54 protein-coding genes and 2 pseudogenes (1 of these 56 running past the window's edge) are annotated in these 55,625 nt (G+C 68.7%); 34 read left to right on the forward strand and 22 right to left on the reverse strand.

All coding sequences use genetic code 11. From position 1 onward, the window contains the following. Positions 1–46: 46 nt before the first annotated feature. Positions 47–1,600: a methyl-accepting chemotaxis protein gene (locus H0X91_RS19265; protein WP_062884850.1), complete on the reverse strand. Its 1,554-nt coding sequence runs from the start codon at positions 1,598–1,600 to the stop codon at positions 47–49. Positions 1,601–1,849: 249 nt separating this feature from the next. On the opposite strand from H0X91_RS19265, the gene panE reads away from it, so the two are divergent. The 8 genes from panE (at position 1,850) to H0X91_RS19305 (ending at position 11,101) form a co-directional block, all read left to right on the forward strand. Next, complete coding sequence (panE, locus tag H0X91_RS19270) at positions 1,850–2,797, forward strand: 2-dehydropantoate 2-reductase (protein WP_062884849.1); 948 nt, start codon at positions 1,850–1,852, stop codon at positions 2,795–2,797. Between the two features lie 238 nt (positions 2,798–3,035). Further along, entirely contained in the window at positions 3,036–3,995 is a 960-nt protein-coding gene (locus H0X91_RS19275; RefSeq protein ID WP_006485849.1) for an AraC family transcriptional regulator, read from the forward strand. Positions 3,996–4,115: 120 nt separating this feature from the next. Beyond that, on the forward strand, positions 4,116–5,057 hold the full coding sequence (locus H0X91_RS19280) for a substrate-binding domain-containing protein (RefSeq protein ID WP_006485848.1): 942 nt from the start codon (positions 4,116–4,118) through the stop codon (positions 5,055–5,057). Further along, positions 4,976–6,640, forward strand: a complete 1,665-nt coding sequence (locus H0X91_RS19285) for a sugar ABC transporter ATP-binding protein (protein WP_375667164.1) — start codon at positions 4,976–4,978, stop codon at positions 6,638–6,640. Before H0X91_RS19280 ends, H0X91_RS19285 begins: the two co-directional genes overlap by 82 nt. Continuing rightward, complete coding sequence (locus H0X91_RS19290) at positions 6,627–7,634, forward strand: ABC transporter permease (RefSeq protein ID WP_084751609.1); 1,008 nt, start codon at positions 6,627–6,629, stop codon at positions 7,632–7,634. Before H0X91_RS19285 ends, H0X91_RS19290 begins: the two co-directional genes overlap by 14 nt. A 46-nt stretch (positions 7,635–7,680) precedes the next feature. Further along, complete coding sequence (locus H0X91_RS19295; protein WP_006496169.1) at positions 7,681–8,769, forward strand: erythritol/L-threitol dehydrogenase; 1,089 nt, start codon at positions 7,681–7,683, stop codon at positions 8,767–8,769. Between the two features lie 29 nt (positions 8,770–8,798). Then, positions 8,799–10,346: an FGGY-family carbohydrate kinase gene (locus tag H0X91_RS19300; RefSeq protein ID WP_196433242.1), complete on the forward strand. Its 1,548-nt coding sequence runs from the start codon at positions 8,799–8,801 to the stop codon at positions 10,344–10,346. Further along, positions 10,343–11,101 carry an SDR family oxidoreductase gene (locus H0X91_RS19305; protein WP_006496171.1) on the forward strand — a complete coding sequence of 253 codons (759 nt, stop codon included), beginning with the start codon at positions 10,343–10,345 and terminating at the stop codon, positions 11,099–11,101. Before H0X91_RS19300 ends, H0X91_RS19305 begins: the two co-directional genes overlap by 4 nt. Before the next feature lie 50 nt (positions 11,102–11,151). Here the strand turns inward: H0X91_RS19305 and H0X91_RS19310 are convergent, their stop codons facing one another. From H0X91_RS19310 to H0X91_RS19340, 7 genes are all read right to left on the reverse strand, one after another. After that, positions 11,152–11,292 (reverse strand): hypothetical protein, encoded by a 141-nt coding sequence (locus H0X91_RS19310; RefSeq protein ID WP_162838543.1) that lies wholly within the window; start codon positions 11,290–11,292, stop codon positions 11,152–11,154. A 172-nt stretch (positions 11,293–11,464) separates the two neighbouring features. Next, entirely contained in the window at positions 11,465–12,049 is a 585-nt protein-coding gene (locus H0X91_RS19315) for a nucleotidyltransferase family protein (protein ID WP_006496173.1), read from the reverse strand. Positions 12,050–12,151: 102 nt separating this feature from the next. Further along, complete coding sequence (locus tag H0X91_RS19320; RefSeq protein WP_306172373.1) at positions 12,152–12,514, reverse strand: M15 family metallopeptidase; 363 nt, start codon at positions 12,512–12,514, stop codon at positions 12,152–12,154. Between the two features lie 104 nt (positions 12,515–12,618). Further along, positions 12,619–12,858: a type II toxin-antitoxin system Phd/YefM family antitoxin gene (locus H0X91_RS19325; RefSeq protein ID WP_077021235.1), complete on the reverse strand. Its 240-nt coding sequence runs from the start codon at positions 12,856–12,858 to the stop codon at positions 12,619–12,621. 68 nt (positions 12,859–12,926) lie between these two features. Beyond that, the gene (locus H0X91_RS19330; protein ID WP_034202129.1) at positions 12,927–13,610 is read right to left on the reverse strand and encodes a Fe2+-dependent dioxygenase; all 684 of its coding nucleotides are present in this window, start codon (positions 13,608–13,610) and stop codon (positions 12,927–12,929) included. Continuing rightward, positions 13,607–14,362 carry a tetratricopeptide repeat protein gene (locus tag H0X91_RS19335; protein ID WP_034202130.1) on the reverse strand — a complete coding sequence of 252 codons (756 nt, stop codon included), beginning with the start codon at positions 14,360–14,362 and terminating at the stop codon, positions 13,607–13,609. Before H0X91_RS19335 ends, H0X91_RS19330 begins: the two co-directional genes overlap by 4 nt. Positions 14,363–14,365: 3 nt before the next feature. Then, complete coding sequence (locus H0X91_RS19340; RefSeq protein ID WP_196433243.1) at positions 14,366–16,609, reverse strand: TonB-dependent receptor; 2,244 nt, start codon at positions 16,607–16,609, stop codon at positions 14,366–14,368. A gap of 296 nt (positions 16,610–16,905) precedes the next feature. Between H0X91_RS19340 and H0X91_RS19345 the strand changes: the two genes are divergently transcribed. Further along, positions 16,906–17,145 carry a FitA-like ribbon-helix-helix domain-containing protein gene (locus H0X91_RS19345; RefSeq protein WP_077189303.1) on the forward strand — a complete coding sequence of 80 codons (240 nt, stop codon included), beginning with the start codon at positions 16,906–16,908 and terminating at the stop codon, positions 17,143–17,145. Further along, positions 17,142–17,539, forward strand: a pseudogene (locus H0X91_RS19350) (PIN domain-containing protein); the annotation flags it as partial. The gene H0X91_RS19345 and the pseudogene H0X91_RS19350, both read left to right, overlap by 4 nt. Positions 17,540–17,675: 136 nt before the next feature. Here the strand turns inward: H0X91_RS19350 and H0X91_RS19355 are convergent. Next, positions 17,676–18,971: an aspartate carbamoyltransferase gene (locus H0X91_RS19355; protein ID WP_006485851.1), complete on the reverse strand. Its 1,296-nt coding sequence runs from the start codon at positions 18,969–18,971 to the stop codon at positions 17,676–17,678. A 234-nt stretch (positions 18,972–19,205) separates the two neighbouring features. Between H0X91_RS19355 and H0X91_RS19360 the strand changes: the two genes are divergently transcribed. After that, entirely contained in the window at positions 19,206–19,340 is a 135-nt protein-coding gene (locus H0X91_RS19360) for an entericidin A/B family lipoprotein (protein WP_006485835.1), read from the forward strand. 94 nt (positions 19,341–19,434) lie between these two features. On the opposite strand, the gene H0X91_RS19365 is transcribed toward H0X91_RS19360, so the two are convergent. The 3 genes from H0X91_RS19365 to H0X91_RS19375 all read right to left on the reverse strand — a co-directional run bounded on the left by H0X91_RS19365 (position 19,435) and on the right by H0X91_RS19375 (position 22,095). After that, entirely contained in the window at positions 19,435–19,983 is a 549-nt protein-coding gene (locus H0X91_RS19365) for a hypothetical protein (protein ID WP_006485834.1), read from the reverse strand. Between the two features lie 203 nt (positions 19,984–20,186). Continuing rightward, complete coding sequence (locus tag H0X91_RS19370) at positions 20,187–21,119, reverse strand: DMT family transporter (RefSeq protein ID WP_084752173.1); 933 nt, start codon at positions 21,117–21,119, stop codon at positions 20,187–20,189. A 178-nt stretch (positions 21,120–21,297) separates the two neighbouring features. Continuing rightward, positions 21,298–22,095 (reverse strand): AraC family transcriptional regulator, encoded by a 798-nt coding sequence (locus tag H0X91_RS19375; RefSeq protein ID WP_062910375.1) that lies wholly within the window; start codon positions 22,093–22,095, stop codon positions 21,298–21,300. A 170-nt stretch (positions 22,096–22,265) separates the two neighbouring features. On the opposite strand from H0X91_RS19375, the gene H0X91_RS19380 reads away from it, so the two are divergent. Next, on the forward strand, positions 22,266–23,099 hold the full coding sequence (locus H0X91_RS19380) for a molybdenum cofactor biosynthesis F family protein (RefSeq protein WP_006493836.1): 834 nt from the start codon (positions 22,266–22,268) through the stop codon (positions 23,097–23,099). Next, positions 23,096–23,905 carry an SDR family oxidoreductase gene (locus H0X91_RS19385; RefSeq protein ID WP_043205245.1) on the forward strand — a complete coding sequence of 270 codons (810 nt, stop codon included), beginning with the start codon at positions 23,096–23,098 and terminating at the stop codon, positions 23,903–23,905. Before H0X91_RS19380 ends, H0X91_RS19385 begins: the two co-directional genes overlap by 4 nt. Positions 23,906–23,998: 93 nt before the next feature. Here the strand turns inward: H0X91_RS19385 and H0X91_RS19390 are convergent, their stop codons facing one another. Continuing rightward, positions 23,999–24,676 carry a dihydrodipicolinate reductase C-terminal domain-containing protein gene (locus tag H0X91_RS19390; protein WP_006496184.1) on the reverse strand — a complete coding sequence of 226 codons (678 nt, stop codon included), beginning with the start codon at positions 24,674–24,676 and terminating at the stop codon, positions 23,999–24,001. Positions 24,677–25,025: 349 nt separating this feature from the next. Here H0X91_RS19390 and H0X91_RS19395 point away from each other — a divergent pair, with 349 nt between their 5' ends. The 4 genes from H0X91_RS19395 (at position 25,026) to creD (ending at position 29,488) form a co-directional block, all read left to right on the forward strand. Then, on the forward strand, positions 25,026–25,739 hold the full coding sequence (locus H0X91_RS19395) for an SDR family NAD(P)-dependent oxidoreductase (RefSeq protein WP_012493456.1): 714 nt from the start codon (positions 25,026–25,028) through the stop codon (positions 25,737–25,739). A 70-nt stretch (positions 25,740–25,809) separates the two neighbouring features. After that, the gene (creB, locus tag H0X91_RS19400) at positions 25,810–26,523 is read left to right on the forward strand and encodes a two-component system response regulator CreB (protein ID WP_196433244.1); all 714 of its coding nucleotides are present in this window, start codon (positions 25,810–25,812) and stop codon (positions 26,521–26,523) included. A gap of 15 nt (positions 26,524–26,538) precedes the next feature. Next, complete coding sequence (creC, locus tag H0X91_RS19405; protein WP_006485670.1) at positions 26,539–27,990, forward strand: two-component system sensor histidine kinase CreC; 1,452 nt, start codon at positions 26,539–26,541, stop codon at positions 27,988–27,990. A 103-nt stretch (positions 27,991–28,093) separates the two neighbouring features. Then, positions 28,094–29,488 (forward strand): cell envelope integrity protein CreD, encoded by a 1,395-nt coding sequence (creD, locus tag H0X91_RS19410; protein ID WP_084751599.1) that lies wholly within the window; start codon positions 28,094–28,096, stop codon positions 29,486–29,488. A gap of 80 nt (positions 29,489–29,568) precedes the next feature. On the opposite strand, the pseudogene H0X91_RS19415 reads toward creD, so the two are convergent. Further along, a pseudogene (locus H0X91_RS19415) lies at positions 29,569–29,990 on the reverse strand (RidA family protein). 162 nt (positions 29,991–30,152) lie between these two features. Between H0X91_RS19415 and H0X91_RS19425 the strand changes: the two are divergent. After that, positions 30,153–30,350 carry an oxidoreductase-like domain-containing protein gene (locus H0X91_RS19425; RefSeq protein WP_006492647.1) on the forward strand — a complete coding sequence of 66 codons (198 nt, stop codon included), beginning with the start codon at positions 30,153–30,155 and terminating at the stop codon, positions 30,348–30,350. A 96-nt stretch (positions 30,351–30,446) separates the two neighbouring features. On the opposite strand, the gene H0X91_RS19430 is transcribed toward H0X91_RS19425, so the two are convergent. Then, a complete protein-coding gene (locus tag H0X91_RS19430; protein ID WP_006496843.1) occupies positions 30,447–31,907 on the reverse strand; it encodes an MFS transporter in 1,461 nt (486 codons plus the stop codon). A 145-nt stretch (positions 31,908–32,052) separates the two neighbouring features. Here H0X91_RS19430 and H0X91_RS19435 point away from each other — a divergent pair, with 145 nt between their 5' ends. Then, positions 32,053–32,925 (forward strand): LysR family transcriptional regulator, encoded by an 873-nt coding sequence (locus tag H0X91_RS19435; protein WP_034203325.1) that lies wholly within the window; start codon positions 32,053–32,055, stop codon positions 32,923–32,925. A 60-nt stretch (positions 32,926–32,985) separates the two neighbouring features. Continuing rightward, positions 32,986–33,309 (forward strand): DUF7660 family protein, encoded by a 324-nt coding sequence (locus H0X91_RS19440; RefSeq protein WP_006485664.1) that lies wholly within the window; start codon positions 32,986–32,988, stop codon positions 33,307–33,309. A gap of 30 nt (positions 33,310–33,339) precedes the next feature. Here H0X91_RS19440 and H0X91_RS19445 read toward each other — a convergent pair whose 3' ends face one another. Further along, a complete protein-coding gene (locus tag H0X91_RS19445; protein ID WP_196433245.1) occupies positions 33,340–34,242 on the reverse strand; it encodes a LysR family transcriptional regulator in 903 nt (300 codons plus the stop codon). 99 nt (positions 34,243–34,341) lie between these two features. Here H0X91_RS19445 and H0X91_RS19450 point away from each other — a divergent pair, with 99 nt between their 5' ends. Then, positions 34,342–35,319 (forward strand): NAD-dependent epimerase/dehydratase family protein, encoded by a 978-nt coding sequence (locus tag H0X91_RS19450; RefSeq protein WP_196433246.1) that lies wholly within the window; start codon positions 34,342–34,344, stop codon positions 35,317–35,319. Positions 35,320–35,669: 350 nt separating this feature from the next. On the opposite strand, the gene H0X91_RS19455 is transcribed toward H0X91_RS19450, so the two are convergent. The 5 genes from H0X91_RS19455 to H0X91_RS19475 form a co-directional block, all read right to left on the reverse strand. After that, positions 35,670–36,371, reverse strand: a complete 702-nt coding sequence (locus tag H0X91_RS19455) for a DUF2848 domain-containing protein (protein ID WP_006484275.1) — start codon at positions 36,369–36,371, stop codon at positions 35,670–35,672. A 48-nt stretch (positions 36,372–36,419) separates the two neighbouring features. Beyond that, positions 36,420–37,739, reverse strand: a complete 1,320-nt coding sequence (locus H0X91_RS19460; RefSeq protein WP_196433264.1) for an MFS transporter — start codon at positions 37,737–37,739, stop codon at positions 36,420–36,422. Between the two features lie 56 nt (positions 37,740–37,795). Next, positions 37,796–38,494 carry a DUF4286 family protein gene (locus H0X91_RS19465; RefSeq protein ID WP_196433247.1) on the reverse strand — a complete coding sequence of 233 codons (699 nt, stop codon included), beginning with the start codon at positions 38,492–38,494 and terminating at the stop codon, positions 37,796–37,798. 100 nt (positions 38,495–38,594) lie between these two features. Then, positions 38,595–39,644 carry a LysR family transcriptional regulator gene (locus tag H0X91_RS19470; protein ID WP_196433248.1) on the reverse strand — a complete coding sequence of 350 codons (1,050 nt, stop codon included), beginning with the start codon at positions 39,642–39,644 and terminating at the stop codon, positions 38,595–38,597. Positions 39,645–39,744: 100 nt separating this feature from the next. Next, complete coding sequence (locus tag H0X91_RS19475; protein WP_060266183.1) at positions 39,745–40,536, reverse strand: SDR family NAD(P)-dependent oxidoreductase; 792 nt, start codon at positions 40,534–40,536, stop codon at positions 39,745–39,747. Positions 40,537–40,970: 434 nt separating this feature from the next. Between H0X91_RS19475 and ypfJ the strand changes: the two genes are divergently transcribed. From ypfJ to H0X91_RS19535, 12 genes are all read left to right on the forward strand, one after another. Continuing rightward, positions 40,971–41,849, forward strand: coding sequence for a KPN_02809 family neutral zinc metallopeptidase (gene ypfJ / locus H0X91_RS19480; protein WP_059722043.1), 879 nt, complete (start codon positions 40,971–40,973; stop codon positions 41,847–41,849). 171 nt (positions 41,850–42,020) lie between these two features. Beyond that, positions 42,021–42,755 carry a helix-turn-helix transcriptional regulator gene (locus H0X91_RS19485; protein ID WP_196433249.1) on the forward strand — a complete coding sequence of 245 codons (735 nt, stop codon included), beginning with the start codon at positions 42,021–42,023 and terminating at the stop codon, positions 42,753–42,755. An 84-nt stretch (positions 42,756–42,839) separates the two neighbouring features. Next, positions 42,840–43,037 (forward strand): hypothetical protein, encoded by a 198-nt coding sequence (locus tag H0X91_RS19490; RefSeq protein ID WP_006483979.1) that lies wholly within the window; start codon positions 42,840–42,842, stop codon positions 43,035–43,037. Between the two features lie 218 nt (positions 43,038–43,255). Continuing rightward, entirely contained in the window at positions 43,256–44,758 is a 1,503-nt protein-coding gene (locus H0X91_RS19495; RefSeq protein ID WP_196433250.1) for an aldehyde dehydrogenase family protein, read from the forward strand. A gap of 57 nt (positions 44,759–44,815) precedes the next feature. Further along, entirely contained in the window at positions 44,816–46,156 is a 1,341-nt protein-coding gene (locus H0X91_RS19500; protein WP_196433251.1) for an aspartate aminotransferase family protein, read from the forward strand. Between the two features lie 238 nt (positions 46,157–46,394). Next, the gene (locus H0X91_RS19505; RefSeq protein WP_196433252.1) at positions 46,395–47,897 is read left to right on the forward strand and encodes an APC family permease; all 1,503 of its coding nucleotides are present in this window, start codon (positions 46,395–46,397) and stop codon (positions 47,895–47,897) included. Further along, positions 47,894–48,493, forward strand: coding sequence for a DUF3156 family protein (locus H0X91_RS19510; protein WP_034202147.1), 600 nt, complete (start codon positions 47,894–47,896; stop codon positions 48,491–48,493). Before H0X91_RS19505 ends, H0X91_RS19510 begins: the two co-directional genes overlap by 4 nt. A 69-nt stretch (positions 48,494–48,562) precedes the next feature. Next, positions 48,563–49,501, forward strand: coding sequence for a helix-turn-helix domain-containing protein (locus H0X91_RS19515; protein WP_006485599.1), 939 nt, complete (start codon positions 48,563–48,565; stop codon positions 49,499–49,501). Positions 49,502–49,668: 167 nt separating this feature from the next. Next, complete coding sequence (locus H0X91_RS19520) at positions 49,669–50,877, forward strand: porin (RefSeq protein WP_196433253.1); 1,209 nt, start codon at positions 49,669–49,671, stop codon at positions 50,875–50,877. Between the two features lie 299 nt (positions 50,878–51,176). Continuing rightward, on the forward strand, positions 51,177–52,415 hold the full coding sequence (locus H0X91_RS19525) for an ABC transporter substrate-binding protein (protein WP_062910380.1): 1,239 nt from the start codon (positions 51,177–51,179) through the stop codon (positions 52,413–52,415). 34 nt (positions 52,416–52,449) lie between these two features. Then, positions 52,450–53,319, forward strand: coding sequence for a carbohydrate ABC transporter permease (locus H0X91_RS19530; protein WP_006480925.1), 870 nt, complete (start codon positions 52,450–52,452; stop codon positions 53,317–53,319). After that, positions 53,316–54,176: a carbohydrate ABC transporter permease gene (locus H0X91_RS19535; RefSeq protein WP_059722053.1), complete on the forward strand. Its 861-nt coding sequence runs from the start codon at positions 53,316–53,318 to the stop codon at positions 54,174–54,176. The genes H0X91_RS19530 and H0X91_RS19535 overlap by 4 nt, the downstream gene beginning before the upstream one ends. Before the next feature lie 32 nt (positions 54,177–54,208). Here the strand turns inward: H0X91_RS19535 and H0X91_RS19540 are convergent, their stop codons facing one another. Next, entirely contained in the window at positions 54,209–55,231 is a 1,023-nt protein-coding gene (locus H0X91_RS19540) for a LacI family DNA-binding transcriptional regulator (RefSeq protein WP_062910381.1), read from the reverse strand. Positions 55,232–55,237: 6 nt separating this feature from the next. On the opposite strand from H0X91_RS19540, the gene H0X91_RS19545 reads away from it, so the two are divergent. Next, a protein-coding gene (locus H0X91_RS19545; RefSeq protein WP_156908330.1) for a phosphatidylinositol-specific phospholipase C crosses the window boundary here: on the forward strand, positions 55,238–55,625 show its 5' end (the start). Its footprint extends 533 nt past the window's final position; only the first 388 of its 921 coding nucleotides appear in the window; its start codon is at positions 55,238–55,240; its stop codon lies off the right edge, out of view.

Genomic DNA, 55,625 nt, shown 5'->3' on the forward strand with positions numbered 1-55,625 from the left:
CGCTGCGGGCGGGCAGCGCGGCGTGAGGGGCCCGGGCGGGGCGCCGTCAGGCCGGCAACGCGAACCGCGTCACCGCGTCGCGCAGCGCCTCGGCCTGATCGCGCAGCGAATGCGCGGCTGCCGCGGCCTGTTCGACGAGCGCCGCGTTCTGTTGCGTGACCTGGTCCATCTCGCCCACCGCGCGGTTGACCTGCTCGATCCCGGCGCTCTGTTCGCGGGATGCGTGGCTGATTTCGTCGAGGATCTCGTTCACGCGCCGCACCGACTGCACGATCTCGGCCATCGTCTCGCCTGCATGCGTGACGAGTGTCGCGCCGTGCTGGACCGTCTCGTTCGACGACACGATCAGCGACTTGATCTCCTTGGCCGCCGTCGCCGAGCGTTGCGCGAGCGATCGCACTTCGGCCGCGACCACCGCGAAGCCGCGGCCCTGTTCGCCCGCGCGGGCCGCTTCCACGGCCGCGTTCAGCGCGAGGATGTTGGTCTGGAACGCGATCCCGTCGATCACGCCGATGATGTCGCCGATCTTGTGCGAGCGGTCGGTGATCTCGTTCATCGTGCGCACGACGTCGTCGACCACTTCGCTGCCGCGCGTCGCGACCTGCGCGGCCTGGCCGGCGAGCGACGCGGCCTGCGCGGCGCTGTCCGCGTTCTGCTTCACGTTCGCGGTCATCTCGTCCATGCTCGACGCGGTCTGCACGAGCGCGGCCGCCTGTTCCTCGGTGCGCTGCGACAGGTCCGTGTTGCCGGAGGCGATCTCGCTCGCGCCCACGTTGATGTTCTCGGTGCCCATCCGGACACGCGACACCATGTCGATCAGCCCGCCTTGCATCGTGTGCAGCGCGTGCAGCAGGCTGCCGCGATCGTCGTGCTTCACGGTCACGCGCGCGGTCAGGTCGCCCTGCGCGATGCGCTGCGCGGCGTCGAGCGCCACTTCGAGCTCGCCGCCGAGGTTCGCGCGCACGCTTTTCAGCACCAGCACCATCACGGCGGTCGCGATTGCACCGAGCACGGCCGTCATCGCCAGCCAGCGGCCGACGCTCGCGAGCACCGCCGAGCGCACGTCGTTCATGTACATGCCGGTCACGAGATACCAGTCCCACGGCGCGAAGCGTTGCACGGCGCTGGTCTTGTCCTGCGGCTTGTCCGCGCCAGGCTTCGGCCACAGATATTCGACGAAACCCTTGCCGCCTTCCGCGTTGCCGGCCTTCACGATCTCGACGAACAGGTGCTGGCCGTTCGGATCGGTGAAATTCGACACGTCCTTGCCGTTGAGATCGGACTTGATCGGATGCATCACGATCACCGGCTTCGAATCGTTGATCGAGATATAGCCGTCTGCACCGTAGCGCATCGCGGCGATCGCCTCGAGCGCCTTCTGTTTCGCTTCGGCTTCCGGCAGCGCGTTCTGCTGCGACAGCTTGTAGTAGTGATCGGTCACGCTCGCGGCCTGCGCGACCAGCGACGCGAGCTGATCGCGGCGATCCGCGATCATCGAGGTACGGGTCTGCCATGCGCCCAGCCCGGCGATCACGAGCAGGCCGAGCCACAGGATGACGATCATCGAGGCGAGTTTCTGATTCAGGGAGAGAGTGCGCATGGTAGGAGGTCGGTCAGTCGTGGAAGCTCGCCGGGTCGGCGTGACGGGATAAGTCTCTTGACGGCGCGCCATGCGTGTCGCCGTAGACGGGAAATCCCTTAGAGGCGGCCATTTCCGCATGCCCAGGACGCAAGCGCGGGCATCTATGCATATGCATAACAGCGGCCGCTATACTGTCGGGCGATGGCGTGCGCGCCGCGCCCGCACGGGCGGCGGCGCGACGCCGAACCAAACCGAAAGGAGGCAACGATGCGGATTCTGGTGGTAGGGGCCGGCGCGGTCGGCGGATACTTCGGCGGCCGGCTGGCCGCGGCGGGGCGCGACGTGACGTTCCTGGTGCGCGACGGCCGCGCCGCGGCGCTCGCCCGCGATGGCTTGCTGATCCGCAGCCCGCGCGGCGACCTGACGCTTGCGAACGTGCAGACCGTGCGCGCGGGCGACGCGGGCGCGGGCGTCGCGCCGTTCGACCTCGTGCTGCTGAGCTGCAAGGCGTACAGCCTCGACGACGCGATTGCGTCGTTCGCGCCGTTCGTCGGGCCGCAGACGCTGATCCTGCCGATGCTCAACGGGATGCGCCACCTCGACGTGCTGCGCGAGCGCTTCGGCGCCGCGCAGGTGCTCGGCGGGTTGTGCGTGATCGCGGCGACGCTCGATCGCGAGCAGCGCATCGTGCACCTGAACGACACGCACGGCGTGTCGTTCGGCGAGCTGGCCGGCGGCGAATCGCCGCGCGTACGCGCGGTGGCCGACGTGCTCGGCGGCGCGGGCTTCGATGCCACGCTCAGCGACGACATCGCCGCGCGGATGTGGGAGAAGTGGGTGTTCCTCGCGACGCTCGCCGCGAGCACGTCGCTGTTTCGCGGGTCGATCGGCGACATTCTCGCCGCGCCGGACGGCCGCCGCCTGCTCGAAACGATGCTCGCGGAATGCAGCGCGATCGCCGAATACAACGGCCACCGGCCCGACGCGGCGGCCAGCGAGCGGATGCAGCGGATGGTGCTGACGCCGTCGCCGCTGACCGCGTCGATGCTGCGCGACGTCGAGAACCACGCGCGCGTCGAAGCCGATCACGTGATCGGCGACCTGCTCGCGCGGCGCGACCCGCAGTCGGCCGATACGCTGTCGCTGCTGCGGATCGCGTACAACCACCTGAAGACGTACGAGGTGCGCACGGCGCGCGAGCACGCGGCGGCGTAAGCCGGCGCGGGCGGCCGTCCGCGCCGTTCCGCGCTGCAACAAATTTGCCGTCTGGCACCGTTTATGGCCGGATTGCGCAAAAAAGTATCGGAAATCAGGCGTAAAGTTGGTGGAGCCGCGCGCTCGATCGACCTACATTGCTTCCCATGCGACCGGTCGCATCGCCGCGCGAGACACGCGGCGATGCGCGCACCGCCGAACAGGCCGGCCAGCGAACCATGGGAATGGAGACGCCAACATGATGCACCCCGATCTCGAAGTGGTCGAAGTGCGACGCGACGAGTCGTTCAAGGTCTGGTCGCATGGCTATCCGTATCGCACGATCCGCTGGCATTTCCATCCCGAATTCGAGCTGCACCTGATCGTCGCGACGCACGGCAAGTATTTCGTCGGCGATCACATCGGCTCGTTCGGCCCCGGCCATCTCGTGCTGCTCGGTCCGAACCTGCCGCACAACTGGGTCAGCGACATGGCCGAAGGCGAAACCGTCGAGCGCCGCAATCTCGTGATCCAGTTCGATCCGTCGTTCGTGCGCCGCTGCATGGACGCGTTCCCCGAATGCCGCGACGCGCAGGCGCTGCTCGACGATGCGCGGCGCGGGGTCGGCTTCGACGCGGCGACGAGCGCCGCGATCGCCCCGCTGTTCGATGCGTTGCTGACCGCGCGCGGGATGCGCCGCATCGCGCTGTTCATGACGATCCTCGAACGGCTGTGCGGCGCGGCCGAACGCACGCTGCTCGCGAGCCCCGCGTACGACCAGGCCGATGTCACGCCGACGCGGCTCAGTCATGCGCTGTCGTATATCGGCAAGAACCTCGCGTCCGAGCTGCGCGAATCCGATCTCGCGCAACTGACCGGGCAGAGCGTCAGCGCGTTCTCGCGCGCGTTCCATCGCCACACCGGCATGCCGTTCGTCCAGTACGTGAATCGTCTGCGGATCGAATCCGCGTGCCAGATGCTGCTCGCCGACGACGCGAGCATCACCGATATCTGCTTCCAGGCCGGCTTCAACAACGTGTCGAACTTCAACCGCCAGTTCCGCGCGGTGAAGGGGATGGCGCCGTCCGAATTCCGCGCGCTGCAGCGCCTGAACGCGCGCAGCCGCGAGCTGGCGCTGCATGCGGCGCCGACCGGCAATCCGCTGCCGCCGCGCGTGCTGACGCCCGGCGCCCCGGAGCTCGTGCCGCAGCCCGGATGATCGCCGGGCCGTTGCCCGCCTGAGTTTTCCTAACCGTTTCACCCCGCCGATCGCGCCGTTCACGTCGCGAGGGGCGCATTCACCCACGAAAAAGCTGCACACAATTCAGGAGACACCGTCATGACGCACGCATCGCCCGCTTCATCCCCCCGTCGCGCCGCCCGCCTGGCGGCCGTTGCCGCGCTCGCCGTCGCGGCCCTGTTGCCCGCCGCCGCGCATGCCGCGCCGCTGCGGATCGGCATGACGTTCCAGGAACTGAACAACCCGTATTTCGTGACGATGCAGAAGGCGCTGAACGACGCGGCCGCATCGATCGGCGCGCAGGTCGTCGTCACCGACGCGCATCACGACGTCAGCAAGCAGGTGAGCGACGTCGAGGACATGCTGCAGAAGAAGATCGACATCCTGCTCGTGAACCCGACCGATTCGACCGGCATCCAGTCGGCGATCACGCAGGCGAAGAAGGCCGGCGCGGTCGTCGTGGCGGTCGATGCGAACGCGAACGGCCCGGTCGATTCGTTCGTCGGCTCGAAGAATTACGACGCGGGCGTGATGTCGTGCGAATACCTCGCGAAGGCGATCGGCGGCAGCGGCGAGGTCGCGATCCTCGACGGCATTCCGGTCGTGCCGATTCTCGAGCGCGTGCGCGGCTGCAAGGCCGGGCTCGCGAAATTTCCGAACGTGAAGCTCGTCGACACGCAGAACGGCAAGCAGGAGCGCGCGACCGCGCTGTCGGTCACCGAGAACATGATCTCCGCGCATCCGAACCTGAAGGGCCTCTTCAGCGTGAACGACGGCGGCTCGATGGGCGCGCTCGCCGCGATCGAGGGTTCCGGCAAGGACATCAAGCTGACGAGCGTCGACGGCGCGCCCGAGGCGATCGCCGCGATCCAGAAGCCGAACTCGAAGTTCATCGAGACGACCGCGCAGTTTCCGGCCGACCAGGTGCGCATCGCGCTCGGCATCGCGATTGCGCGCAAGTGGGGCGCGACGGTGCCGAAGGCGATTCCCGTCGACGTGAAGGTCGTCGATCGCGGCAACGCGAAGGGTTTCAGCTGGTGAACGACGTGCGACGCGACGCGAAGGGCGGCGGCGCGGCCGACGCCCTTCGCACGGAGAAGCCGATGGACACGATACTCAGGCTCAGCCACATCACGAAAAGCTTTCCCGGCGTGAAGGCGCTGTCCGACATCGATCTGCAGATCGCGCGCGGCGAGATCCATGCGCTGCTCGGCGAGAACGGCGCGGGCAAGTCGACGCTGATGAAGATCCTGTGCGGCATCCACCAGCCGGATGCCGGCACGATCGAGATCGACGGCGCCGCGCGCCATTTCGCGGACTATCACGACGCGGTCGCGGCCGGCGTCGGCATCGTATTCCAGGAATTCAGCCTGATTCCGCACCTCGATGCCGTCGACAACCTGTTCCTCGGCCGCGAGCTGCGCAACCGCTGGGGCGCGCGCGACCGCAAGCGGATGCGCGCGGCGGCCGCGGCCATCTTCGCGCGCCTGGGCGTGGCGATCGATCTCGACGCGCCGATCCGCACGCTGTCGGTCGCGCAGCAGCAGTTCGTCGAGATCGGCAAGGCGCTGTCGCTCGACGCGCGCATCCTGATCCTCGACGAACCGACCGCCACGCTGACGCCGGCCGAGGCCGAACACCTGTTCGCGATCATGCGCGAGCTGAAGCGGCAGGGCGTCGCGATGATCTTCATCTCGCATCACCTCGACGAGATCTTCGCGGTGTGCGACCGCATCACGGTGCTGCGTGACGGCCAGTACGTCGCGACGACCGAGGTCGCGCGCACCGACGTCGAGCAACTGGTGCGGATGATGGTCGGCCGCCGGATCGAAAGCAGCTTTCCGCCGAAACCTGCGCTGCCGGCCGACGCGCCGGCCGTGCTCGAGGTCGACGCGCTGCAGATCGAGCGCGACGGCCCGGTGAACCGCTTCGCGCTGCGGGCCGGCGAGATCCTCGGCTTTGCCGGCCTGGTCGGCTCGGGCCGCACGGAAACCGCGCTCGCGGTGATCGGCGCGACGCGTGCGCATCGCAAGGAGTTGCGCGTACGCGGCGCGGCGGCGAAGCTCGCCGATCCGGCCGACGCGCTGCGCGCGGGCATCGGCATCCTGCCGGAAAGCCGCAAGACGGAAGGGCTCGTCACGTCGTTCTCGATTCGCGACAACATCTCGCTGAACAACCTCGGCAAGTACCGGTCGATGCGCTGGCTGATCGACCGGCGCGGCGAGGCGCGCACCACGCACGACGTGATGCGGCGCGTCGGCGTGAAGGCGCCGTCGATCCACACCGAGGTCGCGACGCTGTCCGGCGGCAACCAGCAGAAGGTCGTGATCGCGCGCTGGCTGAACCATCACACGTCGGTGCTGATCTTCGACGAGCCGACGCGCGGCATCGACGTCGGCGCGAAAGCCGAAATCTACGGGCTGATGCGCGAACTCACCGCGCGCGGCTACGCCATCATCATGATCTCGTCCGAGTTGCCGGAAATCGTCGGCATGTGCGATCGCGTCGCCGTGTTCCGGCAGGGCCGCATCGAGGCGACGCTCGCCGGCGACGAGATCGATCCCGACACGGTCATGACCTATGCCACGGCCGGCACGCGAGGAGCGACCCATGAACCTGCCTGAATCTTCTTCCACGCCCTCCACGACGCTCGCGGCCACCGCCGGCGACGCGCCGCCGCCGCGCGCGATGTGGGCGCAGCTGCGCCGCTCGACGCTGTTCTATCCGCTCGTCGGCCTGATCGTCGTGTGCATCGCGATGATGATCGCGAGCCCGAGCTTCCTGTCCGCCGCGAACCTCGAGAACGTGCTGCGCCAGATGTCGATCAACGCGATCATCGCGGTCGGCATGACCTGCGTGATCCTGACGGGCGGGATCGACCTGTCGGTCGGCTCGGTGATGGCGCTGTCGGGCACGCTCGCGGCCGGGCTGATGGTCGCGGGCGTCAACGCGGTCGCCGCGCTGGCGATCGGCATCGCGGTCGGCCTCGGCTTCGGCTTCCTGAACGGCGTGTTCGTCGCGTTCGCGGGAATGCCGCCGATCATCGTCACGCTCGCGACGATGGGCATCGCGCGCGGCCTCGCGCTGATCTACACGGGCGGCTATCCGATCGACGGGCTGCCCGACTGGGTCGCGTTCTTCGGCAGCGGCAAGGTGCTCGGCATCCAGGCGCCGGTGCTGATCATGCTGGTGGTCTATGCGATCGCGTGGCTGCTGCTCGACCGGATGCCGTTCGGTCGCTACGTGTACGCGATCGGCGGTAACGAGCAGGCGACGCGGCTCACCGGCGTGCGGGTCGCGCGCGTGAAACTGATCGTCTACACGCTGGCCGGCGTCACGTCGGCGCTCGCCGCGATCGTGCTGACCGGGCGCCTGATGAGCGGGCAGCCGAACGCGGGGGTGGGTTTCGAGCTCGACGCGATCGCGGCGGTCGTGATGGGCGGCACGTCGATCTCCGGCGGGCGCGGCGCGATCCTCGGCACGCTGGTCGGCGCGCTGCTGCTCGGCGTGCTCAACAACGGGCTCAACATGATCGGCGTGAACCCGTATGTGCAGAACGTGATCAAGGGCGGAATCATCCTGCTCGCGATCTACATCAGCCGCGAACGGTCGCGGTAATGAAAAAATCATCGGTTATCCGAATCACTCAGGAAAGAGACAACTCATGACGACACCCGAAGCCCAGCCGCGCATGACCGCGGTCGTCTGCCACGGCCCCGAGGACTATCGCGTCGAACAGGTCGCGAAGCCGAATCCCGGCGCGAACGAGCTCGTGATCCGCATCGCCGCGTGCGGGATCTGCGCGAGCGACTGCAAGTGCTACACCGGCGCCAAGATGTTCTGGGGCGGCCCCAGCCCGTGGGTGAAGGCGCCGGTGATTCCCGGCCATGAATTCTTCGGCTACGTCGAAGCGCTCGGCGACGGCGCGGCCGAGCATTTCGGCGTCGCGCTGGGCGACCGCGTGATCGCCGAGCAGATCGTGCCGTGCGGCAAGTGCCGCTACTGCAAGTCGGGCCAGTACTGGATGTGCGAAGTGCACAACATCTTCGGCTTTCAGCGCGAGGTGGCCGACGGCGGGATGGCCGAGTACATGCGCATTCCGCCGACCGCGATCGTCCACAGGATTCCGCTCGGCGTATCGCTCGAGGATGCCGCGATCATCGAGCCGCTGTCGTGCGCGATCCATACGGTGAACCGCGGCGACGTGCAGCTCGACGACGTCGTCGTGATCGCGGGCGCGGGCCCGCTCGGGCTGATGATGACGCAGGTCGCGCACCTGAAGACGCCGAAGAAGCTCGTCGTGATCGACCTGATCGACGAACGGCTCGAGCTCGCGCGGCAGTATGGCGCCGACGTGACGATCAACCCGAAGCGCGACGACGCGCGCGAGATCGTCCGCGCGCTCACCGACGGCTATGGCTGCGACGTGTACATCGAGACGACCGGCGCGCCGGTCGGCGTGAACCAGGGGCTCGACCTGATCCGCAAGCTCGGCCGCTTCGTCGAGTTCAGCGTGTTCGGCGAGGATGCGACCGTCGACTGGTCGATCATCGGCGACCGCAAGGAGCTCGACGTACGCGGCGCGCACCTCGGGCCATACTGCTATCCGGTCGCGATCGACCTGCTCGCGCGCGGGCTCGTCACGTCAAAAGGCATCGTCACGCACGGTTTCGCGCTCGAGGACTGGGACGACGCGATCCGCGTCGCGAAATCGCCCGAATCGATCAAGGTGCTGCTGAAGCCGGCCCGCTGACGGCCGGCGTGCGCCTCACCGGAGACATCATGGAATACGTCATAGGCGTCGACATCGGCACGCAGAGCACCAAGGCGCTGCTGGTCGACCGGCACGGCACGATCGTCGCGCGGCGCTCGGCCGGCTACCAGCCCGATACGCCGCGCCCGCTGTGGGCCGAGCAGTGGCCGCAGGTGTGGTTCGACGCGGTGCTCGACTGCATCGGCGGCTGCGTGAGCGACGCGCGCGCGCAGGGCGTGCCGGCCGACGCGATCCGGGCGGTGTGCGTGAGCAGCCTGTACGGCGGCTCGGGCATCCCGGTCGACAGCGACATGCGGCCGCTGCATCCGTGCCTGATCTGGATGGACCGGCGCGCGACCGCGCAAGTCGACTGGGTCGACGAACACGTGAACGTCGAGCGGCTGCGCGTGATCACCGGCAACGGCGTCGACAGCTACTACGGCTTCACCAAGATGCTGTGGCTGCGCGACCAGCGGCCGGACGTGTGGGCGAACGTGCGCTATTTCCTGCCGCCGAACGCGTATGTGATCTATCTGCTGACCGGTGAAGTCGCGGTCGATCACAGTTCGGCCGGCAATATCGGCGGCGTGTACGACGTCGCGCGCCGCGAGTGGTCCGACGACGCGCTCGACATGCTCGGCATTCCGGCGACGATGATGCCCGAGCGGCTGGTCGATTCGACGGACGTCGTCGGCGGCCTGCTGTCGCAATGGACCGCGCAACTCGGGCTGCCGGCCGGCACGCCGGTCGTCGCGGGCGGCGTCGATGCGGCGGTGGCGACCTTCGCCGCCGGCGCGACGCGCACCGGGCAGCACGTCGCGATGATCGGCACCAGCATGTGCTGGGGCTACGTGAACCGGCACGTCGATGCGCGGCACGGCCTCGTCAGCATGCCGCACGTGTTCAACGGGCAGCGCGACCTGTACGTGTTCGGCGGTGCGATCGCGGCCGGCGCATCCGTCGCGTGGTTTCGCGACCAGTTCTGCCACGCGGAAACCGACGCGGCGCGCCTGCTGCCGCACGGCGATCCGCACGTGCTGCTCGAGGAGGCGGCCGAGCGTGTGCCGGCCGGCGCCGACGGCGTGCTGTTCCTGCCGTATCTGATGGGCGAGCGCAGCCCGGTATGGGATGCGAAGGCGAGCGGCGCGTTCGTCGGGCTGAGTCTCACGCACACGCGTGCGCATCTTTATCGAGCGGTGCTCGAAGGCGTCGCGTTCGCGTTGCGTCACAACATCGAGGCCGGCCGCCGGGGCGCGGCGGCGCTGGACGATCGGTTGATCGTCGTCGGCGGCGCCGCGCATTCGGCGCTGTGGATGCAGATCATCGCGGACGTGACGGGTTTTCCGGTGTGGACGATCGAGCAGGACGTCGAAGCCGCGATGGGCGCCGCGCTGCTTGCGGGCGTCGGCGCAGGGCTCGTGTCGGACGATGACGCGCAGGGCGGCTGGGTCACGCTCGTCGAGCGCGCACGGCCCGATGCCGAGCGTGCGAACACGTACGACGCGCGTTTTTCGCTCTATACGGCGTTGTATCCGGCACTCAAGCCGATCATGCACAGGCTGGGCACCTCATCATGAACACACGATTCGATTTCAGCGGGGCAACGGTGCTCGTCACGGGCGCGTCGAGCGGAATCGGCCGCGCCTGCGCGGTCGCGCTGGCGCAAGCGGGCGCGCGCGTTGTCGCGGCGGGGCGCGACATGGTCGCGCTCGACACGCTCGCCGGCGAGATTGCGTGCGATACGTTGCGCCTGGACGTCGGCGGTGACGAGCAATCGATCGATGCCGCACTCGCCGCGTACGAGGCGTTCGACGGCCTCGTCAATTGCGCGGGGATCGCGTCGCTCGAACCGGCGCTCGAGGTCGGCGCCGCGCAGTTCGATCGTGTGATGGCCGTCAATGCGCGCGGCGCGGCGCTCGTCGCGCGGGCCGTGGCGCGCAGGATGATCGAGCGCGACGGACGCGGCGCGGCGCACGCACGGGGCAGCATCGTCAACGTGTCGAGCCAGGCCGCGCTCGTCGGGCTGCCCGCGCATCTGAGCTATTGCGCGTCGAAGGCGGCGATGGACGCGATCACGCGCGTGCTGTGCATCGAACTCGGGCCGCACGGCATTCGTGTGAACAGCGTGAACCCCACCGTCACGCTCACGCCGATGGCGCAGTTCGCGTGGAGCGAACCGGAAAAGCGGGCGCCGATGCTGGCCGCGATTCCGCTCGGCCGGTTCGCGGAGCCGGAGGAGGTCGTCGAACCGATCCTGTTTTTGCTGAGCGATGCGGCGTCGATGATCAGCGGCGTGTCGTTGCCGATCGACGGCGGGTATACGGCGCGCTAGATCGCGTCACGGAAGTCGCGGACTGAAGTCGCGGCGCGGCCGGCGCGCGGCTAGACCGGGTCCTTGCTCGGCGGCCCGTCCGGTTGCTGCGGATTGTCGTGATGACCGGGCGGCGACGCGAACGGATCGTCTTCCGGATCGCGGTTCGGGTCGGCCGGTGGCTCGGGCGTCGGGGTCGTGTGATCGCTCATGGAGAACTCGCGCGGTGCGTGACGGCGGTGGCGCGGCGGATGCGCCTCGTCTCCGTTATAGCCAATCGGGCGCGTGTTTGCAGCGCGATTCTTGCGACGGGTGGACGATCGTCGGCGAAATTCGTCCATTGACGGTGTTCGTGCGGGATCGTGCAGAACCGCACCATCGAAGTCAGCGCAAGTCCGCCGGCGTATCGACGTCGCGCAGGATGCCGGGATCGTCGACATCGAGCAGGGTCACCGGCGCGCTGGCGAACAGTGCACGGGCGCCCGTGTCGCCGTCGAGGGCGGCGAGCGCATCGAAATGGTGCGCGGCGAAGCCGACCGGATGGCCGCGCACGCCGCGATGCGCGGGCGCGACGATCGACGCGTTGTCGGCTTCGAGCGCGCGGGTGACGGTTTCGTAGGTGGAAGCGGCGATCCACGGCATGTCGCCGAGCGCGACGAGCCAGCCGTTCGAATCGGGCGTGGTGCGGACGCCGGCCGCGAGGCTGGCGCCCATCCCGCGCAACGCATCGGGGGCATAGACGACCTGACAGCCGGCTTCATTCAGCAGAATCGCAAGCTTTTCGGCGCCGGGACGCACGACGGCGATCACGTCGGCGGTGGCGGCCGCGAGACGGCGCGCGGCGGCGACCGCCACCGGCGTGCCGTCGGGAAGCCGGGCGAGCAGCTTGCTGTGCAGGCCGCTCGGGTCGAAGCGTTGACCAAGGCCGCCGGCGAGCAGGACGCCGGTGGCGAGTGACGCATAGGACATCGGCGCGGGGGGAGGGAGACAGGTGCTGCGATTGTGCGGGAGCCCGCGGGGATCGGCAAGTGAGGATGTTACCGAGTCACGCGTGTCGGATCGGGAAAACCGTCATCGCGACGTTTCGTCGAGCAGGCTTTCGTCGACAGGACCGTAAATTGCGTGCGATTCGTTCTGCATGACGGCCCAATAGCGGTCGCCGTATGACCAATGCCACCATTCGGACGGGTAATTCGTGAGGCCGGCGCGGGTCAGTGCGTCGATCAGGAGCTGGCGGTTTCGTGCGGCCGGGCGGCTGATGAACGGGTTATGTGTGTAGCAGGCGCCGGATGATTCGTGGTCGGTGGCATCGAGTATGCAGCCGATGTCGAGTTCGGCGGCTGCGGTCGTTTTGGTCAGACGAATCGCCGATATGCCAGAGTCTGGTGGAAGATGCGCCTCGGTTCGGCCGGCGGGGCCGGCGACGCTTACCAGAGCGTCATGATGTGCGCGTACGCGCGGATTTTTTCGTCGCGGGTGTCAGCTGAGCGCCGAGTCGCGTACTGCCCACCACACCGATGCATGCGTATCCAGCACGATCACCGCGACGTCTCCCAATCCTCTTTCGCAATCGGATCGAGAGGATTGTCGTAGCGCATGACCGAACCGCGCAATATGCCCAACGGCTGAGCTTCGCGCGAGCGATACGGCCGAATCTCGAACGTCGGTTTGCCGTGGTCGGTGACGATCAATCCTTTGCCCGACACTTCGACGAGCCGGAAGTATTCGAGTGCGCGCGCCTTGAATTCGGATTTCGATACGGGAGTGTGCGGCATCACGATATGAGCAGGGTCATTTGACGAGGTCGTTTTGGACCCGTCTTTCGACGCGGCGCGACCGACTCATGCTACGCATCCGCCCACTTCCTCAACAGGTTGTGATAAATCCCGGTGAGCGAAATGACCACCGGGTCCTTCGCCCCTTTTTCCGCGGAAAGCGCCTGAATCTGCGTATCGAGCTGAAACAGCAGCGTGCGATCGCCGTCGTCGCGCACCATGCTTTGGATCCAGAAGAACGACGCCACGCGCTCGCCGCGCGTGACCGGCGTCACGTGATGCAGGCTCGACGCCGGATACAGCACGAGATCGCCGGCGGGCAGCTTCGCGCGATGCACGCCATACGTGTCCTCGACGCACAGCTCGCCGCCGTCGTACGCATCGGGTTCCTCGAGGAACAGCGTCGCCGACAGATCGCTGCGCACGCGGAAATCCGTGCCGCGCAGCAGCCGGATCGCGTTGTCGACGTGCGTGCCGAACGTTTCGCCGCCTTCATAACGATTGAACAGCGGCGGAAACACCTTGAGCGGCAGCGCCGCCGAAAAGAACAGCGGATGGCGCGCGAGCGCATCCTGGATCGCGTCGCCAACGGTGCGGGCGACCGGCGAGCCTTCCGGCAATTGCCGGTTGCGTTTCGCGAGCGCCGACTGCGCGCCGGACGTTGCGTTGCCGTCGACCCATTCGGCGGCATCGAGCAGTTCGCGGCATTGCGCGACTTGCGCTTGGGTCAGTACGCCGGGGATGTGAAGCATCATGATGCGGATTCCATTGCGTGCGGCGCGAGTTGCATGGCCGCCGAACGAAAAGCATCGAGCGGCGACGACACGAGATACGCGCGCATTTTCGCGATGAACGCGGGGGGCGCGGTGGCCGGCACCCGCGCGAGCCAGACGAGCGCCTCGTCGACGCGCCCGCGTTCGGCGAGCAGCCGCGCATAGTTGAACTGGCCGCGGAAGTCGCCGGCGACGGCCGCGCGGCGATAGTGGTCGAACGCGGCGTCGGTGTCGACCGCGACGACCCATCCGTCCTCGTAGAAACCGCCGATCAGGTTGATCGATTTCGCATGGCCGAGCGCGGCCGCGCGGCGGAACCAGTCGAGCGCGTCGGTGCGGTTCTCGTCGACGCCGTTGCCGAGGGCGAGTGCGGTCGCGTAGTTGTACATGCCCCAGTCGAGGCCCGCCTGCGCGGCCAGCCGGTACCAGTACACGGCGACCGGCGCGCAGGCGGCCGTGCCCCAGCCGAACTCGTAGCAGCGTCCGAGCATGTTCATCGCCATCGGGTGGCCGGCTCGCGCCGCGTGCCGGAACCAGTTGAACGCGGCGGCCGGATCGCGTGCGACGCCGTGCCCGTCGAGCAGGTATTGCCCGTAGACGGCCTGCGCATCGACGATGCCGTGCTCGGCCGCCGCCGCGACCCACGCGGCGGCGCGCTCCGGCGGCCCGGCCAGGATGTCGGCGAACTCGCGCGGCGATACCGACGCGAGCGCCTTCAGCGATACGGCCTCCATCGATCAGTAGCGCGCGTTCAGCGTGACGAACGCCGAGCGGCCCGGCGCGATCGACGCATAGTGCGCCGGATACGCCTGATCGAAGTAGGTGCGGTTGAACAGGTTGTTCACGTTCAGTTGCAGGTCGAGCTTCTTGTTGATCCGGTACTGCGCCATCGCGTCGAAGCGCCAGTACGACGGTACGGCGCGCAGGTTCGCGGGATCGCCGAACACTTCCGACATGTAGAACGCGCCGCCGCCGACCGTGAATTTCGGCGTGACGTCGTAGTTCGACCACATCGTGAGGCTGTGCTTCGGCGTATTCGGGAAGCGGTTGCCGTTGTTCGCGGTGTCCTTGCCGTTGTCGCGCAGTTCGCTCTTCATGTACGTGTAGCCGCCGAACACCTGCCACTGCTTCGTGATCTGGCCGGCGAGGCCGAGCTCGAGACCCTGCACGCGTTTGTTGCCGACCATCGCGTACTGGTTGTTCGGCAGCGTCACGCGTGCGTTCGTCGTGTCGATCTGGAACAGCGCGGCCGTCAGCGACAGCTTGTCGTTCAGCACGTTCCACTTCGTGCCGAGTTCGATGCTGCGGTTCTTTTCCGGCGAAAGCTGATCGGCGTTCGGGCCGACGCCGCCGCGGCCCGGCGTGAGCGACTGCGTTTCGCTGCCTTCGCCGAGCAGCATGCCGGCAGGCGTCGACGACGTCGCATACGACGCATAGATGCTGCCGTTCTGCGCGGGCTTGAACACGAGGCCTGCCTGCCAGTTGAAGAGCGTGTCGTCGCGCGTGTACGTCTTGCCGCCATTCGCCTTGGTGTCGGTGAAGCGGGTCGAGTAGTCGTCGACGCGCACGCCGGCGTTGACCTGCCAGCGCGGCGTGATCTCGATCGTGTCGAAGCCGTAGATCGACTTCGTCGTGGTGCGCGCATGCGCGTAGTCGTTGTTGCGCGTGATCGAGCCGGCCCACGGATCGTTCGGGTTCGGCGACCACAGGCTCGTGCAGTTGTAGCCCGACGGCGCGCCGATGCCTTTCTGGCAGATCGTGCCCTTGTCGGTCGCGACCGTGTACGAATCGCGCTTGCCCCATTCGCGCGACAGTTCGATGCCGGTCGTGAAGCTGTGCTTGAACGGGCCCGTGCGGAATTCGCCGAACAGCTCGGTCAGGTTCGCGAGGCTGTTGATCGAGCTGTTGCGGTTGTTGTTGCGGCGCCAGACCTTGCCGTTCACCACGTTGCCCTGGCTGTCGTCCGGCTGCGTCCAGATGTAGTCCTGCGTCGATTCCGTGTAGCGCGTGGTGTTGCGCACCGTGAGGTTGGGCGTGATGTCGTGCTCGATCTTGATCGTGCTGATGTCCGACGTGGTCTTGCGGAAGTCGCGGTCGATCAGGCCGTAGAAGTTGTGGCGATCGACGGGCGCCGGATAGATCGTGTCGACGTTCGCGGGTTTGTTCGACGTCGTGTAGAAGTACGGGATGCCGCCGTCGGGCATGTCGTCCGTTTGCAGGTGGTAGTAGCTCGCGGTCACGCGCGTCGACGTGCCGAGGCCGAATGCGATCGACGGCGCGACGCCCCAGCGCTCGTTGTTGACGGCGTCGCGACTGGCGACGTCGTTGTTGTGGCTCATCAGGTTCAGGCGGAACGCGGCGTGATCGGCGAACTGCCAGTTGCCGTCGGCGGTGAAGCGGCGATAGCGGTCGGTGCCGAGGCCCGCGCTCGCGGCGGCCGTCGTGCCGAGATGCGGGGCCTTCGTGATCAGGTTGATGCTGCCGCCGGCGCCGCCGCGGCCGCCGTACGCGCCGTCGGAACCCTTGGTGATCTCGACGCGCTCGGTGTTGAATATCTCGCGCGTGGTGGCGCCGGTGTCGCGCATGCCGTCGACGAACATGCTGCCCTGCGTGTCGTAGCCGCGGATGAACGGACGGTCGCCGAGCGGGTTGCCGCCTTCGCCGGCGCCGAACGTGATGCCGGGCACGGTGCGCAGCGCTTCGGTCAGCGTCGCCGCGCCGCTGCTCTGGATCAGTTCCTGCGGGATCACGGTGACGGATTTCGGCGTGTCGACGAGCGGCGCGGTGAATTTCGCGGAAGCGGAAAAGTCGGCCTTGTAGCTGTGCTCGGTCTTGCCCTGGATCTCGATCGGCGCGAGATGGCCTTCGGTGCTGGCGGGCGCCGCGGGCGGCGTGCCGTCGGCGAACGCGGGGCTGGCGGCGAGCACGCTGCAGAGGGTGGTGAACTTGCCGAGCTTCAGCTCGTCGGGACGGGACTTCATGGTGCGCTTCGACCTCGCGGTGTGGCCCCGGGGCAGTGCGCTGCGGAAATGTGCACGCCGGCGGGAATTATTACGATTTGTTTTCAGGCGGCATTCTATGTAATTTCCCATTAAATGAGAAGCGTTCTTGTTCGCGTTTGTGGGGGAATTGTTGACGAATGTGACGGGGTGGTCGCGAGGCGGCCCAGGAGGCGCAAGCATGGCCGAATGGCCGGATATGACGGACCGGCAGGTCGGATTGGATTGGCTGTGTCGCGACGCTCGCCATGACAGCAAAGTGATAGTAGGGGCGCGTCATGCCGGTGATCACCGTTCGAAATTTGCCCGATGAAGTGCGCCGCGCGCTTCGGATCCGCGCGGCCCGACACGGGCGCAGTACGGAAGCGGAGGTGCGCGACATCCTGGAGCAGGCCGTTCTGCCGGGCGGGCGGCTCGAGCTCGGAACGCTGCTCGCGGAAATCGGGCGGGAAGCGGGCGATGTCGATATCGGCGTGCTGTGCGACGAGATGCCAACCGGTCCGATGAGCTTTGAATGATCCCTGTCGATACGAACGTCATGCCCGAACCGCTGCGGCGTGAGCCGAACGCGGCGGTGATCGAGTGGCTCGATGCGCAGAACGTCGAGACGCTGTATCTCGCGGCGATCGGTCTCGCGGAATTGCGGTCCGGCGTGGCTGCATTGCCGGAGGGCGCAGGCGGGATTGGCTGCAGCAGAGTATCGGGCAGCGTGTGCTGCCGCTGTTTCGCGGTCGGATCCTGCCGTTCGACGACGCGGCGAGCAGGGCGTACGCGAGCTTTTGCGCGCGGACGCGTGCTGCGGGCAATGCGATCGCGGTCACCGATGGCTACATCGCAAACGGCTCGATCGTGGCCACACGCGACGTCGCGCCGTTCCAGGCGTTCGGGCCGCGCGTCATCGATCCGTGGGCCGTCCGGTTCGCGATCGCCGGTTCTTTTGGCGTGCCGAAATGCAAAACGCGCCGTGGGTGGCGGCGCGTTTTGAATCGAACCATCAGGCTCGTTCCCTGACGCAACGGCGGCAGGGCACGAGCGTTTCGCAGTGGCGTCAATCGATCCCGTGAAACACAGCGTCTTCCGGGCCGAGGTACGCCGGCGGACGCCACGTCGCGTCGCGCATCGAATGCTGGACGAGATTCTCGACACCGAGCAGCACCGCGAAGATCGCCATCCGCACCGGAATGCCGTTGTCGGTCTGCCGGAAGATCGCGAGACGCGGGTCGCGGTTCAGGTCGACCGACAGGTCGTTCGCGCCGGGCCGGCTGTCGCGCGGCAGCGGGTGCATGATCAGCGTGTCCGGCTTGCATACCGAGTCGACGAGCGCCTGGTTGATCTGGAAATCCGGCGTGTAGCCTTCGAACGACTCGTCGGTGAAACGCTCCTTCTGAATTCGCGTCGCGTAGACGACATCCGCTCCGCGCAGCCCGGCCGCGAGGTCGGTCGTCTGCTCGACCACATGGCCGTTCGTCGCGATCTGGTCGACGATGTACGCCGGCATCTCGAGCGTCGGCGGCGATACGAGCGTGAACTTCAGCCCGCGGTACAGCGCGAGCAGCTTGACGAGCGAGTGCACGGTGCGGCCGTACTTCAGGTCGCCGACCAGCGCGATGTGCGCGCCGTCGACGATCTTGCCGAGCCGCGAGAATTCGCGCTGGATCGTATAGAGGTCGAGCAGCGCCTGGCTCGGGTGCTCGCCGGGGCCGTCGCCGCCGTTGATCACCGGCAGGTTGGTCGCGCGCGCGAATTCGGCCACCGAGCCTTTTTCGGGATGGCGGATCACGAGCGCGTCGACGTAGCCGGCCATCACGCGGCTCGTGTCGTAGATCGATTCGCCCTTGGCCATCGACGAGAACGTGAAGCCCGTCGTGTCGCACACCGAGCCGCCGAGCCGGCAGAAGGCCGCGCCGAACGACACGCGTGTACGCGTGCTGGCCTCGAAGAACAGGTTGCCGAGCACGGCGCCTTCGAGCACGCGCGAAATCTTGTGGCGTCGCGCGATCGGCTGCATGACGTCGGCCACGCGGAACAGCGCCTCGACCGAATCCCGCGAGAACTGGTCGACCGAGATCAATTGCGGCTTGCCTTCGAACAGGAACTGCTTCGCGAGCCCTTGTTTGTCTACGCTTTGCGTATAGTTCTCGCCATCCGGCGCCGAGCGCTCGACAATCTCCGACACGAAGCGCTCGACGATCTCGGGCATCCCTCGCGATTCCTGCGAATCGTCGGGAAGTAGCCAGGTATCCAGCGCGCGCCGGCTGACGCCGATGCGATTCGCGAACGCCTCGCGGGTCATGTTGAGGCGGCGCATCGCGTCGCGGAGGAAGGCTTGCTGGGGAACGGTCATCGGCGGCTCCTGGGCGGAAAATATACGCGGTGCGTATATTAGTTCCTGGCGCAATGAAGTCAAGAAAAATCTGCGTGCAAGCGGGGTGTGGCGCGCATGACACTCGGCGGGGCCGTACTGGCGCGCGGCGTGCGTCTCCGTATAATCAGGTCAGGCCCCGTGTCCGGCAGCGTGCCGGGCGCCAGCCGCACACGATTCGCCCGATCGGGCATGTTGATTCGAAGGAGAATGAGAATGACGCGTACGATTGCTGCAATGCTGCTGGTGGTGACGGCGGCGCTCGCCGGGTGCAATACGGTCGCCGGCGTGGGCCAGGACATTTCGAAGGGCGGCCAGGCGATCAGCGATTCGGCTGAAAAGGCCAAGTAAGCCGACCGGTTCCGGCATGCAGAAGGCGCCGGCCTTCCCGCGGTTGCGGGGAGGCGCGGCGCCTTTTTTTGCGCCCGACTCGACGCCGGCGGCGTCAGGCGCGCTCGACGAATGCGTAGCGGCCGTCGACCTTGCGCGGCGTGAACCAGCCGTAGTCGGGGAACACCCGGTTGCGGACGAACCATACGTAGCCGACCAGCACGACCGTGATCGCAAGGCTCGGCAGCGCGGCCGACGGATCGCGCCCGAGATCGGCGACGGTCTTCGGTACCTGCAGCAGCGACAGCAGAATGAACGCGTGATACGCGCCGACACGATGGGTCGCAAAACCCCAGATGAACAGCAGCGACAGCGGCACGGTCAACGCGAGGAACACGGTGACCAGCACGCCGCCGGCGCCGGACGCGAAGAAGTAGTACGCGAGCATCAGGCTGATGACCAGCTGCGCGATGCCGAGCGCGATCAGGATCCGGATGTGCACCTTGTTCTTGCGGCAGCGTTCGGGGTCCGGGCGCGACGCGATCAGATGCGCGAGCACGCGATCCTTGAGCCCCTGTCCGGACAGCTCGGCCAGTGCGTCGGCCTTCCTCGTTCCCGCGGACAGCAGCACCGCGATTCTTGTTTTGGCTTCCTTCCTGTTCATTGCTTGATCTGGCGGATTGTTGTTCGATGGTTGTCAAAGGGTCCGGCCACGCGAATATTGCATCTTGCGCAGTCGTGCGCAACGGTTTTGCGGGGCGCGGACACATTCCTACAGTCGTCGGCTGCATGGCCGGAAGGCGGCGGTCGAAGGCGGTGCGACGGGAAGGCGCCGCCATCGTTTTCGGCGGGACCAAGGAACGCGAGTCAATCGGTGGCGGTCCGCGCGGCGAGCGTGGCGGGTGATTCGACGGGCGGCTCGCGCCGCCGCGTCGCGCCGACGAGCATGCCGGCGACGACGAGCGCGATGCCCGCGACACGCGTGCCGGTCAGCGTTTCGCCGAACAACGCGACCGCGAACAGCACGGCCGAAACCGGCGCGACCGCCGTGAACAGGGCGGCCTCGGTGCCGCTCGTGCGCGCCGAGCCCGCATACCAGCACAGGTAGCCGAGCACGGTCGGAATCAACGCGTAGTAGACGATCGCCGACACGGCGCCGACGGTCCAGCCGCTCGCCACCGCGCGCCATTCGAACGCGGCCGGCACGAGTGCGAGCACGAAGCCGAGGCCCGACATCGCGGTGGAAAGCGCCAGCGGTGGCAACGGCGCGGCAAGCCGCCGGTTGAGCAGGATGAAGACCGCTTCGCAGGCGACGGCCGCCAGCACCAGCGAATCGCCGGCAAGCGTCCGGAGCGACGGCATCGCGTGGCCCGGCGCGAACGTGACGAACAGCACGCCGGCCGTGGCGAGCGCGGCGGCCAGCCAGTCGCGCGGCGTCTGCCGCTCGCGCAGCACGACGGCCGCGATCAGCGTCGACATGGCCGGCAGCGTGCCGAGCATCACGCCGGCATCGAGCGGCGACGACAGTTTCGTGCCGCTGATCAGCAGCACCGTATAGCCGACGCCGCCCGCCGCGGCCTGGATGACGAGCAGCACGGCGTCGCGTGCGGCAATGCACGGCCAGCGCATGCGCTGCGCACGCATCAGCGCGAACAGCAGCGGCGTCGCGATCAGGAAACGCAGCGCGGTGGCCGCGAACGGCGGCAGGCCGCCGGCCGCGAGACGGCTCGCGATGACGGTGCTGCCGACGCCCGCCATCGCGGCGGCGAGATAGAGATAGCCGATCAGTCGTGTCTTCATGCGCCGCATCGTCGCGTACGGCGGTGGGGGGCGTCTTGAACGAAATTGCAGCGGGGCGGGCGTCGAATGTGGTGCGCCGTCGACATGCACCGACGCAAGAGGTCACGGCTGACGTCTAGGCGGCAACCGCCGTCGAATGCAATGCGCGCGGCGGTCCGCGCACCGCGCACCGACAGCGCTATTGACCCGCCTGCGTGAACCGCCCCGGCGTGATCCCGAACTGGCGCGCGAACGCGCGCGTCAGGTGGCTCTGATCGGCGAAGCCGGCCTCGGCCGCGGCCTCGGCGATCGGCAGGCCGCCGGCCAGTAACGCGCGCGCCAGCCGCGTGCGCGACTGAACCAGATAGGCGTGCGGCGTGATGCCGAGCTCGCGCGCAAAGCCGCGCAGCAACTGGAAGCGGCTCACGCCGCTCAGGTCCGCCAGCTCGGCAAGCGATACGGGTACGGCCGGCGCTGCGTCGAGCCGCTCCCGGGCGACGCGGACCGCCGGCGCGACACCGGCCGCCGGCAGCGTGCGGTTGGCGTGCCGGGCGAGCAACCCTGCGACGAGCATCACGAGCGCTTCGTCGCGAGCGAGCGGCTGGGTTTCGCCTGCGACGATGCGTGCATGCAGCCGGCCGACGGCGGCCGCGAGCCGCGCGTCGCGCACGGCCGGGTGCGCAAGCTCGACGCCGCCGAGGCCTTCTTCCGCCGCGACGCCCGCGACCAGCGCCGGCGCGAGGTACAGCATCCGCCAGCGACGGCCGGTGCCGGCCTCGAGCGGCGAGCCGTCGTGCATTTCGCCCGGGTTGACCATGATCGCGTCGCCGGCCAGCGCGTCGACCTGCCCGCGGCCGCTCCACGACCGGTGCGCACCGCTGACGATCACGCCGACCCCGAATTCGTCGTGCGCGTGGCGCGGAAACGCGCGATCGGATTCGAGGCTGATCGCCTCGATGCCTTCGCCGGTGCGTCGGTAGTGGGTGACACGGTGCATGTGCGCTCCTCGCGCCGGTCGCGGCGCGGATCACGTGCACTTTAGCGCGTTCCGGCGCCGTGCGCCCTTCATCCTTTTGGCGGATACCGCGCGGCGCGCGCAGCCCGCACCATGTGCACATCGGCAGCGTACACGGCCCGCCGGGCCTGAAGCTGCGCGGGAGACGGCAGGTGGAACGACAGGATCCGGTATTCATTCAGGTGGGCGCGCTCGCGGACGGCTTCGCGCCGGAGGCGAACACCCTCGCGCCCGTCGACGCGCTCGTCGGGCGGACGCTGGCGCTCGAAGACGCATCGGGCGCATGGCGCGTCCATACGTTCGAGCCGGGCGCGCTGCAGTGGCGCGATGCGGCGACCGATACGGGCGGCCGCGCGCCGTGCCGCGTGACGCGGCTGCGCGACGGTCTGTACTTCGTCGACTACATCGATACCACTGCCCGCGCGACGTCGGTCAGCCTCGTGATCGATCTCGACAACGGCGTGTGGACGTCGGTCGTCGGTACGCTGCCGACGGAAGCCGACACGCGCATCGATGCGTTCACGCGCGTCGCGCGCGGGCTGCCGCTGACGGCCGTCGACGCGCAATTCCGGCACGGCACGCTCGGCGGCCACGCCCGGCCGGGCCCGCTGCATGCGCCCACGCGCGAGCTGATCGGCAAGCGGACGATGTACCGCTACAGCCCGACCGAATGCTACGAGCATATCTACCTGAACGAGAACTTCTACGCGTGGCAGTGCCTGCAGGGCGTGGAAGGCGGGCTGGCCGACGTCGACCGCTGTCATTACTTCAAGATGGCCGATGAGCTGTATCTGTTCGTGTGGCGCGAAAAGGTGGTGCCGACGCTCGGCGTCGTGCTGATCGACCTCGCGCAGCGCAAGACCGACGGCAAGATCTTCGGCTACCAGGGCGGCGATTTCGGCACGCTGTCGAATTTCCAGATCGGCGCTTATGCGCAGGTGCTGAACGAAACCGTGCATCCGCTCGGCGGCGAGGCGCAACGATGACTGCCGTGCTGGGCAGCGGCCGCCTGCGTGCGGATTTCGGCGGACGCGTCGTGCTCGTCACGGGTGCTGCGCAAGGGATCGGCGCGGCGATCGCGCGCCGTTTCGCGGAATCCGACGCATTCGTCGCGGTGGCCGACCTGAACGGCGAAGCAGCCGCCGCGCAGGCCGAGGCGCTGGTCAGCGCGGGCGGCGATGCACGCGCGTATCAGGTCGACGCCGCGAGCCGGGACGAACTGGATGCGCTCGTGGCGGCAGTCGAGCGCGACGGCGGCCGGCTCGATGTCGTCGTCCACAATGCCGCGTATTTTCCGCTGACGCCGTTCGAGCAGATCGACGCGCCGACGCTCGACCGGACGCTGTCGGTCAACCTGTCGGCACTGTTCTGGCTCGCGCAGGCTGCGTTGCCGGCATTCGAGCGCGCGGGGGCCGGGCGGCTGCTCGTCACGTCGTCGGTGACCGGGCCGCGCGTCGTCTATCCGGGGCTCGCGCATTACGCGGCGTCGAAGGCCGGCGTGAACGGCTTCATTCGGGCAGCGGCGCTGGAACTGGCGCGCCGCCACGTGACGGTCAACGGCGTCGAGCCGGGGATGATCCGCACGCCGGCGGCCGGCAATCTCGGCGACGCATCGGTCGCGGCGCAGATCGCACGCGACATTCCGCTGGCACGAATGGGCGAGCCGGAGGACATCGCGAACGCGATGCTGTTTCTCGCGTCGGCCGACGCGGCGTACATCACCGGGCAGACGATCGTCGTCGACGGCGGAGCGACGTTGCCGGAAAGCGGGGCGGTGCTGGCGGACGGGTAGCGGTAAGCCCGCGAGGGGGGAAGCGTCGAGGCCGTGTCGGCATAGGCGTGCGACCCACGCCATGGAGGGCCGCGCTATACGCGCCCGCCGCGACTACAGCCAGCCGTTGCGGATGAACTCGACGATCGAATAGCGACGATGCTCGAGATCGTGCCGGCGGACGGCCTCGACGATGCGCGATACGCCATCCGCATAGGGCGTATCGCCGGATACGCGCGATTCGAACTGCAGGCTGCATGCGCCGTCGTCGATGCGTATCCGGTGAAGCGCATGGCGGCCGAGCTGATCGTCGCGGATGCCGAATTCGCCGCGCTGTACGGCCGGGTCGCGTACGGAGCGAATGTCTGCCGGCCGCACGCCGAGCGACTCGGCGATGCCGACGGCCGTGCCGGGGACGGACGTCTTGCCGGCCTGATGCGACTCGGTCACGCTGATGTCGCAGTCGCGGAACAGGTGGCCGCTGGTTTCCAGCATGCTCATGAACTTGAGCATCAGGATGTTCGTGTTCGGACACAGCACGACCGGAAAGCCGTATGTCCCGGTTTCGAGGTCGGAGCCGGTCGACAACTCGACGAGCGGCGATGCGGTGGCCTGGCAGAACGCGATCGCCGCGGCGAGTTCGCGGCCGGAACCGGCATGGACGACGATCGACCGGGCGTCGGTTCGCGTGGCGTCCGACCACGGCATCACGCGACAGGTGGCCGGGTCGAGCCGGTGCGAGCCGAGCAACTCGTTGGCGAGCTTGCCGGTTCCGATGACGAGTACTTGCATGGGATGGACGGGTTGAGGTTCGGGATGCGCGTCCGCAGTGGCGCAGGCCGTCGGCCGGGCCACGCTGGTCCGACTGTCGTGCCGCGCGCCACGCCTGGCGGGCATCGCGCATTATGCCCGGCCGTGCGACCGCGTGCTCGTCGAGCCGCGCCCGCGACGTCGCGGCGCCCCGCGCCGCATGGATCGCGATCCATCTCGCGATGCCGCCAACCGCGCTTGGCGCCCGATAACCACGGCGAAACGACAGCGGAACTGCGCTGCCCACCGTCATCCCGTTCGCACGAGCGCGTGAACGGCGCTACGCTGTCGGCATTTCATCCCATCACCCTCGATCCAGGAGAACACATCGATGGAACACGACCTGAACGGCAAGGCAGTCGCGATCACCGGCGGCTTCGGTCATCTGGGCGTCGCGACGGCCGCGTGGCTCGGCGCGCGCGGCGCGCGCGTCGCGCTGATCGGCCGCGGCGCGGCCCCGGCGGCGCAGGCGCTGCCCGGCGTGCCGGCCGATGCGCTGCGCATCGGCGGCATCGATCTCGTCGACCCGCAGGCCGCCGCGCAGGCGCTCGAAACGGTCAACCGCGAATTCGGCCGGGTCGACGCGCTCTTGAACATCGCCGGCGCATTCGTGTGGCAGACGATCGCCGACGGCGATGCCGCCACGTGGGATCGCATGTACGAACTGAACGTGAAGACGGCGCTGAACGCGTCGAAGGCCGCGCTGCCGTACCTGATCGCGAGCCAGGCCGGCCGCATCGTCAACATCGGCGCGGGCGCGGCGTTCAAGGCCGGCGCGGGGATGGGCGCGTATGCGGCCGCGAAGGCCGGCGTCGCGCGGCTCACCGAGGCGTTGGCGGCCGAGTTGCTCGATCGCGGCGTGACCGTGAACGCGCTGTTGCCGAGCATCATCGACACGCCGCCGAACCGCAAGGACATGCCCGACGCCGACTTCTCGCGCTGGGTCCGGCCCGAACAGCTCGCCGCGACGATCGGCTTCCTGCTGTCGGCCGACGCGCAGGCGATCACCGGTGCGTCGATTCCGGTGAGCGGCCGCGTGGCGTAGTGCGCCGAGGGCGGGCTCGTCGGGTCCGGGCGTGCGTACAATGTCGCACCGGATTGCGCGCCCCGAACCCATGACTCAGCCCACCATCCTGATCGTCGAAGACGAACAGGCGATCGCGGATACGATCGTCTACGCCCTCGGCACCGACGGCATGCAGACCGTCCACTGCACGCTCGGGCAGGCGGCGCTCGACCGCCTGCGCGGCACGCGTGTCGACCTCGTGGTGCTCGACGTCGGCCTGCCGGACCTCAGCGGCTTCGAGGTATGCCGGCGGCTGCGCACGTTCACCGATGTTCCGGTGATCTTCCTGACCGCGCGGCACGACGAGATCGACCGGATCGTCGGGCTCGAGATCGGCGCTGACGACTACGTCGTCAAGCCGTTTTCGCCGCGCGAGCTGGCGGCGCGGGTGCGCGTGATCCTGCGCCGCTTCCATCGGACGGCCGCGTCGGAACCGACACCCGCAACCGCGCCGGCCGATGCGCCGGCACCGGTCGCGTCCGGCTTCACGCTCGACACCGGCGGCGCGCGCGTGTCGTGGCTCGGCCACGCGCTCGACCTCACGCGCTACGAATTCGGGCTGCTGGCGCTGCTGGTCCGGCATCCGGGGCGCATCTACTCGCGCGAACAGTTGATGGATCTCGTCTGGCACGAGGCGCTCGATTCGGCCGACCGCACGGTTGACACGCACATCAAGACGCTGCGCGCCAAGCTGCGCGCGATCGATCCCGAGCGCGACCCGATCCGCACGCATCGCGGGATGGGTTATTCGCTGCAACCGTAACGACCGGCACCACCCATGCATATCGGCCTGCGCATCTTCTTCGGTTTTTTCCTGATCGTCGGTCTGGCCGCGCTGATCACGCTGCGCGTGTTCGTGCAGGAGGTGAAGCCCGGCGTGCGCGAAGCGATGGAGGACACGCTCGTCGACACCGCGCAGGTGCTGGCGACGCTGGCCGCCGACGACATGGCGAACGGCCATATCGCCGACGGCGCCTTCGCGCGGCAACTCGGGAAACTGCACGAGCGGCCGGTCAGCGCGAACGTGTGGGGCATCCAGAAGAACGCGATCGGCTACCGCCTCTACATCACCGACGCGCACGGCATCGTCCGCTACGACTCGTCCGGCAGCGCGGTCGGGCAGGATTATTCGCGCTGGAACGACGTGTACCGGACGCTGCGCGGCGAATACGGCGCGCGCAGCACGCGCAGCGATCCGAACGACGACAGCAGTACCGTGATGCACGTCGCCGCGCCGATCCGGCGCGGCGACGAGATCATCGGCGTGCTGACGATCGCGAAACCGAACCAGACGGTCGCGCCGTTCATCGCGCGCAGCCAGCGCAAGATCATGTTGTACGGCGCGTTGCTGATGGGCGGCGCGATCCTGATCGGCGCCGCGTGCACGTGGTGGCTGGTGCTCGGGCTGCGGCGCCTGCAGCGCTATGCGCGCGCGATCGCGGCCGGCGAGCGCGCGTCGATGCCGCTGCAGGGCGCGAACGAGCTGGCCGAGCTCGGGCGCGCGGTGGAAAGCATGCATCAGCGGCTGGAGGACCGGCAGTACGTCGAAACCTACATCCACACGCTCACGCACGAGATGAAGAGCCCGCTGGCCGCGATCAGCGGCGCGGCCGAGCTGTTGCAGGAAGACATGCCGGTCGCGAACCGCCGGCGCTTCACCGAGAACATCCGCCGCCAGGCCGGCCGCCTCGAACAGATGATCCGCAAGCTGCTCGCGCTGGCCGAGGTCGAGCAGAAGCAGCGCCTGTCGGTGCACGAGCCGGTCGCGCTGCGGCCGGTGCTCGAACAGCTCGTCGACGATATCGAGCCGCGCGCGCGGCAGCGCGGCGTGAGCCTGCGGATCGATGCGAACGACGCGGCCGAGCCGGCGGTCGTCGACGGCGATCCGTTCCTGCTGCGGCAGGCGCTCGGCAACCTGCTCGACAACGCGCTGGATTTCGCGCCGCGGGGCAGCACGATCCGGATCGCGCTCGAACGGCAGCCGGCGGGCAGGGCGCACGTCGCGGTCGTGCGCGTCGCCGACGACGGCCCCGGCGTGCCCGACTATGCGCTCTCGCGCGTGTTCGAACGCTTCTATTCGCTGCCGCGCCCCGACGGGCAGGATCGCAGCACGGGCCTCGGGCTGTGTTTCGTCCGCGAAGTCGCGATGCTGCACCGCGGCCAGGTCGCGCTCGCGAACCGCGCGGAAGGCGGCGCGTGCGCGACGCTCACGCTGCCGTCGGCGGGCTGACCGCGCTTCACGCCCGCCACACATTCGCTTCACGCCGGCTTCAATCGCCCTTCACCGGGGCCGCTCATGCTGACCGTACCTTCCACTCCGGTACCTCCCAGCAATGAATCGAGTCCTGTTGTTCAAGTCCATGATCACCGCGTTGCTCGCGCTGGCGATCCTGATCCCGCTGCAGATGGTCCAGAGCATCGTGCGGGAACGCGCCGACTATCGGCAGAGCGCGCTGCAGAGCATCTGGGCGAGCTATGCGGGGCCGCAGACGGTGACGGGGCCGGTGCTCGTCGTCCGTTACACGGAAGTCACGCGCGCGAGCGACGACGTGCGGGCCGGCGGCAAGGCGAAAACCGTCCTGAAAAGCGAGGCGAAACGGCTGCTCGTGTTCCCGAAGACGCTGAACGTCGACGGCACGCTGTCGGTCAGCACGCGCTATCGCGGCATCCACAAGGCGCTCGTGTACGGGCTCGACAGCCGGATGACGGGCACGCTGCCGCTGCCGGACCTGAAGAAGCTGCCGCAGGCCGACGGCCACGTGAGCTTCAAGATCGACAGCGCGGTCGTCGCGCTCGGCATCGGCGACTTGCGCGGGCTGAAGGCGCAGCCCGACCTGCGCATCGGCGGCAAGCGGATCGACGTTGAGCAGGGCACGTGGCTCGAGAGCCTGCGCCAGGGCGTGCATGCGAACGTCGATCTCGCGGCGCTGGCGGAGGCAAACGCCGGGGCGACGGTCGTGCCGTTCAGCATCGGCCTGCCGCTGGCCGGCGCGGAATCGGTCGCGTTCGCGCCGGTGGGCGACCAGAACGACTTCTCGCTGAAATCGACGTGGCCGCATCCGAGCTTCGGCGGCGAGTTCCTGCCGGCCGAGCGCACGATCGACGCGCGCGGCTTCGTCAGCAACTGGCACGTGACGTCGTTCAACACGAAGGCGCGCGAGCAGGTGGCGTCCGGCAATGGCAACGGCGACGGCGGGATCGAGATGGCGTCGGTGTCGGTGATCGAACCCGTGAACGTCTATCTGCAGGCGGAGCGCGCGACGAAATACGGTGCGCTGTTCGTGATGCTGACGTTCGCGAGCTTCTTCATGTACGAGCTCGTGAAGCGGCTGCGCATTCACCCGATCCAGTACACGCTGGTCGGCCTGTCGCTCGCGCTGTTCTTCCTGCTGCTGCTGAGCCTGTCCGAACACATTGCGTTCGGCTATGCGTATCTCGCGGCGAGCGGCGCCTGCGTCGGGCTGCTCGGCTTCTACCTGTCGTTCGTGCTGCACAGCGTGAAGCGCGGCGCGACGTTCACCGCGCTGCTCGCGATGCTGTACGCGGCGCTCTACGGGCTGCTGCTGTCGGAGGACAATGCGCTGATGCTCGGCTCGCTGCTGCTGTTCGCGATTCTCGCCGGCATCATGACGCTCACGCGCCGCGTCGACTGGTATTCGCTCGGCGCGGCGTGGCAGCCGCTGGCCGACAAGCCGACGGCCATGAAGCCGGGCGCGCCGGCGAAGTAAGCCGGCGGGCTGCAGGCAAGTGCGCGCGCCGGCCGGGAATGCCGCGACCGGCGCGCGCTTTCATGCGAGCCCGATGCGTTTCAGGCAGCCGTCTCGGGACGACGGAACCGCGCCCGCGGAATCTCGGCGATGGCCGCGATCTCGATCAGCAGGTCGGGATGGTAGAGACGCTCGACCTGGACGGTTGTCGTCACCGGATAGGGGGCGGCGAAGTACGTGCTGCGGATGTCGCCGGCCTGCATGAATGCGTCGATGTCGGTCGCGTAATGGACGAGCGAGATCACGTCGCGCATCTGCCCGCCCAGTGCGGCCAGCACGTCGCGGAGGTTGCCGAGTGTCTGGCGAACCTGCGCGCGCATGTCGCCGGCGCCGACCACCTGCCCGTCGCGGTCGAGCGCGACTTGCCCCTTCAGATGCACGATCCGGCCGTCGCCCTGGATCATGGCCATCGAGAACGCGCCGAACGGCGCCCAGACTTCCGGGGATTCACGGCTTCGGGCATCGCGCAGCTCCTATGGAACGGAAACAGGACGAACGCAGCGGCATGCGGCGCCCGACGATCGCACCATGATGGACGCGTTCATCGTCGATCCGCCCGCCCTGCCGAAAGCGGCGGCGGCCCGGATCGCCCTATACTGACCACTCCACCTTACCGGACCACGCCGTGCCGAACCAAGTTTCCGGAGATCCGTCCGTCGACGATCCCCGTCCGACCCCGCCTGTCCAACCCGAACTGGAAGACTGCTGCAACAGCGGCTGCTCGCCGTGCGTCTTCGACCTGTACGACGAAGCGCTCGCGCGCTATCGCGTCGAGCTGGCCGAATGGGAGGCGCGGCAGGCGCAGCGCGAGCCTCACCGATGAACCGGAGGCCGACGAGCCGTCACGCCGCGCCGCGCATGCGCCGTGTCCGTGTCACGCACCTCCACTGACGGTGCGGATTCCGTCGCGTGTCGCGCGTCACGCATCCGCATGCAGCCGCCGATGCAGCGGGCCGAGCGCCATCGACAGCGCGATGCAGGCCAGCAACACGACCGTCAGCGTGAACATCGACGCCCTGAATCCCTGCACGTAATCGAGCGCGGCCGGATGCACGCCGAGCCGCGCGAAGAACACGCCGCCGATCGTCGCGGCGCCGACGGCCGCGCCGATCTGCAGCATCGCGCTGACCATCCCCGACGCGACCCCCGCGCGGGCCGCATCGACTTCCGCGAGCACGATCCGCACGACCGACGGCAGCACGAGCCCTTGCCCGACGCCGATCGCCGCGATGCCCGCGTAGAAGCCGGGGCCCGGCGCGCCGTCGCGGGCGAGCGCGGCGGCGATCGCGACGCCCGCCGCGAGCATCGCGAAGCCGAGCGTGAGCACGCGATAGCCTCCGAACCGGGCGACGAGGCGCGGCATCAGCAGCGGGCTCGCGAGGAAGCCGAGCCCGAGCGGCAGGATCGCGAACCCGGACGCGAGCGGCGACCAGTTCAGGCAGCCCTGCAGATAGATCCCGTAGCTCAGGAAGAACGCGCTCAGCGTGTAGAACAGGAACGCGAGCAGCAGCCCGAGCGCGACGACCGGGTTGCGGAACAGGCGCACGTCGAGCAGCGGATCGTGGCCGCGCGCGAGCCGGCGCGCTTCCACTGCCAGCAACGCGCCGAGCATCGGCAGCGCGCCGACCCCGCACGCGATCATCCACAGCGGCCAGCCGGCTTCTCGACCGTGCGTGAGCGGGTACACGAGCATCAGCAGGAACAGCGACATCAGCACCGTGCCCGGCACGTCGATGCGCTGGCCGCGCGGCGGGCGGTTTTCCGGGATGAAGCGCCAGCTGCCGAGCAGCGCCAGGATGCCGATCGGCAGATTGACGAGAAAGATCGCGCGCCAGCCGAGCCCGAACGGATGCAGGCTGATCAGTGCGCCGCCGCCGAGTTGGCCGATCACGGCCGCGAGGCCGAACGCGAACCCGTAGAAGCCCATCACGCGCACTTGCTCCTGCGGGCTGAACACGCTGCGGATCGTCGCGAGCACCTGCGGCGCGAGGATCGCGGCGAACAGGCCTTGCAGCACGCGGCCGCCGACCAGCACCGTGCCGTTGCCGGCGAGCCCGCACAGCGTCGACGCGAGCACGAAGCCGGCCATGCCGATCATGAACATCCGCTTGCGTCCGTACAGGTCGCCGAGACGCCCGCCGGTGATCTGGACGACCGCGTTCGCGCACGCATAGGCCGACACGACGAGCTGCAGCTCGGTCTGGCGCGCGCCGATGCCGTCGCGAATGGCCGGGAGCGCGAGGTTCACGATGAAGTAGTCGAGCGGCGGCAGAATGGCGCCGACCAGCAGGACCACGAGCGCCCAGCCGCGGTGGCTGCGCGGCGTCGCCGCGGCAGCCGCGCCGGCCGGCGCGCAGGGAGCGAGGGTGTTGTTCGTCATGAAAGCAGGATCCAAAAAATGAGGGCCCGATAGTCGATCGACGGATTCAGGCCGTTGACCCCGTATTCTGGGGATCGCTCATGGTTCGGAAAAGCGGGAAAGAGTGGTAGCATCCATCGGGTTAATCGATGGATAAGGAATGACGATGCGCGGTTTCGATCTGGACCAGTTGCGCACGTTCGCGGCGGTCGCGGACGCCGGCAGCCTGACGGCCGCCGCGCCGCTGCTGCATCTGTCGCAATCGACGGTCAGCGAGCAGGTGCGCAAGCTCGAATCGCGCGCCGGCGTACCGCTGTTCGTGCGCAGCAAGCGCGGCGTCGAACCGACGCCCGCCGGCTCGCGGCTGCTGCAGCACGCGCGGCGCATCGTCGCGCTGAACGAGGCCGCGTTCGACGAGCTGCGCGGACAGGCGATCAAGGGCGAGCTGCGCGTCGCGATCACCGACTATTACCGGACGAATGAAGTGGCCGGCATGCTGGCGCGGCTGCGCGAGTGCTATCCGCAACTGAGCCTGCACGTGAGCGCGATGAAGAGCGTGGAGATCGAGGCGGCGCACGCACGCGGGCAGATCGATCTCGGCGTCGTGATGAACATGTCGAGCGGGCCGTTCCGGCCGGCGTCGGCCGACACGCGCTGGGTGCTGCGGCGCGAACCGCTGTCGTGGGTCGCGTCGCCCAAGCTCGCCGAGCAGTTGCCGGAGCCGCTGCCGCTGGTGTTGCTGCCGGACGACTGCATGATGCATCAGGTCGCGGTGCGCTCGCTCGACGAGCAGCACACGCCGTACGTGCTCGTGCATAGCGCGTCGGGCGTCGCCGGGTTGCAGTCGATGCTCGCGGCGGGGCTCGGGGTCGGTTGCCTGTGCGCGTCGGCGATCGGCGACGGCCTGATGCGGCTCGGCACGAAATACCGGCTGCCGCCGCTGCCCGACGCGGTGTTTTCGCTGACGCCGCCGCTGCCGGGCGAACGCGAGACCGTCACCCAGGCGCGCGAGGTGCTGTCGCGTCAACTGCTGATGTAAAACCATGCCGCGCGACACGCGGCGGCGCGTCGCCAAGCGGCGCGCCAGGGGGCCACAGGCATGAACGACGACGAACTGAAGAACCAGATGGCCGCGAAGCTGCAGCACGCGCTGGAACGCGTGGTCGACGAGCGTACGCTGATCCACTTCCTGCGCGTGCTCGGCCATGACTGGCACACGGAGCGGCAACTCGAGGCCGACGCGCCGCTGTCGCCGTACGCCCGCGCGGCGCTCGGCTGGGAAAACCGGTCGATCGGCGAGTACCTGGAAGCGATGATCGACTGGGCGGAGGCGTCGGAAGAAGGGCTGCGTTTCTACGATGTGCCCGACAACCCGTGGCGGCGCATCGCGGACATCCTGTTCGCCGGCAAAATCTACGAATAGCGCGGCCCGCGGATTCACGCACGCCGCTTTCTACTCGGCGCCTTCGCCGTCCGCATACGCACGCAGCCCGTTGGCCAGCGCATCGAACACGGCCCGACAGCGCGGGCTCGCCCGCAAGTCCTCATGCATCACGACCCAGGTTTCCAGCCGAATCGCGGGCCCGTCCGGCAGCACGCGCACGAGCCGCGCGTCGCGTTTCGCGAGCGCCGTCTGGCAGAAGCCGATCCCGTAGCCGGCGCGGATCATCGCGAGCTGCGCGAGGTTGCTGTCGGTGCGCAGCGCGAACGCGTCGCGTTTCCACAGCGGCATGCCGTGCCCCGCCGAGCGGATGAACGGCGTGACCGTATCGAAGCCGATCAGCGCGTGATGCGCGAGCGCGTCGGTTGTCGCCGGCGCGCCGTGGTGCGTCAGGTAATCGTCGCGCGCATACAGCCCGACCTCGATTGCGCCGACGCGCCGCGCGACGAGCGCGTCCTGCGCAGGCGGCGCCATCCGGACCGCGATGTCGGCCTCGCGCTTGAGCACGTCCTGGAGGCGGTCGGTCGGCACCAGTTCGATCACGAGCCCCGGATGGTCGCGCCGCAATTGCGCGAGCATCGGCGGCAGCACCTCGACGGCGATCACGTCGCTGGCCGAGATCCGCACGATGCCGCGCACGCCGGCGCCGTGGCTGGCCGCCGCGCGCTCGAACGCGGCCGCAGCGCTGCGCAACGCCTCCGCATGGCCGCGCAGCGCGAGCGCGGCTTCGGTCGGCAGCAGGCCCGATGGCGAGCGCGTGAACAGCGTCTGGCCGAATGCGGCCTCGAGCGCCGCGACATGGCGGCCGGCCGTCGGCTGGGTGATGCCGAGGGCCCGTGCTGCGCCGGACAGCGAGCCTTCCGTCAGCACCGCGAGGAAGGTGCGGTAGCGTTCCCAGTTCAGATCGGTGGTCATACATAAATGTATAGCTGATCTGCTGGGTTCAGCAATTCCTTGATGGCGATCGGCGCGCCAGAATGCGTGTCGTGACGGTTCCATTCAAGGAGGGCGGCAATGACGACGGACGCAGGCGGGACGCAACGGCTGGCACTCGTGCTCGGCGCGAGCGGCGGGATTGGCGGGGAAGTCGCGCGGCAGTTGCGCGATGCGGGCTGGCAGGTGCGCGCGCTCAAGCGCGGGCTCGATGCCGAAATCGCGGAGCGCGACGGCATTGCCTGGGTGCGCGGCGACGCGCTGGATCGCGACGCGGTGGTGCGCGCCGCACGCGGCTGCAGCGTGATCGTGCATGCGGTGAACCCGCCCGGATACCGGAACTGGGCCACGCAGGTGCTGCCGATGATGGACAACACGATCGCGGCGGCCCGGGCCGCGCAGGCGACCGTCGTGCTGCCGGGCACGGTCTACAACTTCGGCGCCGATGCGTTTCCGGTGCTGCGGGAAGACGCGCCGCAGCATCCGGCGACCCGCAAGGGCGCGATCCGCGTCGAACTGGAGCGGCGGCTGCAGGACGCCAGTGTGCACGGCGTGCGGGCGATCGTCGTGCGCGCCGGCGATTTTTTCGGGCCGCAGCTCGGCAACAGCTGGTTTTCGCAGGGGTTGATCAAGCCGGGGCGGCCCGTCGCGGCCATCAGCGTGCCGGGCCGCGGCGTCGGTCACCAATGGTCGTATGTGCCGGACGTGGCGCGCGTGATGGTCGAGCTGATCGAGCGGCGCGAGATGCTGGAGCCGTTCGCGCGCTTTCATCTGGGCGGGCATTGGGATGAAGACGGCCTGCAGATGGCGCAGGCCGTGCAACGCGTCGCGCAGCGGCACGGCATGCGGCCGGCGCTGCGCGATTTCCCGTGGTGGCTCGTGTGGGCGGCCGCGCCGTTCGTCACGACACTGCGCGAATTGCTCGAGATGCGTTACCTGTGGCGCGAACCGATCCGGATGGACAACGCGCGCGTGACCGCGGTGCTCGGCCGCGAGCCGGTGACACCGCTCGATACGGCGGTGGAGGCGACGCTGGCGGGGCTCGGGTGTCTCGGGTGAGCAACGGTGGGTAGCACGGGCAGCGCCCGGGCATGGAAACGCGTCACGGCGAACCGATGAAGCCCCCGGACCACAATTCTCCACATACCCGCGTGCGTCCGATGCGCATCATGTCGGTCAACACCGATAGGGCGAAAACGGGGGCGAGATGGTGCATTTCGGATGGAAAGCGTCGGTTGCGGGCGCAATCATGTTCGCATTGAGCGGCTGTACGGATCTGGCCGGCGTGCTGTATTGCGACAACTCGCAGTTCAACTTTCCGGACTATCACTGCTTTCAGCCGTACCGGTAGGGTTGGCACGGCGACTGAACGCCGCCGCCTCCGTATGCCGTGCAGTTTCCCGTTCCCGTCAAGCCACGACCGGCAACACCTCGACCGCATAGCGATGTGTGAGGCTGCGCCCGAGCACCGGATCGTGCAGCTCCATCTCGAATGCGTCGCCGTCGTCCATCGCCGCGATCGCGCCGTGCACGGCGACGGTCCCGCCATACATCGCGCAGCGCGCGGGCATCGTGCGGCGATCGTCGAAACGCTGCCACAGCACGTCGGGCGCGAGCAGGCCGCTTACCGCGCCGTGCTGGTACGCCACCCGTTCGCCATCGCGCGCAATCAGCCACGAACGCATCTCGAGCGCATCCCAGTGATCGGCGACATCCGCATAACGCCACGCGTCACGGCCGAGCGGCTTCGCGCACACCTGCTTCGACACGGCGACGCCGTACGCTTCGACTTCGCGATCCGTGTGATCGGAGCCGACCGTGACCAGCGTGCCGGCCGGGCTGTCGACCAGCACGCATTCGATCTCGCCGCCCGAGCGCGCACCGAGCACGCCGATCGACGGCGCCTGCGTGAGCAGCGCGGACGACACGCGATAGAAGCACGGCGTGGTCGACGGCGGCGCGACGCCGAGCGCCGCGAGTTCGTCGATGTGCGCCTGGATCGCGGCCGGGTCGCGGCCGGCCCAGCCGGCGATCACGACGCGTTCGACGTCGACGTCGACGGCGGCCGGCGCGCGTTGCAGGGAAATCACGTTGAACGACAGGGTTGGCATGCGGCTATCCGTTTGAAGTGCGAATGAATGGTCGGCGGGGGGGGGCGCTCAGTCGTCGAGCGGCCGGTGCGCGGTCTCGCGCGCGGTGACGAGCGCGATCGACGTGACGACGAGCGCGGCGGTGACGTACAGCGACACGGCCGTCGTCGTGCCCGTCTGCCGGAACAGCGCGGCGATCACGAGCGGCGCGAAGCCGCCGCCGACGATGCCGGCGAGCGTGTACGCGAGCGACGAGCCCGCGTAGCGCACGCGCGTCGGGAACTGTTCGGTCACGAACGCGCCCTGCGGGCCGTACATCACCGCATGGATCACGAGGCCGATCGCGACGGCCGAGACGATCGCCGCGGGGCGCGCGGAATCGAGCAGCGCGAAGAACACGAACGCCCAGACGATGCCGGCGAGCGCGCCGGCGAGATATACGGGCCGGCGGCCGAAGCGGTCCGACAACGCGCCGAAGAACGGCACCGCGAGCGCATTGCAGGCCGTGCCGATCATCACGGCCGTCAGCGCGACCGGGCGCGACAGGTGCAGCACGGTCGTCACATAGGTGAGCGTGAACACGACGATCAGCGCATACAGCACGTCCGAACCGATGCGCGAGCCGCCCGCGATCAGCAGGCGCTTCCAGTGGTACTTCAGCACGTCGGCGACAGGCACGTCGGCGGTCGCATGCGATTCGGCGAGCTGCTCGAACTGCGGCGTTTCGTCGACGCCGCGCCGCAGCCAGAAGCCGAACACGACGAGCAGCGCGCTGGCCGCGAACGGCACGCGCCAGCCCCACGACAGGAAGGTGTCGGACGTGGTCGACAGCGTGACGAGCGCGATGCAGCCGGTGCCGAGCAGCGTGCCGAACGACGGGCCGATCTGCGTCCACGACGCGGACAGCCCGCGCCGTTTCTGGTCGCCGTGCTCGACCGACAGCAATACCGCGCCGGCCCATTCGCCGCCGAGCGCGACGCCCTGCACGAAGCGCAGCGCGACGAGCAGGATCGGGCTCAGGATGCCGGCCTGCGCGTAGGTCGGCAGCGCGCCCATCAGCGCGGTCGTCACGCCCATCAGCACGAGCGTGAGCATCAGCACCGCGCGGCGGCCGATGCGGTCGCCGAGGTTGCCGAATACGAAGCCGCCGAGCGGGCGCGACACGTAGCCGACCGCATAGGTCGAGAACGCGAGGATCGTGCCGGCCAGCGGATCGACCGACGGGAAGAACAGATGGTTGAAAACGAGCGCGGCGAGCGTGTTGTAGATCGTGAAGTCGTACCACTCGAGCGACGTGCCGATCATGCTCGCGGTCGCGAGTCGGCTGTTGCGGACACGGCGGGGCGCGTGGGCGGCGGGCTGGACGAGAGTGCTCATGGTATCGGGCAGGTCGGGATGGATGACGGGATGAAGCGCGGGCCGGCGTGGGCGGCGGCGTCGAGCGTTCAGGCAGGCAGGGCGGCAGCGGTCGAGGCGGCGGCCGTTTCGGCTTCGACGTCGCATCGCTGGACGGGCAGCGGCGCGGCGGCGCGCCACAGCAGGTCGAAGGTGCGCACGTCGTCGTGTCCGGCGAGCGTGGCGGCGACGCGGCGCGTGGCCGTTGCGTCGCTGCCTTCGATCAGCACCAGCGCATCGGCGGCCGGGCGGGCGGCCGCAGCGGCGCCGATCGGTGCGGACAGGTCCGGTGACGTGCGGAAAAGCCGTGCGGCATGGATGCCCGGTTCCTGCAGCGCGGCGTCGAAGCGCGCGCGCAGGTGCGGCACGTCGATGCGATCGGGGGCCAGCACGAACAGCGCGAGATGCGCGCCTTCACCGTCGCCGGCCTCGATCGTCAGCTCGCCGACGCGCCGCTGCGTACCCGTCATGCGCTCGAAGTTCGCGAGCGACCACGCGGTCTGCTGCGTGAACGCGCGCCGGTACGCATCGCCGCGGAACACGTCGAGCGCGTCCGTCACGTACAGCGCGAGGTATCGGCGCGGGCCGCCGTCGGTCGCACGAAACCGTCGCGCATGCGTGAAGCCGGGAATCGCGACACGCTCCTGCATGTGCTCGCGGTCGTACCACGCGTTGAAATCGGCTTCGTGCGCGGGGTCGATATCCGTCCAGACGCAAAGCTGGCCGTGCGGAAGGGAAAGGCGGGTCATTGCGGGGTTCCTCGTGACGCGGTGGGGCAGGAACTGCAGTGTCCCGAAGACGGGTCGCGCCCGTCCAACAAGAAAACAAATTCGCGGTGAACAGGTTTTCTTATGAGCGGCGTGGGCGTCGTTTTGCGGCGGGCGCGGCAGGCGGAGCCCCCTTCGTCGTGCGCTTCGTTGTCGTCGGTGCGTTCGTCTTTGTCGTGGTCGCCTTGCGCGCGGGCGTTACATCGACGAGCGTTGCGTCGACGCGCTCGGCGGCCGGCTTCGCGAGATTCCCGGCAGCCGCCATCGCGCGCGCCACTTCGCTCGCGAGTTCCGCGATGCGCGCGGCGACCGGCAGCCCCTGGCTGCGGTAAGTCGCGACGAGCGGCAGCGGCGGGAATTCGGGCGCGACGTCGAGCAGTTCGAGCGTGCCTTCGTGCAGCTCGCGCCCGATGATCGCCGGCGGCAGCGCGGCCACGCCGAAGCCGTCGGCGACGAGGCGGATCATCGCCGCGACCGACGTGATGCAGTTGATGCTGGCCGGCCGTTCGACCGCCGCGAACAGCCGCTCGATCGTCGCGTGCGGCCCCGAGTGGCGCGAGAAGCTGATGATCGGAAAACCGGCCAGCCGCGCGACGTCGAGCGGCTGGCCGCCGAGCCCGAGGCGCGGGCTCGCGGCCCAGCGCACCGGGAATTCGCACAGCGGCAGGTTCGTGAAGTCCGGGCCCGGCACCGGGTCGGTCTGCAGGATCAGGTCGACGCCGTCGGTGCTGAGCAGGCGAATCAGATGCAGCGTCGTGTCGCTCGTGATCTCGACGTCGAGGCGCGGATAGCGCTCGCGCAGTTGCGCCATCAGCGCGGGAAACCAGCTGTGCACGATCGATTCGATCACGCCGATCCGGATCAGGCCCGCATCGCTGGCCGCGTCGATGTCGCGCCGCATTTCCCCATCGAGCCGCACGATCCGCTCCGCGTAGGCCAGCATGCGCCGGCCCGCCGGCGTGAGCGTGGCCGAGCGCGTGTTGCGGTCGAACAGGCGCACGTCGAACGCTTCCTCGAGCGATGCGATGCGGCTCGACACGGCAGCCTGCGTCGTATGCAGTTTCTCGGCCGTGAGCCGGAAGTTTTCCAGCTTCGCGAGCCAGACGAAGGTTTCCAGAAACCGGATGTTCATCGAATTCCGAACGGTGAGGCGGTGCCGCGCCAGGCGGCGGATCGGGACGATGTTAACGGATTCGGAAGCGCGCACGCACGCGCCGCAGGTTCGGGTGGCGTCAAAGCCGGTCGAACGCGAGCGTCGGCACGTCGACGACCATCGCGCCGCCGTCCGCGACGAGCGTCGCGCCGGTCACGAACGACGCGTCCGGCGACGCCAGGAACGCGCAGACGGCCGCGATCTCGTCGGGATCGGCCGCGCGCCGCAGCGGCACGTCGGCGCTGACGCGCGCGTACGCACCGTCGAGCGAATCGCCGTGCGCGGCCATCAGCGGCTCCATTTCCGCGTCGGCCATCGGCGTGCGGACCCAGCCCGGGCAGACGGCGTTCGCCCGCACGCCGTGCGGACCGTAGTCGCGCGCGAGCGATCGCGCCAGGCCGAGCAGCGCGTGCTTGCCGACCGTGTAGCCGCATACGCCGGGCCCGGCCGCGAGCGCCGCGATCGACGCGACCAGCACGATATTGCCGCGCCGCGCGATCAGGTCGGGCAGGCACGCGCGCGCGCTGACGAATGCGGTGTCGAGGTTCGCATGCATCGCAGCGCGCCACTGCGCGTCGTCGGTTTCGTCCGCGCGGCCGATGCCGTGGCCGCCCGCGCAGGCGACAAGCGCATCGACGCGGCCGAAGCGTGCGGCGATGCGCGGCAGGAAGCCGGCCCAGTCGGCGGCGCTCGCGGCGTCGCCGGCCAGCGCGAGGCCCCCCGTTTCGGCAGCCAGCGCGTCGAGCGGCGCCTGGCGGCGCCCGATCAGCACGACGCGGTCGCCGCGGCGGGCGAAGCGGCGCGCGCAGGCGGCGCCGATGCCGGTGCCGGCGCCGGTAATGGCGATCGTGCGGGGGGGCGGGTGCGTCATGTCGTTCTCCGGAAAGGGGGCGTTCCGGCCACTTTAGGCGGCGCCGGCGCGCGCCGGTATCCACCGAAAGGATGAACGCGGGTCGTCCGAACGGCCGGCGTGGCGGGCACGGTGGCCTTGGCCCATTTTGCAAAGGCTGACGATGTCCGACGCCGAATCGCTCTATCCTCCACATTTTTGCGATAAGCCACGAAAGCCCGGCAAAATAGCGCGGGCGGGCAGCGACGGGCGGCGCGTCGGCCGCCGATTCCGTCGTACGAATGGCGCGGCCGGCAGGGGCGCGGCCGGCAATGGCGCGGCCGGCCGGATCGGCGCGAGCGGGCGTTCGATGCGCAGGTATCGCGTCTGCCGACGGAGCGTGTCGCCACGGCGTATCGCCCGGTTGCGCGCTGGCGCGATCGGACCATCGACAAAAGAACAGGGAGGGGCCGGCAATGAGGCTGGACGACGAAAGGGAAAGCACGAACGTCGAGGATCGACGCGGCGCCGGCGGGTTCGGCGGCGGGCGCGCGACGATCGGCATCGGCACGATCGTGATCGCGCTGGCTGCCTCGTATTTCTTCGGAATCGACCCGCGCGTCGTGCTCGAAGGTGCGTCGGCGCTGCAGGGCCGCCAGCAGCAGGCGCAGCCCGCGCCGACCCAGCACCAGGGCGTACCGGCGAACGACGCCGGCGCGGTGTTCACGCGCAAGGTGCTCGGCAACATCGAACGCACGTGGACGGGCGTGTTCAACACGCAGCTGCATGCGCAGTACGAACCGCCGAAGCTCGTGATGTTCACGAACTCGACGCCGACCGCGTGCGGCACCGGCCAGACCGCGATGGGGCCGTTCTACTGCCCGGGCGACCGCAACGTGTACATCGATCTCGGCTTCTACGACGAACTGCGCAAGCGTTTCGGCGCCGGCGGCGACTTTGCGCAGGCCTACGTGATCGCGCACGAAGTCGGCCATCACGTGCAGAACCTGCTCGGTATTGCCGACAAGGTCGACGCCGCGCGCCGGCGCTCGAGCCAGGCGCGCGCGAATGCGCTGTCGGTGCGGATGGAGCTGCAGGCCGACTGCTTTGCCGGCGTGTGGGCGAACAACGCGCAGCGCGCGAACCAGCGGCTGATGGAGCCCGGCGATTTCGAGCAGGGACTGAAGGCCGCCGCGGCCATCGGCGACGACCGGCTGCAGCAGCAAGGGCAGGGCTACGTCGTGCCCGAAAGCTTCACGCACGGCACCAGCGAGCAGCGCGTGTACTGGCTGCGGCGCGGGATGGAGTCGGGCGAGGTGAGCGCCTGCGACACGTTCGCCGCGAACGCACGCTGAAGCCAGGCGTGCGCACCGTCGCGCGCCGGCATCGTCCCGGCTGAACCGGCTGAACCAGCCACCTGGCCGGCCCGGGACGATTTGCCGATTTGTGCTCACCGGCGCTTTTCGGCGCCGGTAGGCTGGCCCGGACGTTGAAATTCGACGCGTTCGCCACCCAGCCGATTTCCGATGCCGACCTCATCCGTTCCCGCCGACCACGCTCCCGCCGACTGGCCACGCGCGCTGCGCGCGTGCGTGGACGCGTTCGATGCGTTCGCAAGCCCCTCGGCGATCGTGTTCTACCGGCTCGACCAGAGCGGCGAACCGGCCGATTTCGAGCTGTTCGGGATGCCGGAATCGATGCACCGCACCTATGTCGCCCGCTACCGGGTGCTCGATCCGCTGCACCCGTCGCGCTGCGCGGCGGGCGACCGCGCGGTCGTCACGCTCGCGTCCCAATTGCCGGACGAGCGACGTGACGCATCCGCGTACTGGACCCGTTTTCTGCGGCGGCACGACGTGGCCGACGTCGTCGAGATCTGGCTGCGCGACGCGGGCCGCACGGTCGGCGCGTTTTCGCTGCTGCGCTTCGGCATGAGCGACGCGAATCGCACCGGCAACGGTACGGCAGGACGCTTCGCACCCGGCGAGATCGACGCACTCGCGCGGCTGCAGCCTGTCGCCGAAGCCGCGCTGAGCCCGCTGCTGCGCGCCCGGCGCGGGATCCACCGGATCGGTTGCGAGGAACGGCTGACCTACCGCGAGGAGCAGATCGCGCGGCTCGTGCGCGACGGTTGCTCGAACAAGGAAATCGCGCGCGATCTCGCGCTCGGGCAACCGACGATCAAGACCCACCTGATGCGCATGTACCGCAAGCTCGGCGTGTCGAATCGCACGGAGCTGGTCGGCGCGCTGTTCCTGTAATCGTTCTGCAAGCTGGCCCGCGAGATCGTGCAGTACCATGCGCGCTCGTCGTATCGATAACAATTCAAGAAAAGGGCCGGGAACATGGACGTCGCGATCATTGCCGCTTCGATTTTGGTCATCGCGTTGAGCGTCGCGCTGCCGATCTTCATCGTCAGGACCGTCAGAAGCGGAACCTACGACTCGCTGTACTTCCTGATCCCGCTTGCGCTCGGCGTGTATTGGCTGGACTACCAGGCGTACGACTTCCTCGCGTCGATGGCGCACGGTTTCAGAAACTGACGATTCAATGACCGGACCCCGGTCCGGCATCCAAACCACGGCAGCCCCCGGCGGATCGCGCACGTCGCCCGCGGGCCGCGTCGCGGGCTCGAACCGCTACCGCGCGCCACGCGCTGCCAATTTGCGCTCACCGGGCGTGATCCCTCGTCGATACAGTGGTCCGACGCCCGCGTGCCTCGCCCGCACGCGGTCCAGCCACGACAATCAACGAGACGCCCATGAGCAACACGAACTTCGTCGCCGTCAGCGACACCGTGCGCACCTTCGTTGCGCGCGATTTCGGCCTCTTCATCGACGGCGCCATGCAGCCCGCGCACGCGGCCGCGCGGCTCGACGTGTACGACCCCGCGACGGGCGAACGGCTCGCCACCGTCGCGGACGCCGACGCACACGACGTCGACCGCGCGGTCGCCAGCGCCAGACACGCGTTCGACGCGCGCGTGTGGAGCGGGCTGCGGCCGGCCGACCGCGAACGCATCCTGCTGAAACTCGCGGACCTGATCGAAGCCGACGCCGAAACGCTCGCGCAGCTCGAAACGCTGAACCAGGGCAAGTCGATTCACGTGTCGCGTGCGATCGAAGTCGGCGCGAGCGTCGAATACGTGCGCTACATGGCCGGCTGGGCGACCAAGATCACTGGCCAGACGCTCGACGTGTCGATCCCGTTTCCGCCCGGCGCGCGCTATACGGCCTATACGCGCAAGGAGCCGGTCGGCGTGGTCGCCGCGATCGTGCCGTGGAATTTCCCGCTGATGATCGCGGTGTGGAAGCTGGTTCCCGCCCTCGCGGCCGGCTGCACGATCGTGCTGAAGCCGTCGCCGGAAACGCCGCTCACCGCGTTGCGCCTCGCCGAACTCGCGCGCGAGGCCGGCGTGCCGCCCGGCGTGTTCAACGTCGTCACGGGCGGCCGCGTCTGCGGCGCGGCGCTGGCCAGCCACCCGTCGATCGCGAAGATCTCGTTCACGGGCTCGACCGCGACCGGCAAGCTGGTCGGCGCGGCGGCCGTGCACAACATGACGCGCTTCTCGCTGGAGCTCGGCGGCAAGAACCCGATCGTGATGCTCGACGACGTCGACGTCGCGCAGGCGCTCGACGGCGTCGCCGCCGGCGCGTTCTTCAACCAGGGGCAGGTGTGCGCGGCCGCGTCGCGCATCTATGTGCATCGCAGCAAGTTCGCGCAACTCGCGGACGGCCTCGCGGGCGTCGCGCGGTCGATGAAGCTCGGCGCGGGCCTCGACACCACCGCGCAGATCAACCCGCTCGTGTCCGCGCACCATCGCGACAAGGTCGTCCAGCACATCGAAGGCGCGCGCCGCGCGGGCCTCACGTTCCTCGCGGGCGGCACGCCGGCCGACGATCTGCCCGGCTATTACGTGAAGCCGGCCGTGATCGCCGATCCGCATCCGGACAGCGCGATCGTGCGCGACGAGGTGTTCGGCCCGGTGATCGTGGTCGTGCCGTTCGACGACGCGGCCGACGCGGTGCGCCTCGCGAACGCGTCGCCGTACGGCCTCGCCGCGAGCGTCTGGAGCAACGACCTGAAACGTGTGATGAACCTCGTGCCGCAGATCGAGGCCGGCACGGTGTGGGTGAACTGCCATATTCCGCTCGATCCGTCGATGCCGTTCGGCGGCTACAAGCAATCGGGCATCGGTCGCGAATTCGGCCAGTACGCGATCGAAGGCTTCACCGAAACCAAATCCGTCTGCATCGCGCACTGACGCGCGACGCTCGAACCCGAACGAACCCGATTCAACGATCCGACAGTGGAGACTGCAATGAGCTACAACGAAGCGAAATTCTGGCACCCGATGCTGCACCCGAACGAGATGAAACAGCGCAAGCCGATCCGCATCGTGCGCGGCGACGGCTGCTACGTGTTCGACGAGGCGGGGCGCAAGCTCGTCGACGGCGTCGCGGGCCTGTGGAACGTGAACGTCGGTCACAACCGCCAGGAAGTGAAGGACGCGATCGTGCGCCAGCTCGACGAACTCGAATACTTCCAGCTGTTCGACGGCATTTCGCATCCGCGCGCCGAGGAGTTGTCGAAGAAGGTGATCGACCTGCTCGAACCGGAAGGGATGCGCCGCGTGCTGTACAGCTCGGGCGGCTCCGATGCGATCGAGACCGCGCTGAAGATCGCGCGCCAGTACTGGAAGGTGCGCGGCCAGGCCGATCGCACGAAGTTCATCTCGCTGAAACAGGGTTATCACGGCACGCACTTCGGCGGCGCGTCGGTGAACGGCAACACGGTGTTCCGCCGCAACTACGAACCGAACCTGCCCGGCTGCTTCCACGTCGAGACGCCATGGCTGTACCGCAACCCGTTCACGCAGGACCCGGAGGAACTCGGCCGGATCTGCGCGGAAATGCTGGAGCGCGAGATTCAGTTCCAGAGCCCCGACACGGTCGCCGCGTTCATCGCGGAGCCGATCCAGGGCGCGGGCGGCGTGATCGTGCCGCCGGCCAATTACTGGCCGCTGGTGCGCGAGGTGTGCGACCGCTACGGCGTGCTGCTGATCGCCGACGAAGTGGTGACCGGCTTCGGCCGCAGCGGCTGCCTGTTCGGCAGTCGCGGCTGGGGCGTGCGCCCGGACATCATGTGTCTGGCGAAGGGGATTTCGTCGGGCTACGTGCCGCTCGGCGCGACGGTCGTGAACACGCGGATCGAGGATGCGTTCGCCGCGAATGCCGATTTCGGCGGGGCGATCATGCACGGCTACACGTACGCCGGCCACCCGGTCGCATGCGCGGCCGCGATCGCGAGCCTCGACATCGTCGTGAAGGAGGACCTGCCGGCGAATGCGGCGAAGCAGGGTGCGTATCTGCTCGAAGCGCTGCAGCCGTTCGCGGAGCGCTTCGCGGCGGTCGGCGAGGTGCGCGGCAAGGGGCTGATGCTCGCGCTCGACCTCGTCGCGAACAAGGACACGCGCGAGCCGATCGATCCGCTGTCGGGCTATGCGAACGCGGTCGCGGAAGTCGCGCGCGAGAACGGCGTGCTGGTGCGCCCGGTCGGCACGAAGATCATCCTGTCGCCGCCGCTCGTGATCCAGCGCGAACAGCTCGACCGGATCGTCGACGCGCTCGCGGCCGGCTTCGAGGCCGTGCCGTTCGCGTAACGGCGTGATCGCATGACGGCCAATCCGCGGCGGAAGGGGGGAACGCCGTCGCGGGTTTGCCGATTTGCGCTATGACCGGATTATTTTGCCTGCGTATTTTTTCGACATCGGATCACGCCGTGATCGACAGGGGCCCGGGATCGAAGCGCTGAAGCGCCGACCGGGGCCGACCGCAGAGCATCTGGCCCCCGGCCGCTGACGAAGCGCCGGTTCGGGCCAACCTACGAAGGAGACAACGATGTCGGGATGGTCAGGAGTGACCGGCGCCGCGGGCGATACGCCTGGCGGCTCGCCGGCTGAAGCGGGCGGCGGCACCGCGTTGAAGGCGGGGGCGGTCGGTTTTCCGACCGCGCTGGCGAGCGCCGTCGGGCTCATCATGGCGAGCCCGGTGATCCTCACCGCGACGTCGGGCTTCGGGATGGGCGGCTGGGCGTTCGCGGTCGCGATGATCATCGCGTTCGTGATGATGCAGGCGCAGGCCACCACGTTCTCGGAAGCCGCCGCGATGCTGCCGACGGCCGGCTCGGTTTACGATTACCTGTCGTGCGGGCTCGGCCGCTTCTGGGCGATCACCGGCACGATTTCCGCGTATTTCCTCGTGCACGTGTTCGCCGGCACGGCGGAGACGATCCTGAGCGGCATCATGGCGCTCGTGAATTTCGAATCGCTGAACGCCGCGTTCGAGCAGCACAACAGCTCGTGGCTCGTCGGCGTCGGCCTCGTGGTCACGTTCGCGATCACCAACATCATCGGCATCAAGGTGTTCAGCAAGCTCGAGATCGTGCTGACGGCCGGCATGTGGCTGTCGCTGATGATCTTCGGGATCCTCGGGCTCGCGGCCGCGCCGGCCGTGCATCTCGACGGCTGGTTCGGCGGCTCGGAAGTCGGCACGTCGATTCCGGCCGTGCTGTCGCTGGTCGGGATGGCGATGTTCATGTTCGTCGGCTGCGAGTTCGTCACGCCGCTCGCGCCGGAAATGAAGGCGCCGGGCCGCACGATTCCGCGCGCGATGGCGCTCGGCCTCGTCGGCGTCGCGATCTGCATGTTCCTGTACGGCGCGGCGATCCGCCGCCAGGTCGCGAACGTGCCGGTGAGCCCCGACGGCCTCACGCACCTGCTCGACACGCCGGGCGCGATTCCCGCGTTCGCGCTGCAGGTGCTCGGGCCGTTCGGCCGCGTGTGGTTCGGCATCGCGTTCCTGTGCGCGGGCGCCGCGACGATCAACACGCTGATGGCCGGGCTGCCGCGCATCCTGTACGGGATGGCGATCGACGGCGCGTTGCCGCGCTGCTTCGCGTACCTGCATCCGCGTTTCAAGACGCCGGTGGTCGGCATCGTCGCGTCGGCGATCGTGCCGATCTTCCATGCGTGGCTGATCAACGGCAATCTCGACAGCATCCTGCATCTCGTGCTCGCCGCGACCTGCGCGTGGGGCACCGCGTACCTGCTCGTCACCGCGTCGGTCGTGATGCTGCGCATCCGCCGCCCGGACCTGCCGCGGCCGTACCGTTCGCCGCTGTTCCCGCTGCCGCAGATCGTGTCGAGCGTCGGCATCGTGCTCGCGATCTGGTACATCACGCCGCCCGGCATGAACCCGCGCGACATCTACGTGCCGTTCGGCGCGATGCTCGGGCTCACCGCGCTGTACGCGCTGTTCTGGACGCTCGTCGTGCAGCGCCGGCATCCGTTCAGGCCGGTGCCGGTCGAGGACGTGCTGCGCAACGAGCACGTCGCGTCGTGAAGGCCGCGCTTGCCCTGCGGCGCGCGGCGCCCGATGCGCCGCCGCCCGGCCATCGGCCCGGCGCGATCGCCGCGCGCGTGCTCGCCGACCTGCGGGCCGTGCGCGATACGGATGTGGGCGGCGCCACGGCGCGGCTGCCGAACGGCGTGCATGTGAGCGTCGACGAGCGCGTCGAGCGCCAGTTCCTGATGCATACGGTCAGCGTGAAGGTGACGGTAGCCGCGAACGGCCCGGCGGCGCGGGGCCGCGCGCGCGTGCGGCAGACCGGCTGGCTGCGCCGCACGGGCGTCGATGCGGTGCCCGGGCCCGGATGCGACCGGGTCTTCATCGACACGCTGGCCGCGCTGCTCGCCGAGCCGTCGCTGGCCGACGCGCTGCGGCCGCTGCACCTGACCGACTGCGTCATCGACGCACACGGCGGCGTTGCCCGCGACGGCCGCTGGACGCTCGCGATCGTGCCGTTCGGCGGCAGCGAGATCGTGAACCGGATGCCGTCGTTTCGCCGCTACGTCAGGCTGATCGACGAGCAGGCCGCCGCGCTGTCGGCGGCCTGTCTTGCGTTCGAAACCGCACTACACGGGATTTTGCGAGGGTAAGCTGTGGCGATGCGTGCCGCGCAAACCCGGCGGCCGCATCCAGGAATCAGGGTTTTACCGGAGATGCCGATGCTGTTCCAGTCACGCTCACACGAAGACGTGCACGATCACGGGCTCGCGATCGCGGGCTGGCATCAGGTTTACCGTCAGATGACGCCGGGCCGCTTCAAGGGCACCGTCACGCAGGTGCTGTACGACGATTTCCACTTCTTCCGCGAAACGACCAACCGGCGCGTCGCGCAAACCGGGCTCGCACCGGTCGCGCGCACGTCGCTCGCGGTGCCGCTGTCCGTGCCGCTCGCGGGCACGTTCCAGGGCCAGCCGGTCGACGGCTATGCGCTGCTCGCGCTGCGCGCCGGCGAGGATTTCGAATTCCACACGCCGGAAGGGATGGGGCTCGTCGGGATCAGCGCGGCGTCCGACATGGTCGACGAGCTGTGCGAAGCCGAATTCGGCGCGGCCGGCGCGCGCCGGCTGCGGCACGTGACGCGGCTGTCCGACGCGCAGGGCGTCGCGCTCGGCGTGCGGCTGTCGGCGCTGATCGACGAGGCCCAGCGCAACCCGGGCTGCCTCGAATACGCGGCGACCCGCAAGATGTTTCGCGACGCGATGCTCGGCATGTTCCTCGATGCGCTCGAACAGGGTATCGGCGTCGAGCGCCGCGACATCACGCACGCCACCTACAGCGATATCGTCAGCCGCTGCGAGAAGCATCTGCGCGACCGGCCCGAAGAACCCGTCACCGTGCTCGAACTGTGTCGCGCGCTGCGCTGCAGCCGCCGCACGCTGCAAACGAGCTTCCAGCGCGTGGCCGACGTCACGCCGGTCGGCTACCTGCGCACGATCCGGCTGAACGCGGTGCGTCGCCTGCTGCGCACGACGTCGGCGCAGCAACTCGGCGTCGGCGAAGCCGCCGCGAGCTGGGGTTTCACGCACCTCGGCTATTTCGCGCGCGAGTATCGCGACCTGTTCGGCGAGCTGCCTTCCCAGACCACGCGTCCCGAATGACGCACGCGCATCGCGACGGCGCCGCCCGGCGTCGTCGCGGGTCGCACCCCCCACCGTTTGCCGATTTGCGATAGAGGTCCGGAATTTTCGCTGGATAAAGTCCTGTCACCCATATCGAAAACACCATCGGTTCGCACTGCGAATCGATGATCACAGAGGGGCGGGACATGAAGAACGGACGACGACTGACCGCAGCCGCGGCCATGCTGGGCTGCCTGCACGCACACGCGCAGACTTCGGGGAGCGTGACGCTGTACGGCACCGTGGACACCGGCATCATCTATTCGACGAACCAGCAGTTCACACGCGCCGACGGCAGCACGGGCGGCGGCCATGCCTGGCAGATGGGCGGCGGCAACCTCGTGCCGTCCCGCTTCGGCTTCCAGGGCGCCGAGCCGCTCGGCGGCGGCCTCAACGCGGTGTTTACACTCGAGCAGCAGTTCCTGTCCGCGAACGGGCAGGCGCTGCAGGGCGGCACCGCATTCAGCCGGCAGGCATGGGTCGGGCTGCGCCAGGACGGAATCGGCACGCTCGGCCTCGGCCGCCAGTACGACTCGTACACCGACATGCTCGGCGCGTACGTATCGAGCAACAACTGGGCGACGCCGTACGGCTCGCATCTCGGCGACGTCGACAACCTGAATGCCGCGTTCAACTTCAACAACGCGGTGAAGTTCACCAGCGCCGATTTCAACGGCTTCACGTTCGGCGGCACGTTCAGCTTCGGCGGGCAGGCCGGCGATTTTTCCGCGAAGCGCGGCTATGCGGTGGCCGCGACGTACACGCGGGCGCCGGTGGCGTTCTCGGTCGGCTACCTCGACCTGCACCAGCCGCTCGACGCGGCGCTCGGCGGCGCGAGCGGTTATATCGGCGATTTCGCGTGCAGCAACCCGGGCGCGATGTACTGCCTGCTGCAGGATGCCGGCTCGATGCGCGCGTTCGGCGCAGGCGGGTCGGTCACGCTCGGCGCGGCGACGGTCGCGCTGACCTACACGCACACGCGGCTCGGCGACAGCCGCTATTTCTCGACCGACGCGCAGCCGCGCACGCAGGCGTTCACGTTCGACATCGGCGAGCTGAACGTCACATACATGTTCACGCCGGCGCTGCAAGGCGGCGTCGCGTACATCTTCAACGCCGCGCATGCGGACGGGCGCGGCACGACGCGGTTCCACCAGGTGAACGTCGGCGCGAACTACAGCCTGTCGAAGCGCACCGCGCTGTATGCGGTCGCGATCGGCCAGGTCGCGAGCGGCACGGGGCTCGGCACCGATGCGAGCGGCAACGCGGTCAACTATGCGCAGATTCCGGTGCTCGCGAACAGCAATTCGAGCCGGCAGCTGGCGGTGATGGCGGGGATTCGTGTGAACTTTTGACCTCGAACGGCGGGCGGTGGCACGCCGGTCGCGTGCCGCCGTGCGGTCTTCACGGGCATGGGGCGGCATCGGGCGATCGATGGAAAGCCATGCTTGAAAAAAACCGTCCGTATGCTTGACTGAATGGACCCGGATCGACGGCATCCGCGCGTCAGGTTGCCCGGCTTGCGGCTTGCCACAATACCTTCACGGTCTGCGTGAACAATGGCGACGCTCCAGGCGACTTGACCCGTCGCCGGCGTTGCACACGTGTGCAACGCATGATTGTTCCGCTCCATACGCCGATCGAGAGAGACCACATGACCCTGCTGAGCCGCCTGCGCGCGCTGTCCACCGCCGTTGCGCTATCCGTTGCCGCCACGCACGCCTTCGCGGCGGATCTCGTCATCGCGGGCCGCGACGACATCTACGGCAAGGGGCTGGCCGACGCCGTCGCCGGCTTCAACAAGCTGCATCCGGGCACCGAGATCGAGCTGCTCAAGCTGCCGAACGCGAACCTGTACCAGAAGCTCAAGCTGTCGATGCGCGAAGGCACCGGCGCGTACGACCTCGTGATGATGGACGACACGTGGGCGCCGGAATTCATCGGCAACGGCTGGCTGAAGCCGCTGCCCGCGGCGCTCGCGGACGCCGATCTCGTGCCGTCCGCCGTCGCGCTCGGCCGCAATGCGGCCGGTGCGCTGTACGCGCTGCCGATCGTCGGCAACGTCGAGATGTTCGCGTACCGCAAGGACCTGCTCGCGAAGTACAAGCTGCAACCGCCGCGCAACTGGGACGACGTGCTGAAGATCGCGCAGACCGTCGGCGGCGCGGACAAGAGCGTGTCGGGTGTCGTGTTCCGCGGCACGAAGGGCAACCCGGTCGTCACGGGCTTTCTGCCGATCCTGTGGGCGTACGGCGGCGACGTGTTCGACCACGCCGGCAACGTGACGATCGATTCGCGCGAAGCGCAGGCCGCGCTGAAGACGTTCCTCGCGCTGAAGGCGTTCGCGCCGAAGGACGTCGACGTGTACGGCGCGGCGGAAGTGCGCGACGCGCTGCAACGCGGCACGGCCGCGCAGTCGATCGAGGTGTGGCCGGCGTGGGTGCCGGCGCTCGACGACGCGAAGCAGTCGCGTGTGGTCGGGCAGATCGCGCTGCAGCCGCCGCCGGGGCAGACCGCGGGTCCGGCGCCGATGCTCGGCATCTGGCAGATGGGCATTCCGAAGGACGCGCCGCACGCGAAGCTCGCGCAGGATTTTCTCGCGTACCTCACCGCGCGCGACACGCAGACGCGCCTCGCCGGCATCGGCATTCCGCCGACCCGCCGCAGCGTGTTCAACGATCCGGCGCTGGTGCGCCAGTACCGCTGGTATCCGGATCAACTGAAGGCGCTCGAGGCCGGCCGTGCGCGGCCGCGTGTGAAGGACTGGCAGCAGGTCGAGAGCATTCTCGGCGATCAGTTGCAGCTCGCGCTGACGGGGCAGGCCGCGCCCGACGCCGCGCTGCGCCAGGCGCAGCAGAAGATCGCGCAGGCGACGGCCGCGGCCGGCAAGTGACGGCTCACGTCGATCCGCTGGCCGGAGCTCGCGCATGAAAGCGTTCGGCCGCAGCCTGCCGTTCGTCGCGCTGCTCGGGCCCGCGCTGTTGGTGCTCGCCGCGCTCGCGCTGTATCCGGTCGCGCAGGTGCTGATCGACTCGTTCTGCCGGGTCGACTACTCGGCCGGCCGCCGCGCGTTCGCGGGGCTCGCGAACTATCGCGCGGTGCTCGGCGACGACGCGTTCGCGGCCGGCTTCGGCAACACGTTGCGCTTCACGATCGTCGCGTCGCTCGCCGAAGTCGCGCTCGGCTTCGGTCTCGCGCTGTTGTTCGTGCGCGCGTTTCCGGGCCGACGCATCGCATTGCCGCTCGCGATCCTGCCGATGATGCTGTCCACGCTCGTGTGCTCGGCGATCTGGCGCAACTGGCTGAACTTCGACGGCTTCCTCAATGCGCTGCTCGCGGCGTTCGGCATCGAAGGCGTGCGCTGGCTGTCCGATCCGCATCTCGCGCTGTGGTCGCTCGCGCTCGTCGACGTCTGGCAGTGGACGCCGATGGCGTTCCTGATCGTGCTGGCCGGGCTGCAGTCGATTCCGCAGGAACTGTACGAAGCCGCGCGCACCGACGGCGCGAGCGAGTGGCAGTGCCTGCGCGACATCACGCTGCCGCTCGCCGCGCCGCAGATCGGCCTTGCGCTGCTGCTGCGCTCGATCGACACGTTCAAGCTGTTCGACAAGGTCTATGCGCTGACGGGCGGCGGCCCCGGCAACGCGACGCAGACGCTGTCGACCTATATCTACGACACGGGCTTCCGCTTCTTCAACGTCGGGCCGGCGAGTGCCGCGTCGGTGCTGATGCTCGCGGCGTCCGCGCTGCTGGTCTCGGGGTACGTATGGCAGACGGTTCGCAAGCGGCGCGCATGACGACGCGATCGACGGGTATCCCGCGCGCCCGAACGCGCGCCGCATTCGGTCAAACGGTGCCGTGGGCGCTGCGCATCGTCGCGCTCGCACTGTTGCTGCTGCCGTGCCTGTGGATGGCCGGCGCGGCCTTCATGCCGACGCTCGAACGCCTCGATCATCCGTTGCGGATCTGGCCGGCCGCGCCGACCGTCGAGCATTTTGCGTCGGTGTGGTCGAACGGTATCGGCGCGCCGCTGTTCAATTCGCTGCTGGTCGGCTTCGGCACGACGCTGCTCGCACTGGCGCTCGCGTTTCCGGCCGCGTATGCGCTCGTGCGGCTGCGGTTTCCGGCGCGGCTCGACCTGCTGTTCCTGGTGCTCGTGCTGGCGTTGAAGCTGATGCCGCCGATCACGATCGCGGTGCCGCTGTTCGCGCTCGCGAAGCGGCTGCACCTGCTCGATTCGACGCTCGGCCTGATGCTCGCGTACCAGATCTATGCATTGCCGATGGCGATCTGGATGCTGCTCGCGTTCGTGCGCGACGTCCCGATCGAGTACGAAGAGGCGGCGTGCATCGACGGCGCGGGGCTCGCGCGGCGGCTCGTGCAGATCGTGCTGCCGCTGTGCGCGCCGGGGCTGATCGCGACCGCGATCTTCGTGTTCATCGCGGCCTGGAACGAATTCCTGATCGCGCTGCTGTTCGTGTCGACGCCGAGCCGCTTCACGCTGCCGCTCGCGATCGCCGGCTACGTGACGGAGAACGGGATCGACTGGGGCGACCTGATGAGCGCGGGGCTGATGGCGTCGCTGCCCACGCTCGCCGTGGCCGGTTACGTGCAGCGCTACCTGTTGCGCGGGTTCGCGGGCGGATTGAAGTGATGCGCGAGGTGACCGCGCCCGGTCCTGCGTCGTCACGCGCAGCTGTTTCGCACCACCTGCATGACCGGCACGACGCGCGTGCGCGACGGGCCGTCGAACGTCTGCAGCCGGTCCGCGAGCAGGTCGATCGCCGCGAGCGCGAGGCCGCGCGTGTCCTGCCGCAGCGTCGTCAGCCGATAGGCGTCGTACTCGGCGGCGGGGATGTCGTCGAAGCCGATCACGCGCAGGTCGTCCGGTACGCGCAAGCCGAATTCTCGGCGTGCGACGTCGATCACGCCGAGCGCGAGCAGGTCGGACGAGCAGAACACGCCGTCGGGCCGCTCGCCCGTCGCGAACAGTTGCCGCGCCGCGTCGATCCCGCTGGCGTGGGTGTCGGACGGCGTGTCGAGCACGCGGACGAGCGTCGCGTCGAATGCGTCGCGTTGCGCGAGCGCCTGTTCGAACGCCGCGGCGCGCGACCGCGCGCTGTAGCTCGTGCCGCGCGGCCCGACGAACGCGAGCCGGCGCGCGCCGGCCCGCACGAGCCGCTGCGCGGCGTGGACCGCGCCCGCCGCGTTGTCGCTGACGACCACGTCCGCGCCCGGCAGGTTCGCTTCGCGGTTGATCATCACGACCGGAATCCGGTGTTCGAGATACTGCTGCGCGACCGACAGCGGCGGCGACGCGGACGTCATCACGAGGCCCGCGATCCGATAGCTGAGCAGTTGTTCGAGCGATTGCCGGATCTGGCGCGGGTCTTCCGCATTGGTCACGAGCGGCGTGAGCGCGCGCTGCCCGAGCGTGGCCATCAGGTCCGACAGCAGCCGCGCGCGAAACGGGTTCTCGAATCCGGCCGTCACGACGCCGATCATGCTGCTGCGCTGCGTGATCATGTCGCGCGCGATCAGGTTGACCTGGTAGCCCAGCGCCCGCGCGGCGACCATCACGCGTTCGCGTGTTTGCGGCGCGATGCTTGCCGTCGGCGAGAACGCGCGCGACACTGCGGAGCGTGAGACGCCGGCCCGCGCCGCGACATCCGACGCCGTGACCCACGGTTTTCTTTCCTTGTCATTCATCGATTCATGATCCCTTCGAGCCACGATACGTGCGTGCCGCCTGCCGACTGGATGTCGGCGCTCGACGACGCGCGGCCGCTGCATACGCTGACCCTACCGGGCAGCCATGACACCTGTGCGTATACGGTCGACGATTTGCTCGTGCGCACGCAGCGCGCGCCGCTCGAGGCGCAGCTCGCGCATGGCGTGCGGCTGCTCGACATCCGCTGCCGGCACGTGCGCGATGCGTTCGACATCCATCACGGCGGCATCGCGCTCGGCATGACGTTCGACGACGTGCTGGCAACCTGTACGCGCTTTCTCGATGCGCATCCGCGCGAATGCATCGTGATGTCGGTGAAGGACGAATGGCCCGCGCATGCGTGCACGCGCGGTTTCGATGCGACGTTCGACG

Origin of the sequence: Burkholderia sp. 9777_1386, assembly GCF_015712265.1 — a bacterium.
GTDB classification, from domain to species: Bacteria; Pseudomonadota; Gammaproteobacteria; order Burkholderiales; family Burkholderiaceae; genus Burkholderia; species Burkholderia cenocepacia.

What these genes read in the sequence shown, in the direction of transcription:
- H0X91_RS19520 (WP_196433253.1), top strand. Translation starts at nt 49,669, where the DNA reads ATGAAGAACGGACGACGACTGACCGCAGCCGCGGCCATGCTGGGCTGC.
- H0X91_RS19535 (WP_059722053.1), top strand. Translation starts at nt 53,316, where the DNA reads ATGACGACGCGATCGACGGGTATCCCGCGCGCCCGAACGCGCGCCGCA.
- H0X91_RS19515 (WP_006485599.1), top strand. Translation starts at nt 48,563, where the DNA reads ATGCTGTTCCAGTCACGCTCACACGAAGACGTGCACGATCACGGGCTC.
- H0X91_RS19265 (WP_062884850.1), bottom strand. Translation starts at nt 1,600, where the DNA reads ATGCGCACTCTCTCCCTGAATCAGAAACTCGCCTCGATGATCGTCATC.
- ypfJ (WP_059722043.1), top strand. Translation starts at nt 40,971, where the DNA reads ATGAGGCTGGACGACGAAAGGGAAAGCACGAACGTCGAGGATCGACGC.
- H0X91_RS19485 (WP_196433249.1), top strand. Translation starts at nt 42,021, where the DNA reads ATGCCGACCTCATCCGTTCCCGCCGACCACGCTCCCGCCGACTGGCCA.
- panE (WP_062884849.1), top strand. Translation starts at nt 1,850, where the DNA reads ATGCGGATTCTGGTGGTAGGGGCCGGCGCGGTCGGCGGATACTTCGGC.
- H0X91_RS19430 (WP_006496843.1), bottom strand. Translation starts at nt 31,907, where the DNA reads ATGACGAACAACACCCTCGCTCCCTGCGCGCCGGCCGGCGCGGCTGCC.
- H0X91_RS19475 (WP_060266183.1), bottom strand. Translation starts at nt 40,536, where the DNA reads ATGACGCACCCGCCCCCCCGCACGATCGCCATTACCGGCGCCGGCACC.
- H0X91_RS19505 (WP_196433252.1), top strand. Translation starts at nt 46,395, where the DNA reads ATGTCGGGATGGTCAGGAGTGACCGGCGCCGCGGGCGATACGCCTGGC.
- H0X91_RS19330 (WP_034202129.1), bottom strand. Translation starts at nt 13,610, where the DNA reads ATGATGCTTCACATCCCCGGCGTACTGACCCAAGCGCAAGTCGCGCAA.
- H0X91_RS19395 (WP_012493456.1), top strand. Translation starts at nt 25,026, where the DNA reads ATGGAACACGACCTGAACGGCAAGGCAGTCGCGATCACCGGCGGCTTC.
- H0X91_RS19365 (WP_006485834.1), bottom strand. Translation starts at nt 19,983, where the DNA reads ATGAACAGGAAGGAAGCCAAAACAAGAATCGCGGTGCTGCTGTCCGCG.
- H0X91_RS19375 (WP_062910375.1), bottom strand. Translation starts at nt 22,095, where the DNA reads ATGCACCGTGTCACCCACTACCGACGCACCGGCGAAGGCATCGAGGCG.
- H0X91_RS19275 (WP_006485849.1), top strand. Translation starts at nt 3,036, where the DNA reads ATGATGCACCCCGATCTCGAAGTGGTCGAAGTGCGACGCGACGAGTCG.
- H0X91_RS19310 (WP_162838543.1), bottom strand. Translation starts at nt 11,292, where the DNA reads ATGAGCGATCACACGACCCCGACGCCCGAGCCACCGGCCGACCCGAAC.
- H0X91_RS19300 (WP_196433242.1), top strand. Translation starts at nt 8,799, where the DNA reads ATGGAATACGTCATAGGCGTCGACATCGGCACGCAGAGCACCAAGGCG.
- H0X91_RS19495 (WP_196433250.1), top strand. Translation starts at nt 43,256, where the DNA reads ATGAGCAACACGAACTTCGTCGCCGTCAGCGACACCGTGCGCACCTTC.
- H0X91_RS19370 (WP_084752173.1), bottom strand. Translation starts at nt 21,119, where the DNA reads ATGAAGACACGACTGATCGGCTATCTCTATCTCGCCGCCGCGATGGCG.
- H0X91_RS19525 (WP_062910380.1), top strand. Translation starts at nt 51,177, where the DNA reads ATGACCCTGCTGAGCCGCCTGCGCGCGCTGTCCACCGCCGTTGCGCTA.
- H0X91_RS19530 (WP_006480925.1), top strand. Translation starts at nt 52,450, where the DNA reads ATGAAAGCGTTCGGCCGCAGCCTGCCGTTCGTCGCGCTGCTCGGGCCC.
- creB (WP_196433244.1), top strand. Translation starts at nt 25,810, where the DNA reads ATGACTCAGCCCACCATCCTGATCGTCGAAGACGAACAGGCGATCGCG.
- H0X91_RS19295 (WP_006496169.1), top strand. Translation starts at nt 7,681, where the DNA reads ATGACGACACCCGAAGCCCAGCCGCGCATGACCGCGGTCGTCTGCCAC.
- H0X91_RS19435 (WP_034203325.1), top strand. Translation starts at nt 32,053, where the DNA reads ATGCGCGGTTTCGATCTGGACCAGTTGCGCACGTTCGCGGCGGTCGCG.
- H0X91_RS19335 (WP_034202130.1), bottom strand. Translation starts at nt 14,362, where the DNA reads ATGGAGGCCGTATCGCTGAAGGCGCTCGCGTCGGTATCGCCGCGCGAG.
- H0X91_RS19390 (WP_006496184.1), bottom strand. Translation starts at nt 24,676, where the DNA reads ATGCAAGTACTCGTCATCGGAACCGGCAAGCTCGCCAACGAGTTGCTC.
- H0X91_RS19450 (WP_196433246.1), top strand. Translation starts at nt 34,342, where the DNA reads ATGACGACGGACGCAGGCGGGACGCAACGGCTGGCACTCGTGCTCGGC.
- H0X91_RS19340 (WP_196433243.1), bottom strand. Translation starts at nt 16,609, where the DNA reads ATGAAGTCCCGTCCCGACGAGCTGAAGCTCGGCAAGTTCACCACCCTC.
- H0X91_RS19455 (WP_006484275.1), bottom strand. Translation starts at nt 36,371, where the DNA reads ATGCCAACCCTGTCGTTCAACGTGATTTCCCTGCAACGCGCGCCGGCC.
- H0X91_RS19280 (WP_006485848.1), top strand. Translation starts at nt 4,116, where the DNA reads ATGACGCACGCATCGCCCGCTTCATCCCCCCGTCGCGCCGCCCGCCTG.
- H0X91_RS19290 (WP_084751609.1), top strand. Translation starts at nt 6,627, where the DNA reads ATGAACCTGCCTGAATCTTCTTCCACGCCCTCCACGACGCTCGCGGCC.
- H0X91_RS19305 (WP_006496171.1), top strand. Translation starts at nt 10,343, where the DNA reads ATGAACACACGATTCGATTTCAGCGGGGCAACGGTGCTCGTCACGGGC.
- H0X91_RS19355 (WP_006485851.1), bottom strand. Translation starts at nt 18,971, where the DNA reads ATGACCGTTCCCCAGCAAGCCTTCCTCCGCGACGCGATGCGCCGCCTC.
- H0X91_RS19360 (WP_006485835.1), top strand. Translation starts at nt 19,206, where the DNA reads ATGACGCGTACGATTGCTGCAATGCTGCTGGTGGTGACGGCGGCGCTC.
- creC (WP_006485670.1), top strand. Translation starts at nt 26,539, where the DNA reads ATGCATATCGGCCTGCGCATCTTCTTCGGTTTTTTCCTGATCGTCGGT.
- H0X91_RS19470 (WP_196433248.1), bottom strand. Translation starts at nt 39,644, where the DNA reads ATGAACATCCGGTTTCTGGAAACCTTCGTCTGGCTCGCGAAGCTGGAA.
- H0X91_RS19500 (WP_196433251.1), top strand. Translation starts at nt 44,816, where the DNA reads ATGAGCTACAACGAAGCGAAATTCTGGCACCCGATGCTGCACCCGAAC.
- H0X91_RS19345 (WP_077189303.1), top strand. Translation starts at nt 16,906, where the DNA reads ATGCCGGTGATCACCGTTCGAAATTTGCCCGATGAAGTGCGCCGCGCG.
- creD (WP_084751599.1), top strand. Translation starts at nt 28,094, where the DNA reads ATGAATCGAGTCCTGTTGTTCAAGTCCATGATCACCGCGTTGCTCGCG.
- H0X91_RS19445 (WP_196433245.1), bottom strand. Translation starts at nt 34,242, where the DNA reads ATGACCACCGATCTGAACTGGGAACGCTACCGCACCTTCCTCGCGGTG.
- H0X91_RS19540 (WP_062910381.1), bottom strand. Translation starts at nt 55,231, where the DNA reads ATGAATGACAAGGAAAGAAAACCGTGGGTCACGGCGTCGGATGTCGCG.
- H0X91_RS19385 (WP_043205245.1), top strand. Translation starts at nt 23,096, where the DNA reads ATGACTGCCGTGCTGGGCAGCGGCCGCCTGCGTGCGGATTTCGGCGGA.
- H0X91_RS19440 (WP_006485664.1), top strand. Translation starts at nt 32,986, where the DNA reads ATGAACGACGACGAACTGAAGAACCAGATGGCCGCGAAGCTGCAGCAC.
- H0X91_RS19315 (WP_006496173.1), bottom strand. Translation starts at nt 12,049, where the DNA reads ATGTCCTATGCGTCACTCGCCACCGGCGTCCTGCTCGCCGGCGGCCTT.
- H0X91_RS19490 (WP_006483979.1), top strand. Translation starts at nt 42,840, where the DNA reads ATGGACGTCGCGATCATTGCCGCTTCGATTTTGGTCATCGCGTTGAGC.
- H0X91_RS19465 (WP_196433247.1), bottom strand. Translation starts at nt 38,494, where the DNA reads ATGACCCGCCTTTCCCTTCCGCACGGCCAGCTTTGCGTCTGGACGGAT.